Origin of the sequence: Streptomyces sp. RKAG337 (genome assembly GCF_023701715.1) — a bacterium.
In the GTDB taxonomy this organism is placed as follows: Bacteria; Actinomycetota; Actinomycetes; order Streptomycetales; family Streptomycetaceae; genus Actinacidiphila.
On sequence record NZ_JAJOZA010000001.1, the window covers coordinates 7728635 to 7786305 of the forward strand.

Sequence of the window (57671 nt, forward strand, 5' to 3'; positions counted from 1 at the left end):
CAGGACCTGCCCTTCGAGCGGCTGGTCGAGGCGCTCAACCCGGAGCGCTCGCTGGCCCGGCACCCGCTGTTCCAGGTCATGGTGGTCCATCTCGCCGGGCGCGGCGGCGTCCCCGACCTGCCGGGGCTGTCCGTCCGGGCGGAGCCGGTCGGCGGGCCGACCGCCAAGTTCGACCTCAGCTTCGACTTCATCGAGCGCGGCGAGGGCCAGGGCATCCAGGGCTGGATCGATTACAGCGCCGACCTGTTCGACCGGCAGACCGCCGAACTGCTGGCGCGGCGGCTGGAGAGCCTGCTGGAGCAGGTGGCGGCCGAGCCGGAGCGCCGGGTGTCGCTGCTGGACGTGCTCGGTGAGCAGGAGCGCGCCCGCGTCGTCACCGGCTGGAACGACACCGACCACGAGGTGCCCGCCCTGACCCTGCCGGAGCTGTTCCGGGCCCAGGTCGCGCGCACACCGTCGGCGACCGCGCTGGTCCTGGACGACACCGCCCTGACGTACGCCGAACTCGACGACCGGGTCGAGCGGTTGGCGCACGCCCTGGCCGGGGCGGGGGTCGGGCCGGAGAGCACGGTCGCCGTCGCCCTGCCCCGTTCGGTGGCCCTGGTGGTCACGCTGCTGGCGGTCCACCGGGCCGGTGGCGCGTACCTGCCGCTGGACACCGACTACCCGGCGGCGCGGCTGGCGCTCATGCTGGCGGACGCCCACCCGGTGTGCGTCGTCACCGCGCCGGGCGTCGAACTGCCCGACTCCGCAGCGCCGTTCCTGCTCGTCGCCGACGACGGAACGACGCCCGCCGGCCCCGAGGGCCCGTTGCCCACGGCGTACGATCCGCGCCACCCGGCGTACGTGATCTACACCTCCGGTTCCACCGGCCGTCCCAAGGGCGTCGTCGTGCCGCACGCGGGGATCGCGAACCGGCTGGCGTGGATGCAGGCGCGGTACGCGCTGACGCCCGCCGACCGGGTGCTGCAGAAGACCCCGTCGAGCTTCGACGTGTCGGTGTGGGAGTTCTTCTGGCCGCTGATCACCGGCGCGACGCTGGTCCTCGCCCGGCCCGGCGGCCACCAGGACCCGGCCTACCTCGCGGATCTCGTCCAGCGGCGCGCGATCACCACCGCGCACTTCGTACCGTCGATGCTCCAGGCGTTCCTGGACGAACCGTCGGCGGCCGGCTGCACGACCCTGCGACGGGTGCTGTGCAGCGGCGAGGCACTGCCCGCGCCGCTGGCCGCCCGGTGCCACCACGTCCTGGCAGGGGCGGAGTTGCACAACCTGTACGGCCCCACCGAGGCGTCCGTCGACGTCACCGCCCACCAGGTGGCCCCCGGCGCGACGGTCGTGCCGATCGGCCGCCCGGTGTGGAACACCAGGACCTACGTGCTGGACGCCGGGCTGCGCCCGGTGCCGCCGGGTGTGCCGGGTGAGCTGTACCTGGCCGGTGTCCAGCTGGCCCGGGGCTACCTCGGCCGGCCCGCACCGACCGCCGAGCGCTTCACCGCCGACCCGTACGGCCCGGCGGGCGGCCGCATGTACCGCACCGGCGACCTGGCACGCTGGACGCGGGACGGGGAGCTCGAGTACCTGGGCCGGGTGGACGACCAGGTCAAACTGCGCGGCTTCCGCGTCGAGCCCGGCGAGATCGAGACCGTCCTGTCCCGGCATCCGGGCGTCGGTCACGCGGCCGTCGTGCTGCGGGACCAGCAGCTGGTGGCGTACGTGATCGCGGCCCCCGGCCGCACGGTCGAGCCCGCCGAACTGCGCGCCCACACCGCGGCCGCGCTGCCCGCGCACCTGGTCCCGGCGGCCTTCGTCACCCTGGACGCCCTGCCGCTCACCCCGAACGGCAAGCTGGACCGCCGGGCGCTGCCGGCACCCGACTTCGCCGGCCAGGTGACGGCGACCGAGCCGCGCACACCGCGCGAGAAGGTGCTGTGCGACCTGATCGCCGCTGCCCTCGGACTCGACCGCGTCGGTCCCGACGACGACTTCTTCACCCTCGGCGGCGACAGCATCGTCGCCATGCAACTGGTCGGCAGGGTCCGCGCGGCGGGCCTGACGATCACTCCCCGGGACGTGTTCCGGCACAAGACGGCCGCCGGGCTGTCCGCCGCGGCCGTGGACACCGTGCGGCACGACGCCCACGGCGCACGGAACGAGCTGCTGGACCTGACGGCGGAGGAACGCGCCGAACTGGGCTCCACCGGCGCCGCCGAACTCCTGCCGCTGTCACCGCTGCAGGCCGGGCTGCTCTTCCACGCGACCTTCGACGCCGGATCGGAAGGACCGGACGTCTACACCGTCCAGGTGTCGTACGACATCGAAGGAGCGGTCGACGCCGAACGACTGCGGGCCGCCGGGCAGCAGGTGCTCGACCGGCACGACAGCCTGCGCTCCGGCTTCCGCTACCTGTCCAGCGGACGCCCGGTGGCGGTGGTGCCGCGGACGGTGCCGCTGCCCTGGCGGCAGCTGGATCTGACGGACGTCGGGACCGGGACCGCATCCGAGGCCGCCTGGGAGCGGCTGCTGCTCCAGGAGCGGCGCCGGTTCGATCCCGCCGAGCCGCCGCTGCTGCGGCTGCTGTTGGTGCGGCTGGCCGCCGACCGGCACCGGCTGGTGCTCTCCCACCAGCATCTGCTGCTGGACGGCTGGTCGGTGCCGCGTCTGATGGCCGAGCTGACCCAACTCTACGACGGCCGGACCCCGCTGCCCGCTCCCGTTCCCTACCGCGAGCATCTGCGTTGGCTGTCCCGGCAGGACACCACCGCGTCCGCCGCCGCATGGGCCGCCGCGCTGGACGGGCTGGACGCGCCGACCCACCTCGTCGCGTCCGACCCCAACCGGGTCCCGGTCGTGCCACGCACCCACACCGTCGCATTGGATGCCGGCCTGACCACCGCGCTCACCGCGCTCGCCCGGCGCCACGGCCTGACCGTCAACACCCTGGTACAGGGCGCCTGGGGCATCCTGCTGTCGCGGCTGACCGGGCGTGACGACGTGGTGTTCGGCGCGACGGTGGCCGGGCGGCCGCCGGAGCTCGACGGGGTCGAGTCGATGATCGGCCTGTTCATCAACACCGTGCCGGTCCGGGTCCGGCTGCGCGACGACGAGCCGGTGGCCGCGTTCCTGGACCGGCTCCAGGAGGAGCAGTCCCGGCTCCTCGACCACCAGTACCTGGGCCTGTCCGACATCCAGCGGGGCGCCGGACTCGGTGAACTCTTCGACACCCTGGTGGTGTTCGAGTCGTACCCGGTCGAGGACGACGAGGACACGAGCGGGCTGCGGCCGACCGTCCGGGACCACGAGGACTCCACCCACTACCCCTTCGCCTGGGCCGTGGAGCCCGCCGAACGGCTTCGACTGACCGCCGAGTTCCGGCCCGACCTGATCCCCGCCGCGACCGCCGGACGCATGGCGGCGTCGATGGTCACCCTCTTCGAGGCGATGACGGCCGCCCCCGAACGACCCGTCGGGCGGCTCGACATCCTCTCCGCCGCCGACCGGCACACCATCCTGGACACCTGGAACGACCGGGTCCTGCCCGCTCCTCCGGGCGGCCCCGCGACCGTGCCGGCGCTGTTCGAGGCCCAGGCCGCGGCCACCCCTGAAGCCGTCGCCGTCACCGACGCGACCGTCAGCCGGACCTTCGCCCAGCTGAACGAGCGGGCCGACCGGCTGGCCGGAGTGCTGGCCGCGCACGGTGCCGGCCCGGAGCGGATCGTGGCGCTCGCCCTGCCGCGTACCGCCGACCACATCACCGCGATCCTGGCGGTGTTGAAATCGGGCGCGGCCTATCTGCCGCTCGACGCCGCGCTGCCCGCCGAGCGGCTGCTCGACATGCTCACGGACGCCCGCCCGTGCCTGATCCTCACCACCGCGGACCTGGCCGCGGCCCTCCCGGCATCCGACGTCCCGCGGCTGCTGATGGACGACGCGTACGACCTGCCGCAGGCCGCACCGCGGGCACCGTCTCCCGACCACCCGGCGTATGTCATCTACACCTCAGGCTCGACCGGGCGGCCCAAGGGCGTGGTGGTCACCCACCGCGGCATCGCCAACCTCTTCCACAGCCACCGCCGCGACCTGCACGACCGTGCCAGGGAACTGACCGGCCGCCGGCACCTGCGGGTCGGTCACGCCTGGTCGTTCTCCTTCGACGCCTCCTGGCAGCCGCAACTGTGGCTGATGGACGGGCACGCCCTGCACGTCGTGGACGACGAGACGCGCCGGGACCCCGAGCTGCTCGCTGCCCTCATCCATGACCAGGAGCTGGACTTCATCGAGGTCACCCCTTCTTTCCTGGCGCAGATGGCCGCCAGCGGCCTGATCCGGGACGGCTCCTGCCCGCTGGCGGTGGTCGGGGTCGGCGGCGAGGCCGTGCCGGATTCGCTCTGGTCCGAGCTGCGCGCCCTGGGCTCCACCGAGGCGTTCAACCTGTACGGGCCCACCGAGACCACCGTCGACGCCCTCGTCGGTCGGGTCCGCGACAGCGAGCGCCCGGTCGTCGGCCGGCCGGTGCACAACACCCGGGCCTACGTCCTGGACGCGGCGCTGCGCCCGGTCCCGCCCGGCGTCACCGGCGAGCTGTACCTGTCGGGCGCGGGCCTGGCGCGCGGGTACCTCGGCCGTCCGGATCTGACGGCGGAGCGCTTCGTGGCCGATCCGTTCGGCCCCCCGGGCGCCCGCATGTACCGCACCGGCGACCTGGCCCGGTGGACCGAGGACGGTCAGCTGGAGTTCGCGGGACGCTCCGACGACCAGGTCAAGATCCGCGGCTACCGGGTCGAACTGGCCGAGATCGAGGCGGCGCTGGACTCCCATGAAGCCGTCGCCCAGGTCGTGGTCACCGCCCGTGAGGACCGGCCGAGGATCAAGCAGCTGGTCGGCTACGCCGTCCTCACCGAGGGCGCGGTCGCCGATCCGGCCGCCCTGCGCGCCCATGTGGCGGGTCTGCTGCCGGAGTACATGGTGCCGGCCGCCGTGGTCGTCCTGGACCGGCTGCCGCTGCTGTCCAACGGCAAGCTGAACCGCACGGCGCTGCCCGTCCCGGACTTCACCGCCACGACCGGCGGCCGCCGCCCCGCGACCGGCGCCGAGCGGGTGCTGTGCGCGGTCTACGCGGAAGTGCTGGGCCTCCCCGTCGAAGCCGTCGGCACCGATGACGACTTCTTCGCCCTCGGCGGCGACAGCATCGTCGCCATGCAGTTGGTCGGCCGGGCCCGCGCGGCGGGCCTGCGGATCACCCCGCGGCAGGTCTTCCAGCACCGCGAGGCCGGCGCCCTGGCCGCCGTCGCCGTCCCGCTGGACCCGGCCGGGTCGGCCCCCGCGCACGACGACGGCACCGGCAGCGTCCCGCTCACCCCGATCATGCACGCGCTGCGCGAACGCGGCGGCCCCATCTGGGGATACCACCAGGCCGCCCTGCTGCAGACCCCGGCGGCGCTGGACGAAGCCGGGCTGCTGGCCGTGCTGCGGGCGCTCGCCGACCGGCACGACATGCTGCGCGCCCGCCTCGAACGCACCCAGACCGAGCCCTGCTCGGCCGGGTCGGGCGGTGAGGAGTGGGCCCTGCGGGTGCCGGCACCGGGCTCGGTCGACGTGGCCTCGTGGCTGCTCCGGGCCGACGTGACCGGCGCGGACGACCCGGCGCTGCGCGCGGCGATCGCCGAGCACGCCGAGGCCGCCCGGTCCTGGCTGGACCCGGACAGCGGCGCCATGGTGCGGGCGGTGTGGTTCGACGCGGGCCCCGGCCGGCCCGGCCGGCTGCTGCTGATCGTTCACCACCTGGTGATCGACGGCGTGTCGTGGCGCATCCTGCTGCCGGACCTGGCCGCCGCCTGGCAGGCGGTCGCGGCGGGCGAGAGCCCGCGGCCGGCCCCGGTCGACATGTCGTTCCGCCGCTGGTCGACGCTGCTGGCGGCGCGGGCCACCGACCCCGCCACCGAGGACGAACTCCCGCTGTGGACCTCGGTGCTGGCGGACGGCGCCACGCTGCCGCTGGCCCGGCCGCTGGACGCCGGCCGGGACACCGTCGAGACGACCCGCTATCTGTCCCTGACGCTGCCCGCCGAGGTCACGGCCCCACTGCTGAGCCGGGTCCCCGCGGCCTTCGGCGCGACCGTCAACGACGTGCTGCTGACCGCCTTCGCGCTGGCCGTCGCCGACTGGCGGGTCCGGGTGCTGGGGGCGGCGACGGGCAACGCGGTGCTGGTGGACCTGGAGGGCCACGGCCGGGAGGAGGAACTGGCGGGCAACGCCGATCTGTCCCGTACGGTCGGCTGGTTCACCAGCGTCGTCCCGGTCCGCCTCGACCCGGGCACGATCGACCTGGCCGACGCCTTCGCGGGCGGCCCGGCCCTGGACACCGCGCTGGCCCGGATCGGACGGCAGCTGGCCGCACCGCCCACGGCGGGCATCGGCCACGGGCTGCTGCGCCACCTGAACCCGCTGACCGGCCCGGAGCTGGCCCGGCTGGACGAGCCGCAGATCGAGTTCAACTACATGGGCCGCTTCGACCACCCCGAGGCCGCGGACTGGTCCTATGCGGAGGAGTCCGACGCGGCGGACCTCGACGCCGACCCGGGCATGCCGATGTCGCACGCCCTGACCCTCAACGCCCTGACCGAGGACCGCCCCGGCGGCCCGGAGCTGGGCGCCCACTGGGCCTTCGCCGCCGAGCTGCTGACGGAGGAGGCGGTCCAGGACCTGGCGCGGACCTGGTTCCGGGCGCTGGAGTCCCTGGTGGCCCGCGCCGGCCGGCCGCGCCCCTGACACCCCCGACCTTGACCCCGAACCACCCAACCGCCCCACCGAGAGGAACTGAGAAGATGGCCAACCCGTTCGAGAACCCCGAGGGCGTCTACTCGGTCCTGGTCAACGACGAGGGCCAGCACAGCCTGTGGCCCGACTTCGTCGACGTGCCGGCCGGCTGGACCGTCGCGTACGGCCCGGCCGGACGGCAGGAATGCCAGGAGTACACCGAGACCAACTGGACGGACATGCGACCCATCAGCCTCGTGGAGTAGCCCCCGACACGGCGGAGGGGGACGGCCCGACCGGGCCGTCCCCCTCCGCCGTGTCCGGCGTGCCGGTCAGGACGCGGGCTGCCCGACCTTCGTGTCGGGCTTGCCGTCCACCGCCGCGGCGAGCTGCGGCACCAGGCGCTCCAGGACGTACGGAATGCTGAGCACCGTCGACAGGGACACCGCGTTGCCGTAGTCGCTGGTCTCCTTGATGAAGACCTCGCGGCCCTGCTTCACGACGTTCAGGTCGCCGTAGAGCTTGTCGCTGTGCAGCTTGGTGACGGCTCCGGTGGTGTCCGGGACGATCCACACCGCGACGCCCTGGTCGAGCAGATCGGTGCGCTCCTTGCTGATGTTGGCGCCGAAGGAGTCACCGATCACCTTGTCCAGACCCGTCGGCAGCGTGAGGCCGAGGCCCGCCAGCAGCCGGGAGCGCGCGTCCTGGCTGCCGTAGACGAAGGTGCCCTCGTACGGGGTGGCCATGACCGCGGTGGTCCTGGCGAACTCCGGGTGCTGCTTCCCGGCGGCGCTGAACACGCTCTTGACGCCGTCGACCAGCGTCTTGGCCTCGGCCTGCTTGCCGAGCGCCTTGCCGATGGTCTCGGTCTGCTGCTGCCAGGGGATGCCGAAGTCGTTGAACTCCTTGGGCTGGGCCACGACCGGGGCGAACTTCGACAGCGTGTCGTACTGGGCCTTCGTCAGGCCGGAGTACAGAGCGAGGATCAGGTCCGGCCGCAGGGCGGCGATCTTCTCCGTCTGAGGCCCGGTCCCGGTGTCCTTGAGCACGGTCGGCACGGCCGCGCCGCCCAGCTTGCTCTGCGCCCAGGGGCCGATGGCGCCCGGGTAGCCGCCGATCCACTCCGTCGTTCCGACCGGTACCGTGCCCAGCGCCAGCACGGCGTCCTGGTCGGTCAGGCCGACCGTGACGATGCGCTTCGGCTCGGACTTGACGGTCGTGCTGCCGTACTTGTGCTGGATGGTGACGGGGAAAGCGGTGGCGGCGGCGTTCTTGCCGGTGCCGGCGGACGCGGGGCCGGAACCGGTGCCGGAGTCGGCCGAGCCGCAGGCGGCCACCCCACCGGCGAGAAGCAGTACGGAGGCGAGCAGTCCGGTGAACCGGGTGGCTCTCTGGGCGCGGGACATCACATGATCCTTCGGGTCGGTACGGTGCGGTGTGCGGTTCGGTTCTGCCGCCGACCGGCGACCGATGCCGATCGGAGTTACGGCTGGCGGTTCGGGGCTACAGCTGGAGGTCAGGGACGGGGCCGGGGTCACGGCTCGGGGCGACACTGCCGCGGTGCCGCGACCAGGCCTGCCACAGGGCGGCGTACGGCCCCCCGGCGGCGCGCAGCTCGTCGTGGCTGCCGCTCTCGACGACCCGGCCGTCCTCCATGACGACGATCCGGTCGGCGGCCGCGGCCTGGCTCAGCCGGTGGGCGACGACCAGCGCGGTGCGGCCGTCCAGGGCCCGGTCGGCGGCCCGCTCCAGCAGCTGCGCGCCGGAGCTGCCCGCCTCGGCGGTGGCCTCGTCGAGGACCGCGACCGGCGGATCGGCCAGTACCAGCCGGGCCAGCGCGAGTTGCTGCGCCCGGTCGGCGGTCAGCCGGTGGCCGCCGTCACCGACGACGGTCTCGAGCCCGTCGGGCAGCGCGTCGACCCAGCCCAGCGCGCCGACCCGGTCCAGCGCCTCGCGCAGCTCCCCGGTGTCGGCGGCCGGCCGGGCCAGCCGCAGGTCGTCGGCGAGCGGACCGGCGAAGACGTGCACCTCCTGGGTGACCAGCGCCACCGTACGGCCGGCCTCGCCCGGTTCGGTGCCCGCGATGTCGATGCGGCCGGTGGTGGGGTGGTGGATGCCGACGATGAGCTTGGCGAGGGTGGTCTTGCCCGCCCCGCTGGCGCCGACCAGGGCGACCTTCTCCTTCGGCCGCAGGACCAGGTCCACGTCGTGCAGCACGGGCCGGCCGGGTACGTAGCTGTGGCCGACACCGGTCAGGGTGACGGTCGGAACGCTCCGCGGTACCTCCGGCGCCGTCCCGGCCGTCTCCTCCCGCACCGGCTCGTCGACCACTCCGACCAGCCGGGCCAGCCCGGCCGAAGCGGACTGGGCGTCGTCGAGCAGCACCAGCGCGGTGTTGACCGGGCCGAACAGGCTGTGGAAGTACAGCGCGGCGGCCGTCGCGGTGCCGATCGTCGCGGAACCGCTGCGCACGAGCAGGAAGCCGGCCACCAGAACGGCGGCCAGACCGGTGTATTCGGCCACATGCAGCCGGCTGTAGAAGCGCAGCACCAGCCGCACCCCCCGCAGCGTCAGGTCGACGGCGGCCCGGGAGCGTTCGGTGACCCGTTCGGTGTGTTCGGCCTCCAGCCGCAGGGCCCGCACCGTGCCCGCCCCGCCGATGGTGTCGAGCAGTTGCTGCTGCTGCGCACCGGTCGCGATCCGCTCCTTGGCGTACAGCGGTGTGGCGTTGGCCAGGTACCAGCGGGCGGTGTACGCCTGGACGGGCAGCGCGAGCAGTGCGGCGAGCAGGAACCGCCAGTCGAGCACGGCGAGTGCGCCGAGCGTCAGCACGATGGTCAGTCCGGAGCGGGCCAGCTCGGGCAGCGCGGTGCGGACCGCGTCGGCGACCCGCGAGACGTCCCGGGTGACGCGGGCGGTGAGGTCGCCGGAGCCGGCCTTCTCCAGCCGGTCCAGCGGCAGCAGCAGGGCCCGTTCGACGAACTTCTCGCGCAGCTCGGCCAGTACGGTCTCACCGAGCCGCGAGACCAGCGACAGGCCGAGCGCGGTGGTGATCCCCTGGACCACGGCGACGAGTGCCAGCAGCACCACGGGCCGGGTGAGGTCGCCGGCCGGGTGGCGTTCGGTGACCAGGTCGATGAGGTGACCCAGCAGCGGCTGGGTGAGCAGCCCCACGACGGTGGCCACCACCAGGACGCCGAACCCGGCGCAGGCGAGCGCCCGGTGCGGGCGCAGCAGTTCCCGTGCCGCGGCGCGGGTGCGCGCGGGGGTCGCGGTGGGCAGCAGCTCCCGGGTCATGCCAGCACCGCCGTACGGTAGGCCGCGTCGTCCCGCAGGAGACCGGTGTGCGGGCCGTCGGCGGCGATCCGGCCGGCGTCCAGGAGGACCACCCGGTCGGTGACGGCGAGCAGCGAAGGACTGTTGGTGACCAGGACCGTGGTGCGGCCGCTGCGGAACTCCCGTACGCCGTCCGCGATCCGGGCCTCGGTGACCGCGTCGACCGCGGTGGTCGGGTCGTGGACGACGAGGACGGTCCGGTCCGCGTGCAGCGCGCGGGCCAGCGCCACGCGCTGGCGCTGGCCGCCGGAGAGCGAGCGGCCGCCCTCACCGACCTCCGCCGCGTCGCCCAGCGGCAGCGTCCGGGCCACCTCGTCGGCGGCCGCTGCCGCCATGGCCCGCCCCGGGTCGCCGCCGGAACCGACGTTCTCCCGCAGCGTGCCGTCGAACAGGTCGGCGTCGTGCGCGGCGACCAGGACGGCCGTGCGCAGCTCCGCCGGGTCGAGGTCGGTGAGCGGCACGCCGTCCAGCTCGACGCTCCCGGACTCGGGGTCCTCGGTCCTGCCGAGGCACCGCAACAGGGCCTCCGCGGCCGCCGGGTCGGTACTGGCCACACCGAGCAGCTCGCCGGGCGCCACGGTCAGATCGACGTCCCGCAGCCCGCCCAGGCTGACTCCGCGCAGCCGCAGACCGCCCCGTACGGGGTCGGCCAGCCGCCGCCCGCCGGGAGCGACGTCGAGGGGCGCGGCGAGCACCTCCGCGATCCTCGCGGCCGAGGCGCGGCCCTGTGCGAGCTCGGCGTTCACCCAGGCCAGTACTTCCAGCGGCCCGATCAGGAACAGTGCGAGGCCGACAGCCGACACCAGTTGGCCCAGGGTGATGTCGCCCTCGACGGCGAGCCGTCCGCCGACCAGCGCCACCAGGGCGATGAAGCCACCGGTCAGCGCGAGGACGACGCCGCTCTGCCATGCCTGGGCGGCGGCGGCGCGCAACGTGGCGGCCAACGAGTCGCGGCTGGTGCGCCGGTAACGCTGCACTGCCGCGGCCTGCGCTCCGATGCCCTTGAGCACCCGCAGGCCCGCCACCAGGTCGGCGGCGATGCCGGAGGCGTGCGCGGCCCGCTCCTGCTCGGCCTCGCTGCGGCGCTCCAGCGGCTTGCTCAGCAGATGTCCCAGCCACAGCAGTACGGGTGTGCCCAGCAGGACCATCAGGCCCAGCGGCACGGAGATCACCAGCAGCGCCACCGCACTGACCGCCAGCCCGGCGAGGGCCGAGATCCCGGCCATCACCGCCATGTTGACCGCGCCGACCCGCTTGGCGTCCTCGGTGGCGATGTTCGCCAGCGCCCCCGGCAACCGGCCGCTCTCGGCCCCGCCCCGGGAGCGAGCACCCGGCGTACGACGGCCACCCGCAGCAGGTGCGCCGCCTGCTCCGCGGCCCGTTCGCCGGCCCGCGCCCCGTACCGGAAGCTGAACGACAGCCCCACGTACACGACGCCCAGCACCGCCAGCCAGCGCACCAGCGCACCGGTGTCGCTCTTGGCGACCGCCTGGTCGATCACGACGCCGATCAGCACCGGTACCAGGGCTTCGCCCAGTTGGTGCCCGGCACCCAGAACGGCCCCGGCACACACATCGCGCCGTTGCCCCCCGACCGCCTGCCCCAGCACGTCGCGCGTTCGTGGTCCCTCTGCTCCCACCGGCACACCTTCCGGAACCAGCCCAACCCGAATGTTAGGTAAGGCTAGTCTAAGTAGGGGTTCCCCGGTCAAGGCGCCCGGACGGCCGGTCCCGGCCCGGAAGCGCCATCAGGTCGAGTGCGCGCAGCGCCGCCGACGACTGCGGCCGCTGGTCCAGCGGCACCGGATCGGTGTCGCCGATGTCCGCGAGCCGGATCGCTCGTTCCGTCGCGGGCGAGTCGGTGAGGGGCCGCGACCGGAGCAGGGCGTTGGCCAGGACGGCCGCCCCGTGCACGTGCCGCCCATGGGCCCTTGGGGGCCGGTCCGAAAAGAAAGGGAGGATCGTGCACTCCGCTGTGACCAAAGCCCGTCGCATTCCACCCGCACTGTGCAACCATGAACTATCCGGGGCCCAGTCGTTCCGGTTAGCGGCCGTTCGCCGGGGGGCGAACAGGACGAGCGGGGCCGTACGCGGCTCATGTGTATCCGGGGGGTAGGGATCATTGGCCGGGGGAATGATCAAGCATGTCCGGTGTGCGGAATTCCGGATGAGGACAAGGACCTGTGCGGCGGTTGTCAATGGCCCATGCGGGCCGATCCGGTACTGGGGGAACTGACCGAGGCCGATCGGCAGCGGGACCTCGCGGCCGTTGACGCGGCCGGACACGCCTGGGACACCAGGGCGGCGGCGCTTTCGAACGCAGGTGCGGGCGACGGTGGACAGCTCGCCGAGGTGATTCGCGGCGGCCCCGCGCGACCGGGGGCGAAAAGCCCGGTGGCCGGTTCCCGCGTACCGAATGGCTTGTCGACGCAGGACTCCGCGCGCTGGCCCGGGATCCTCGCCGATTTGATCAACGGGCGTATCAAGGAGTTAGTGTTCATCGAATTCGGCCCTGATTGCGTCAGCATGATCAGAGCCTCCGCCGACATGAACGGGATACCCCGGCAGACCGACGCCGGAAGTACCGAGTGGCGCTCCGTCGCCCCGCTTCTCGACCATCGGCCGGAAATTCGCCGATTTCAGCTCGCCGGCGGGATCGGCACCCTTCCCCTGGTCGGCCGGGCGGATTTCGACACGGCGGTGGCGAACTGGCTGAAGGCGTACGTGCCTCCCTCCTACGCCCACTCGTTGGTGCTGCTGAGCAGCCGGTCCGGCTGGGTGCTGCTGGACCGGGCCGCGGACCTGCTGCGCGCCGCCTACCCGCTGCGGGCCGAGGCGGGGCCGGGCCCCGAACCGTCGAGCGGTCCCGGCGTGCCGGGCGCCGAGAGCGCGGTGGACGAGCTACTGCGCACAGCGCCTCTGTTGCTCGACCACACGCTGCTGCTGGCCCGGTTCGACGACCGCACCGGCGCCGTGCACCCGTACACCGAGGTGCTCTTCCCGGCCGGATCCCGGCTGCCCGCCGGCGGGACGGCGACCGCGGCGGTCACCGTGCACGGCGGGATCGAGGACGGTACGCCGGTGCTGCTGCCGGTACTCGCCGGCAGGCCGGCGGCCGACGGGACGGGGGCGGCGGTGCTGTCCGCCCCGGGCACGGAACTCCACGCGCTCGGCACCGCCCGGCTGACCTTCGAGTTACGGGGCCCGGGCGATGTGCGTCTGACGGGCCGGGCGGCGCCGGCCGAGAACGGCCGCCCCGCCCTCGACATCCCGGCCCTGATCAGCGGCCTTCCCCGCCGGATCATCCGCCCGCCCGGGCTGGAGGTCTGGTTCACCGTCGAGTTGAGCGGCGCCGACACGGCCGAGACCGCCGAACGGCTGGACTTCGTCGGGGAGGTCGTCAGCGAACTCGCGCGACGGAACGGCGGGGCCGGACTGCGCGTCGGTGTGGTGGGCCACTACGACCACGTGATCCACGAGAACAGCCACACGCAGCGGCCCACCCTGCTGCTGCCGCGTCCGGCCGGCCCGGCCGGGGACGTCCTGGCGGAACTGGCGGGCTGGAAGCCGGCCCTGCGCCGCCAGGACACGACGTCGTCGCTGGAGGACGCGCTCAAAGCGGTCGTCCGGCTGGCGGTGGCGCCCGCCCGGGCCGCGGCTGCCACCCGGCGCACCGTGCTGATCGTCGCCCGCCGCCCGCCCGCGATGCCCGTGCTGCGCGGCCCGGTGCCGTCCTGTCCGCTCGGCGCCGACTGGAAGCACGAACTGCACGCGCTGCGCGGGCACGGGGTGCGGGTGCTGACCCGGGCGGATCAGACCCCGCCAGGTCCGCCCGGCAGCCCTGATCCCGTCGGGGACTACGCCCGCGGTACGTGGGCCGCCCTGTCGGCGGAGGGCTCCTTCCAGCCCGGCAGGAACGCCCCGGCCGACGTGGCGGCGGAACTGACCCCGGCATGGCGGTCGGACGGCCCACCCTGCCCGCTCGCCTTCGCCACTGCCTTGCGGTGACCCCCAGCTCCGGTACGAGGAGAGACACGATGGCCCAGTTCGACCGAGACGAGACGCAAGCGACCCCCCTCGGCACTCCGCCGACCATCCCCGCCCCTCCCGCGTCCCCGCCCGGCGGGACCCCGGAGAACGGTTCCCGGCCGCCGGCCGGGCCGGGCTCGTTGGCCTACATCCGGCCGTCGGCACACCCGCCGGAGACTCCGCCGGCACCGGCCCACGGGTACGAGTCGGCGCCGCAGCAGACGTATGCCGTACCGGACGGCAACCTCGCGCCGCTGCGGATCCCGACCGCGCCGGCCGGTGTCGCCTCCGCCACGGACCATGTGCGGATCGGACTGTGGGGCGCGCCCCGGTCCGGCAAGACGACCTTCCTGGGCGCCCTGCCGATCGCGGCGATGCAGCACCACCGGCACAGCCCGGACAACTGGGTGATCGGCGGAATGACCCCGCAGGCCACCGAATTCCTCAACGACAGCGTCGAACGGCTGACCATGAGCCGCGTCTTCCCGGACGCCACTGTGGGACTGGAGGGTCTGAGCTGGTCCTTCCAAGGGCAGGAGGGCCCGGCCAGGAGGTTCGGGAAGACCCGTGAACTGGGCTTCGTGCTGGACGTCCAGGACGTGATGGGTGAGGCGTTCAACCGCAACAACCCGCATCACGCCCAGATCCTCGACCAGTTGGCCGCGGCCAAGGGGCTGATCTATCTCTTCGACCCGCTGCTGGACGGCAAGAGCGGGACCGAGAGCCTGAACTACTTCTACGCCACGCTCAACGCGCTGAACGCGCGGGTCCGTGACGCGGGCGGACACCACCGGGGCAGGCTGCCGCACTATGTGTCGGTCTGTGTCGCGAAGTTCGACGATCCCGCCATCTTCGAACCCGCCGTACGCGCCGGCTGGGTCACCCAGGACTCGGTCGGGTCCCAGATACCGCGGGTGCCCGCGGAGCAGAGCGCCGGCTTCTTCTCCTGGCTCTGCGACGAGTTCCGCGGCTCCACCGCCCGCCTGGTGCGCGACGGGCTGAACAACTTCTTCCACCCCGAGCGCATCTCGTACTACGCCACGTCGGCCATCGGTTTCCGGCTCAATCCGCAGCACACGTTCGACTACCGCAGTTACCTGAACGTGGAGTCCGTCGACGGCAAACCGCGGATCTGCACCTCGCCCGAGCCGATCAACGTCCTGGAACCGCTGATCGACCTGGAGCGCCGGATCCGCACCGACGGTCGTAAGGGGCGCCTGCGGTGAGCGGCGGCTCCGACCGCACGCTGCCCGCCGACTGGGCGGTGCTCGGCAAGCACCAGGGCCACAGCATGGGGTACGAGATGCTGGGCGGCAGCCTGCCGAAGGTCCGGGCCGAGCGGTATCTGTTCGGAGCCGCGACCGGAACGCCGGACGACCGCGATCCGGTGGGCGCGCTGCCGTGGCGGGTGTTCCTCGGCACCGTGCCGGACGAGTCGGTTCCCGTGTGCGCGGTGGCGGAGATGACATGGGACGGCACCCGGGACGCCACCGGTGCGGCCAGCTACTCCTGGAGCCTGATGCTGCTGGAGTGGCAGCAGGCCGGCACGGCCGGACTGACCTGGACCGGGCTCGACCGGGGCGCGGCCCGCGTGCGGTCGCCCGAACGGTCCGACGACCGTGTCCCGTTCGAGGCGGCCCGCGCCGACGCCGCCCAGCTCGCCGCGACGGTGGAGGAGCTGGACTTCGGCTGGGCCGCCGGGGTCGCGGCGCTGCTGCTGGACGGCCGCCGGGTGGTGATCACGGTGCCGCCGGGCGGCCCCGTCCCGGACACCGACCGGCGGGTACAGATCCTGGACGCCGTGTGCGCGCTGCTGCCGTACGGCTGCCGTGCCTGGCTGAGCGGGGCGACCTGGACCGGCAGGTCCGAGCACCAGCTGCGGCTGGTCTTCGCACCCGCCGCGCGGGCCGGGCAGATGGAGGTGGCGTTAGGCAGCGGTCTGCCGCCGGAGCCCCAGGGCGACACGGCGCGTGCGTACCTCACCGAGCTGTGGCGCATGCGGCAGAAGCAGGAGCCGACCGTCGCGATGGTCGAGCACCTGCTGGCCGCCACCACGGTCGTCCCGGTTCAGGAGGCAGCCCAGGCACTGCACCTGCTGCGGGAGATGGACCTGCTCAGCTCCGTGGTGAGCGACATCAAACAGGGCCGCGGCAACCTCCGCGACGTCGTCCGGCTGCTGCACCTGCACCGGATGGAGTCGCTGGGCGAGCACCATCAGGCCGTGCTGGTCTCCTTCCTCTTCCGGCTCGTGCCGGGCCCGGACGGCGGCCAGGCCCGGGAACTGCTGGAACAGCACTGGCTCCGGTCGACACCGCGGTTGCTGGCCGGTGACGTCATCGCGCTCGGTGCGACGAGCGACAGCTTCGCCCGGGCCAAGAGCCACCTCGGTGTGCTGCGGGAGTTCGAGGCCCGGCACCCGGGCCTGTTCGACGAGCTGTTCACGGCCCTCGTGACCGCGCCGGGCCAGGATCCCGTCTGGGTCGGCGAACTGGCCTACTTCGTCGAGCGCAAGCACGCGCACACGTCCGCCGTGGCCGACCGGATCGTGCTCGACCGGAGCGACGTCGGGCACGCCTGGCTGGCCTCCCTCATGGAGCCGGGCCGGGACCGGTCGCCGCTGGCCCGCATCGTCGCATCGGCCATCGCCGCCGACCTCGACCGGTGGCCGGGCTGGCTGCGCTTCGCCGCCGTGATCACCGGCCGGCTCGCCCCTGACCAGGCCATCGAGGCCGACGCGGCCGACTTCACTTCGGCGCACGCGAAGGGCACCGGGTGGCGGGTGGCACTGGAGATCGCCGCCGAGAACCGGCAGCCGGCCACGGTCGGCCTGCTGTGGCCGGCGCTGCGGGAGGTCCCGCGGAGCGACCACCGGCGGGAGCTGTCGGCGCTGTTGAACGCCGTGGCGTCGCCGGACGCGACGGAATCGATGCCGAGGGCGGCCGCGGACGCCGATCTGCTGGACGTGCTGGTCCGCGCGCACGACTCCTCCCGCACCATCGCACCCCTGCCGAGGCTGGCCCGGCTCACCGGCCAGGAGGTACTCGACGGGTACGCGGACGCCGTCGTGCGACGCATCGACGCCGACCCCGTCCTGAAGGACCTGGCGATCGAGACGCTGCTCGGGGACGCGCCGGGCGACGCCCGGTGGACGGTGCTGCAACGGCTGATGAGGCGGCTCCGCTCCACCGAGTCGACCGTGCTGGACGGACTGGTCACCCGGCTCACCCGGGACACCTACGAGCCCTGGCTCGACCTCGACCTGACCGACGGGACGCTGCGGTCACTGGAGCGCCGGCCCGGTCTCGACTGGCTGCGCCCGGTGCGCGACGTGCGGCTCGCCCTCAGGAACGGGCAGTCGTACCCGCACTGGTGCGGGATCGTCACCGCGGCCTACGGCGAGCGGGGCTTCTCCCGGCAGTTGCTGCACGAGGTGGCCTCGGCCGTCGAACGCTACGGACCGCTCTTCGCCTTCTACGCCTCGGTGGAGCTGGAAAAACAGCGGACCACGCTGGGGATCGAGCTGTACAGGGCGCTGCACCGCAGCGGTCGGTACACCGCACTGGTCCGGCAGATGCACGGTTTCAGTACCGGACAGGTGCACCGGCACCAGCAACTCCTCGCCGCTCTGGGCACCCCGCCGCAACCCTCCGCCCAGCCCACGGGCGGCAGTTCGCAGGACCGCCCACCGGTCGCCGGCGCTCCCCAGCCGCCGTACCAACAGCCGTTCGCGCCCACACCGGTACCCGTTCCCGAGGGCGGGCCCGCGGTGAGCGACGACCAGGACCACCAGGGCAGGTCCGGCTGGCATCTGCCCTCCCTGCCCTCCATGCCGTTCCGGAAGCGGGGGCCCCAGTGAGCGCCATCGCCGTGGACGTCGGCGCCCGTTACGTCCGCATCGCGCACATCAGCCCGCACGGCACCGCCGAACTGGTCAGGCTGCCCGGGGCGGTGCCGGGGGAGGGCCTGCCGGCTCCGGCAGAGCCGGGCGGCACGCACCGCACCACCGCGCTGCGCGCGGCGTACACCGCGTACCGCGACGCGCACGGCGTCCCCGACCAGGTGGTGCTGGTCGTCCCGCAGCGGGACCGGGCCGAGCACGCCCGCCGGGGCGCGGACACGCTGACCGCGCTGCACGGCACCGGCCGGGCGCCGCGGTTCCGGGCATTGGGCACCCCGCACGCGGTGCTGGCGCTGCTGCGGCACACCGGCACGGTGACGGCCGGCCGGTACGCGGTGTGCGACCTGGGCGCGACCGAGGCGCGGGTCGCGGTGTGCGCCGTCACGCCCGGAACGGTGGCGGTGACCGGCGACGCGCGGCAGGCGCCCGCCGACGGCTACGCCGCCGGATTCGACGCGGCCCTGCTGCTGTCGGCGGGACTGCCTGCCGAGGAGGCGCAGCGCCAGGCACTCGCGGCCGTACGGGAGGCGGACGGTGCCGCGCTGCGGCTGGACGTGATGCTGACCCAGGCGCAGTCGCATCCGGACCGCTACCACGACCTCGCCGTGCACCAGGTGGCCGGGCGGGAGATCACCGCGGGTGCGGTGCTCCGGGCCCTGGCGCGGCTCACCACCTGCCTGGACCAGGTGCTGGACGAGGCGTCCGACGATCAGCCGCGCGGCGCGGCGGTCGCGGTGGGCGGCGCCGCCCGCTTCCTGCCGCTGGTCCGGCATCTGACGGAGCGCCAGGGGGAGTCCGTCGCACTGCCGGCCGGGGTGGACCCCGCGCTGGCCGCCGTCTACGGGGCCGCCCTGGTCGCCGCGGGACGGATCGATCCAGCGGACCGCTACCCGTACGCCGTGTGCGTCGGCACCCACCGCACGGTGGCGGGCCGGCCGCGGGACGAAGAGCTGCTGCTGAGCGCGGCCGGGGCACTGGAGCCGGGCGGCGCCACCGTCTTCGCGGAGGCCGACGGGCAGCGGGTCCGGCTGCGGACCGGACCGGAGGGCACCGCCGCCGGGCGACCCGTGCGGGTGCGGGTGCGCGACACGGCGGGGCGCCGCACCGCGCCGGTACAGACCCTGCTGCTGCCTGACGGCGGCGAGGGCGACCGCTTCCATGTGGGCGTGCGCGTCGCCGTCGACGGTACGGCGCGCCTGGTGCTGCAACCGCTGGGCACGGGGGCGCCCAGCGAATACCCGCTCGGCAGTCTGCCGACCGACCTGAAGGAAGTGCGTTCGTGAAGTACACCGTCCGACCGCGGGCGCTCCGTACCGTCCGCAGGTGCGCCGCCGTACTCAGCATCGCGTTACTGGCCGCCCCGGCACTGGCGGCGGCGCCGGCCCAGGCCGTGCCGGCCGACGCGGCCCACCCGACCCGGGCGGAGGTCTACCAGGCGCTGCAGCTGGGTCAGGAGCCCGCCGACTACGCGATCCTGGTGGACACGTCGGGGTCGATGACCCAGGACGGCCGCTACGACACGGTCCGTGCCACGCTCCGCCCGTTCCTGGACGGCCTCACGCCCAAGGACCACGTCGAGCTCATCACCTTCGACTCCCGCCCGCAGATCCAGTACATCGGCTCCGCGGGCGACACCGCGGCGATCATGTCCCATCTGCCCGCCGGGCCCAATCCGCAGGGGGCCACCGACATCGGTGCCGCTCTGGACAAGGCGCTCGCCGAGCTGGAACGGGGCAACGCCTCTCCGGTGGCCTCCGTCGTCCTGCTCACCGACGGGCAGCAGGACCCGGCCCCGGGCTCGCGCTACCCCACGTCCACCGGACCGGCCTGGACGGCGCTGGCACAGCGCGCCGCCGCGATCGGCAAACGGGCCGAACTGGCGGGCTACGCACTGCCGCTGGGCACCGGGGCGTCCGGCGCGGACCTGCTCGGGACCGTCGTTCCCGACACCACGGAGCTGCGGCCGAAGAACATCCAGGACCTCGGCGGCTATCTGGCCAGGGCCGGTGACCGGACCCGGGCCCGGCAGGCGGCGCTGCTGCTCGCCGGGGACAAGGGCAAGGGGATGACGGCCGGTTGGGCGGGCGACGGCCGGGCCGACCTCACCGACGGCTCGGCCACCGCACACCTGACGCTGCGGTCCACCACCAGCCGGGTGCCGCTGACCGTCACCGGGCTGCGGGCGTCCGTCGCGGACGCGTCGATCACGGTCAGCGGGCTGCCGGACGAGGTGACGCTGCAACCGGGCACGTCCCGGACCTTCGACGTGCAACTGCGGGGCGAGCTGTCCGCGGGACCGGTGCCGTTCCGGCGGACCGAGGACGCGAACGCCGTGCTGCGGCTGACCGGGCGGGTCGGTTCGGCCTGGGAGCAGCCGCTCGCCCCCGACATCTCGCTGGGCGTCCCGCGGGAGGTGCGGGTCACCGGGGCGGCGGTGCCGCTGCGGGCCACGGTGGGCTCCGCGGTCCTGCTGCCCGCCCTGCTGGGCGGTCTGGCGCTGGCGCTGCTGATCGGCTGGCTGGTGTGGCGGCGGTCGCACCGGCCCCGGCTGACCGGCACGCTGCTGCTGGTCCGGGCGTTGGACCCGCAGATCCCGGAGCGGATAGCGCTGGGCGGGCGCGGCCGGCGGCTGCGGCCGACGACGGTCGGCGGCGACGGCCGGGTGCGGGGCCGGCGGCGGATGACGGACCGGGGTGCGCGGGTCGACCTGCTGATCCGGTACACCCCGGACGGCTCGATCGCCCGGGAGAGCAGGGCCACCTGCGTGCCCGGCGGGCACGTGGTGATCAACGGGGTGCGGTTCACCCATGAGCCGGCGCCGGTGACGGGCAAGGTCCCGGTCGGCGGACGGGCCCGGTGAACGGCGCCGGCGCGGCGCTGAACGTGGCGGCCACCCGGGTCGGCACCGAGGCGCTGGGACCCGGGGTGCGGTCGGTGCTGTGGGTGCAGGGCTGCCCGTTCGACTGCGCCGGCTGCATGTCGCCGGACTGGATCCCGTTCCACGAGGCCCGTCGGGCCACCCCTTGGGAGCTGGCGGCGGAGCTGCTGGCAGACCCCCGGGTGACCGGGCTGACGTTCTCCGGCGGCGAGCCGATGGAGCAGGCCGCCGGCCTCGCCGAAGTGGTCCGGCTGGCACGGGAGGTCAGGGACGTGTCGCTGATCTGCTTCACCGGGTACCGGCTGCCGGCCCTGCGCGCCCGCCCGCCGTCACCGGGCGTGCCGGACCTGCTGGCGGCGGTGGACGTGCTGATCGACGGCCGGTACGTCGCCGCGCTCGACGACGGCCGTGGCCTGCGCGGCAGTTCCAACCAGCGGGTCCACCACCTGACCGGGCGGCTGGCCGGCCAGGGCTACGACTTCGGCGACCGCCCGCGGACCGCCGAGATCGCGGTCACCGGCCGGGAGGCCCTGCTCATCGGCGTGCCGCCGCCCGGGCTGCTGGCCGCCTTCGACACCGCGGTCGACTCCGTCCGCGGCCGCACGTCCCCTGGAAGGGAGCTGGAGAACGATGAGCGGTAGGAAGCGCATCTCGGTCGACGAGGCGGAGTGGTACCGCGTCCAACGCAAGGCGCAGCAGCTGAAGGAGGTGCTGAGCACCCTTCCGGGCCTGGTCGAGGACATCCGGTCGCAGACGCGTGCCGACCTCGACCGGACCTTCGCCAGGGTGGCGGAGCGCCAGCAGCGGCACGAAGCGGCGATGGGCGAACTCAGCCAGCAGACCCGTCGGTTGGAGGCCGACACCACCCGGCGGCTGCAGGAACAGGCGAAGGACCTGCACCGGGAACTGGCCGCGACGGCAGGCCGGTTGCGGGAGGAGACCCGGCAGGCGCTCGCCGAGCAGCAGGCACAGGTCCGGCAGGCACTTGCCGCCGAACGGGCCGAGCGGCGCGCGGAGACGGCCCGGCTGGCCGCGGACATCGACATCATGAAGGAGGACCGGGCGCGGGCCGAGGAGACGGTACGGGCCTGGCTGGCGGACGCGAACGTGATGGCCGGGCTGATCGCGGAGGCGGGGCTGCACGAGCGGTACGCGCCGCAGGAACTGGAACGGCTCCAGGCCCGGCTGGCCACCGCCGGGCAGAACCTGGCACAGGGCCGGTTCGACGCCGCGCTGGCGCTCGCGCAGGAGACGTACCACTCGCTGAGCGAGCTGCGGGTGGACACCGAGCAGCGCGAACTGGAGCGGTGCTCGGCCCAGACCGCGGCGGTCGAGTCGCTGGTGCGGGTGGAGCGGCTGATCGAGGGCAACCTGGAGCGGCCGGTGCTGGGGGCCGACGGAACCGCGATGGAGGGCTTCACGCTCGACGTCGAGTTCTGGTCCAGGGACGAACTGGACGGTCTGCGGCAGGAGACGGCCGACGGACTGTCCCAGGCCCGGGACGACGGGACGGACGTCGAGGCGCTGCACGGCCTGCGCGAGCGGGAGGCGCCCCGGCTGGAGCGCACCCTCGGCGACACGGTCGCGCAGGCGGGCATGCGGCACCTGGCCTCGCAGATCCGGGTCAACCTGGCGGACGCGGTGGCCCAGACCCTCGGCGAGCTGGCCTTCTACGACTTCGTGGACGGCGAGTACCAGGACGCCGACCCCCGGGGCGCCTACTACGCCAAGCTCCAGCACGACAACGGCAACGAGATCGTGCTGGACATCTCGCAGGCGGCCCGGGACTCCGGCGAGTGCGTGGTGCGGGTGCTGTCCTACGACCACGACGTCACCTCGGAGGCGGAGCTTCGGCGCCGGGCCGAGGCGATCCAGGAGGCACTCAAGGGCGAGGGTCACAACGCGTCCCGACCGGTGTCCGAGCCGGGAGCACCCGACCCGGAGCTGCTGGACATCGAGCGGCACCGCGCGGAGGCGGAGCGGCGCACCCGGGCCACGGAACAGAACCAGACACTGCGGAAGGGGCAGTCGCGCCCCGGAGCGGGCGGGGTATGACGCAGGCGCCGCCCGTCGTGCCCGGGCCGACGGTGGAGCGGTTCGCCGGCGCCGCACTGCGCAGCGGTGAGCCGTTCACCGTGCTGTACGGCCCCGGGGTCAGCGACGTCTTCGTCAACAGCGCCTACCTGGTGTGCGACCTGGAACAGACCCTGTGGCAACTGCTGCGGGCCGAAGGGTACGAGCGGATCGCCTTCTGCTCCCTGCAGCACCCGGTGTACTTCCTGGACGCCAGGTCCCGCGACCTGTCGGTCCGGGGCGGCGGCACGGGACGGCGGCCGGCCGCCGGCGGTCCCGGGACCATGCGCACGCCGGGGATGCGGGGTCCGATGGGCAATCTGGTGGTGCCGGGCTTCCGCGCCCCGCACCGAACCGCGAGCCCGGGCACCGCTCCCGGCTCGGGCGCAGCCCCCGCCCCGCCCCGGCCCCCGGCGGCCCGGCGCGGACGGGACGCCGGTGGCACCGGCGCCGGGCTGGAGCGACCCGTTCGGGGTGATGACACTCCTCGGCTATCTCCAGCGGGCACGGCCCCGGACCGCGGTGGTGTTCTCCTTCGCCGAGGAACTTCTGGAACACACCGAGGCGGCCCGCCCGCTGGCGAGCGCGATGGCCCAGTGGGCTCAGCACGGCGACGACGGCAACCTGTGGGTGATGGTCTTCCGGAAACCGTCGCTGGAGGACGTGGCGCAGTACGTGGAGGCACGCCGGCACTTCCCCCTTCTGGAGACGTTCGTCCGCGGCCAGGCCGCGCTGTCGGGCCGGCCCGGAACGGTGCGGATCGATCACCCGCAGGGGGCGGAGCTGGAACGGCTGATCCATGTGGCCCGGCTGCGGTGGGGGCTGCGGATCGAGGACTGGCGGGAGCTGGACTCGATCGTCAAGGCGCTGGCGACCCACCCGCGCAGCACCCGCACCTGGCGGGGGTCGCTGCGGCAGCTGACCAACCCGCCGGAGCGCGCGCTGAACGGCGCCGTGGTGCGCGACATCCTCGGTGGCGGCGCCGTCACCGACCACCGGGACCCGTGGGAACGCCTGAACGCACTCCAGGGCATGGACGTGATCCGCAACCACTTCGAGCAGCTGCGCGGAGTGGTCGAGGCGATGGAGGAGCTGGGGGCCGGCCGCCCGGCCGGCTTCGAACCGCCCTCCCTGCACCTGGTGTTCACCGGCAACCCGGGTACCGGAAAGACGACGGTGGCCAAGCTGGTCGGCGAGATCTACCGCGATCTCGGGCTGCTGAGCCGGGGCCATGTCGTGGAGGCCAAGCTGCCGGACCTGGTGGCCGGCTTGGTCGGCCAGACGGCCGGGCTGACCGATGCGACGGTCGACCGGGCGCTGGACGGGGTGCTGTTCATCGACGAGGCGTACGGGCTCAGCGATCAGCAGGACGGTTTCGGGAGCGAGGCCATCCAGGTGCTGCTGCGGCGGATGGAGGACGACCGGGCACGGCTGGTCGTGGTGGTGGCCGGCTATCCGGACAAGATGGCCGAGTTCCTCGCCGCGAACCCCGGGCTGGCCAGCCGGTTCCCCGCGGACAACGTGCTCAGGTTCCCCGACTACCCGGCGGAGGTCCTGGCGGACATCGCGCTGCGGCGGCTGGCCGGCCACGGCGCCCGCGCGGCCGAGCGGACCGAGGCGCAACTACGGCAGATCGTCGACCGGTTGCACGAGACGCGCGACGAGTCCTTCGGCAACGCGCGGGACATGCGCACCCTCGCCGACGCCGTCTTCACGCGGTGGGCGGCCCGGGTCCGCCGGCGGGTCACGGAGCCGGTGCTGCCCGAGGACATCCCCGAGCGCTACGGCGACTACCTGGACCGCCCGGCACCCGACCCGGCGGCGCTGCTGGCCGGACTCGACGCCTACGTCGGCCTCGGCCCGGTCCGCGAGGTGCTGACCAGCCTCACCAACCGGCTGCGGCTGCGGCAGGCCAGGGGGCAGAGCGGGTTCGCGGCGCCGCACCTGCTGTTCACCGGGCCCCGGGGACCGGCAAGACGACGGTGGCCCGGATGGTCGGGACGCTCTTCCGCGACCTGGGCCTGCTGCGCAAGGGCCATGTGGTGGAGGCCGGCCGGGCGACCCTGGTCGGCTCGTACCTCGGGCAGACCGCACCGATGGTGCAACAGGCCGTACAGGACGCGCTCGACGGCGTGCTGTTCATCGATGAGGCGTACAGCCTGGTCCAGGACAGCCAGTACGGGGGGTACGGGGCCGAGGCGCTCGACACATTGACTCTGGAGATGGAGAAGTGGCGGGGCCGGCTGGTGGTGATCGCGGCCGGCTACCCACGGGAGATGGACGCGTTCCTGGCCGGCAACCCCGGGCTGCCGTCGCGGTTCGCCGAACGGGTGCCGTTCCCGCACTACGCGATCAAGGACCTGGTGGAGATCCTGAGCCGGATGGCCGCCGCCGACGGCTGCACCCTGGGGCCCGGTGTGCCCGAGCGGGCCGCCGCCTGGCTGGAGGACTCCCAGCGGACCGATCCCAGGGGCTTCGGCAACGCGCGGACGGTCCGGAAGTTGCTGGAGACCATGGAGGGGCGGATGGCCGACCGCTTCGTGCGCGGCGGCGGAGAGTTCGCGAAGCCCGACGACCCCGCACGGCACGCACCCGGCCCGGCCGCCCCCTCCGAATTCCTCCCGGCCGACGTCCCGGACCCGCCGGGCCGCACGCACCCGGGCAGCCGATGAGCGGGCGGCCCGGCCGCCCCGCCGCCGGCACCCGCGCAGCCGGCGGTCCGGCGCCTCAGCCGGTGCGCTGCACCATGAACCGCCCGTCCCGGTCCTGGAGCTCCCGCTCCGCCAGCACCCGGGTCAGCGCGTCGTCCGCCGCACGCAGCCGCCGCTCGATGTCGGCGGCGGCGGTCTCCACCTCCGCCAGTGAGATCTGCTGCTCCTCGGTGGCGGTCCCGGCGGGCGCGCCCTGCGGCGTCTGCAACGCGCGCGCCAGATCCCGGTCGGCGGCGGCGTACCGCCGCAAGGACGCGAGCTGCCCGCCGCGTTCGCTGCGGATACGCTCCGACCGGTCCTGGTACGCGGCGAGTTCGGCGGCGCTCGCGGCGTGCTCACGCTCCTGGGCGGCCAGCGCCCGCTGGGCGTCGGCGGCCCGCTCCAGCACCTGCCGGGTCTGCGGGGCGAGCGCGGCCAGCTGGTCGTCGGAGAGCCGGACCAGCGCGTCGCTGCTGGTCCACAGCGCCTCGTCGACGCCGCTGTCCCGGCCCCGCAGCTCCGCCAGCCGCCGGGCGATGACCTCCTGCTGCTCCTGGAGCGCGTCCAGGGCGAGCACCAGCCGTTCCAGCCGCCGCAGTTCGTCGACCTGGCGGCGCAGCCCCTCGTGGGCGGCCAGCCGGTCCCGCAACGCCTCTTCGGTGGCGGCGAGCTTCTCCAGGGCGGCCCGTTCGCCGTCGACCCGTTCGCTGAGATCGGTGAGCTCCCGCATCAGCTCCTCGGTGCGGCTGCCGGGCCCCTGGCCGGGTGCGGCCACGGCCAGCAGCCCGGCCATGGCCTCGGCCAGCCCGCGGCTCTCCTCCAGCGCATCGTCGAGCGCGAACAGCGCGACGAGGGCGCGGCTGCCCGCGGCGCCGCCGTCCACATCGCCCAGTGCCGCGGCGGACCAGCGCAGTGCCCGGCCGAGGACCCGCAGCGCGGCCTCCGGCTCGCCCACCGCGGTGTCCGCCAGCGTGGCGGCGATCTCCTGCCTGGCGTCGCCCACGTCGGCCACCGTCCCCCCAGTCGACCGCTCGGCGGGCCGTCTTCTGGGCCGCGCCGCAAGACGGTCATCGTATCGCCGCAAACCCGCGCCGATCCGGCGTTCGGGCTATTACGATCACCGGCAGGGGAGTTCCAACATCCTTGATTCACAAGGCACTTGGGGGCCAATGAGTGAGATCGTGCGTTTCGAGGGTCCGGACGGCACGTCGTTGCAGGTCGAGGTGGCCGATGACGCGCCGGGACTGGAGCGGATCTCCCGGGAGCCGGGCGGAGTGGTGCGGGCCGGGCAGCGGCTGGAGGACGCCCTCGACCATGCCCGGCCGGCACTCCGGTCGGTGATCGACTCGGTACGGGCGCTGGGACCGGACTCGTACGAGATCGAGTTCGGGATGAAGTTCAACGCGGAGTCCGGCATGGTGATCGCGAAGAGCGCGATCGAGGGCCACTTCACGGTGAAGGTGCACTGGAGCCGGCCCGCCGCCGGCGGCACGGCCTGAGTCCGGTGGCCCCGGACCGGGAGCGGCCGCCCTGGCTGGTCAGCGTGCGCCGGTCGGCGACCGGGGACCCGGTCGGCGCCGGCCTGCTGGTGACGCCGCGGCATGTGCTGACCTGCGCCCATGTGGTGCGGTCGGGCCGGGCCCCGGGTGTTCCGGCGGAGCCGGTGTTCGTCCGCTTCCAGTTCGCGTCCGCGCACGACCCCTTGCCCGCGACCGTGGTGGCCGACGGCTGGCACCCGGACGCCGGCGACGAGACCGGCGATGTGGCGGTGCTCGAACTCGGCGCGCCGGCGCCTCCGGAGGCGCTGCCGGCCCCGCTGCGGACCACCGGCACCGGCACCTGGGACCACCGTTTCCGGGCGTACGGCTACCCGGCGGAACACCGCCGCCAGGGCGTGCCGGTGCGTGGCGAGATCATCGGGCACGCCGGCGACGAGTGGCTCCAGGTGGAAGCCGGACCGCACGCCGGCTGGGGGCTCGAGCAGGGCTTCTCCGGCTCGCCCGTGTGGGACGTCAACCTCCAGGGCGTGGTCGGGATGCTGGTCGCCCGCGACAAGGTGGTCGCGGTGGACCGGCGCACCGCGTACGCCGTCCGGGTCGAGACGGTGGCCCGGTACTGGCCCGGCCTCGCCCCGTACATCAGGGACACCACCACCACCGAGCTGCGCGACCGGCTGGAGAGCCTGCTGTGGCTGCCGCTGACCGGGGACGGCGCGATCCCCCGGGTGGACGAGGTGGATCCGCACGACATCGGGGTCTCCCGCTCCAAGTACAGCGACCTGCGGGACGGCGCGCCCTACGTGTCCCGCCGCCCCCAGGACGACCAGCTGGACGCGTACCTCGCCGAGGAGCGGTTCGTGGTGCTGGCCGGCCGGTCCAAGGCGGGCAAGTCCCGCACCCTGTACGAGGCGTTGCTGCGGACGATGCCCGGCGCCCGGCTGATCGTGCCGCGCCCGGACGGCCCGGACCGGCGCGTGCTGGACGATCTCAGCCGGCTGCTGCCGCTGCCCACCGGCTCCGACCCGGTGGTGGTCTGGCTGGACGACCTGCACCGCTTCCTGCGGCCCGGGGGCCTGGACCTGCAGATTCTCGAACGGTTCACCCGCCAGCCGGGGTTCACGGTGGTGGCGACCATCCCGGCCAAGCACCGGGCCGCCCTCACCGGCATGGAGAACGATGTCGGCCGCACCACCCGAACCGTCCTGGCCAAGGCGCGGACCGTGGAACTGCCGTCGCTGCTGAGCACGGAGGACGCGGAGCTGGCCAGGGAGCTGTACCCCCGGGAGGACTTCGACGTCCGCGGCATCGGTGAACTCATGGTCGCCGCACCCGGGTTGGAGCAGCGCTTCAACGACGGCGCGGACAGCGACCCGGCAGGCTGGGCACTGGCGCGGGCGGCCACCGACTGGCTGCGGATGGGCCTGGCCGAGGGCGTCCCCGAGGGAGCGTTGCGGGAACTGTTCGACGCCTACCTCTTCGCCTACCACCCGGAACTCGACGCCGACGACGCCGGGTACCGGACCGCGCTGGCCTGGGCCCGGCAGCCGGTGGCCGGCAGCATCGCACTGGTCCAGCAGGTGCCGGGGCCGGACGGCGCCCCGGGCTACGCCGCGACCCCGTACATGGCGGAGTACCTGGACACCCGCGACGACGACCCGTCGGCCGCGGTGCCGCGGTTCGCCTGGCAGTACCTCACCGACAGCCGGCCGCCCGGCGAGCTGCTGGCGACCGCGTACACCGCGCTGATCCGCGACGAGACGGAGATCGCCGAGCAGACGCTGCTGCGGATCGTCGGGACGGCGTCCGAGGACCGGGACAACCCGGCCTGGGCGGCGCTGATGCTGGGCGAGATGTATCTGTACCTGGCCCGGTTCGGTCCGGCGGTGGAGCAGTTGGGCAGCGCGGTGGCCTCCGATGTGGAGAGCGTGGTGCCGCTGGCGCAGGTCGTACTGGCCGGGGCGCTGATGGTGACCGGCGACCGGGCCAGGGCCCGGGAGCTGCTGGAGGCCGCGGTGGGCTCGCGCGATCCGCAGGTCTCCCAGATGGCGCAGGTGGGTCTGGCCGGAGTGCTGGTCAGACAGGGGGAGAGCGACCGGGCGGAGCGGCTGCTGGAGGCGGTGCTCGCCGCCGGGGACACCGAGGTGACGCCGTTGGCGCAGGCCCAGTTGGTCAAGGCTCTCACGCTCAGCGACGGCGAACCGGCGGGCGTACGGGCCGGCCGCAGGCCGGGCGCGGTGCGCGGCAAGTCCGGGTCGGGAGCCGCCCCGGGCATCGTCCGGGGCGGTCCGGCGGAGCCGGCCGAGCAGCCGTGGACCTTGTCCCGGGCGGTCGGTGAGTCGATCGCCGGCCAGATCACCGCGATGGCCCGCGCCAACCTCGGCGGTCTGCTGGTGAACCAGGGCAAGCTGGACCGTGCCGAGGAGCTGCTCCGTTCGGTGCTGGACAGCGGGCAGTTCCACGCGGTGCCGTTGGCCCAGGCCTGCCTGGGTGAACTCCTGATCGTGCGGGGGCGGTACGAGGAGGCCGAGACGCTGCTGCGGGCGCTGATCCGCTCCGGGCACCCACTGCTGACCCCGCTCGCCAAGGTCTTCCTGGCGATCACACTGCTGCACCAGGAGCGCATCGACGAGGCGATGGAACTCCTGCTGGAGGTGGCCGGCTCCGACAACCCCGACCAGTCGCCGAGGGCGGCCTGCGCGCTCGGCGAGTGCTATTCCGCGCAGGGCGACGGTCCCGCGGCCGTCGAGTGGCTGGAGCGGGCGATCGCCACCGGACACCCGGACTGGTCGGTGGCCGCCCTCGTCGACCTCGCCGACGTCGTCATCAGCCTGGCACGGCGCGGTGACGGGGACGGCGCCCAGGAGGGTGCCGGTGACAGCGCCGGGGACGAACCGGATGGTGCGGAGCGGGCGGTGACCCTCCTGACCACCGCGATCGCCGCCGGCCACCCGGACCTGTCGCCGGGCGCCGCCGACATGCTCGGCGACTTCCTGTCCCAGGAGGGCCGGTACGAGGAGGCGGAGGCCGCGTACCGGACCGCCATCGGCTCCGGGCACCAGCACTGGTCACCCATCGCCCGGATCGACCTCGGCCTGATGCTCAGGGCGCCGGGCAACGAGCCGGACCGGGTGGTGGAGGAGCTGACCGGTGCGGTGGACGCCGGCCACCCCGTCCAGTCGCCGCGCGCCGCCGACCTGCTCGGCGACTTCCTCGCCGGGGAGGGCCGGTACGAGGAGGCGGAGGACGCGTACCGGACCGCCATCGACTCGGGGCACGAGCAGTGGTCGCAGATCGGCCGGATGGACCTCGCCCTGATGCTCGCCGACCAGGGCGACCTGGCGCGCGCCGAGAGCCTGCTGCGGGTCGTCGCGGACTCCGACGACCCCACCGTCGCGACCTGGGCGGTCACCGTACTCGGCATGGTCCTGATCCAGAACGCGCAGCGGCCCGAGGGACTGGGCCACCTGCGGTCCGCGAGCGACGCGAACGTCGCCCCGGCCTCGCAGATGGCCCGGTTCCAGCTGGCGAAGTGCCTCGTCGAGGACGGCGACGCCGAGACCGCGGAGGAACTGCTGCGGTCCGTGGTGGACGACGAGCCCACCGACGTCACCGAAGTGGCCCGCGCCTACCTCGCGGTCCAGTTGCTGCGCGGCGGCGACGAGGAGGCGGCCGAGGAACTGCTGGCCGGGGTGGAGAACTCCGGTGACCAGGTGGCCATCGCTCTCGCCTACCTCGGCACCGGCGAGTACCTGCTGGACACGGGCGAGGTGCAGGCGGCCGGTGAACTGCTGGCCGCCGCCATGGAGATCGCCGATGAGGAGACCGCCCCCCGCGCCGCCGTACTGCTCGGCGTCGTACGCCGCTCGACCAACGACCTGGAGGAGGCCCGGCAGCTGCTCTCCGACGCCCTCGCCTCCGGCGACACTTCGGTGGAGCCGATGGCCCGCCGCTACCTCGGCAGCACGTTGTTCCGGCTGCTCCAGTACGCCGAGGCGGAGCGGACGTTGCTGCCGCTGGGCACGTCGGACGACACCGAGCACCGGCCGCAGGCGCTGCTGCTGCTCGGCCAGGTGCTCACGGCCGCCGGCCGGCCGGAGGACGCCTACCCGTGGTTCGAGCAGGCCATCGAGTGCGGCGACCCCGACACGGAGGCCGTGGCCCGCTACGACTACGCCGAGCTGCTGCTGAGCGCGGGGCACCGTGACCGGGCCGAGGAGGTCTACACCCCGCAGGTGGCCGAGGACCAGGAGGCGCCGGCCGACCTCACCGACCCCGCCGGCCTCGCCGCGCCGGCCGACACCCCGCGTCCCGCACCGGCGGCCCCCGGCGAGCCCGCCGCCGAGGCACCGCACCCGCTGCCGGCCGTCGTGCTCGCGCTCCTCGGTGATGTGGCGGACGCCGAGGGTGCCCCGGAGGAGGCCCGCTTCTGGTACCGGCTGGCTGGTCGGCCGGTACCGGAACGCTGAGCCGGGGCCGGTGGGCGGAAACTCACTGCGCCGCCGTCGCGGCGGCGATGTCGACGCTCGCGGCTCTGCGGGCCGGCCAGAGCGAGGCGAGCAACGCCCCGGCCAGGGCGATGAGCACGCCGAGCGCGAGGCGTCCCCAGGGGAGGACCAACGTGTAGCCCGCGACGGTCTCCTGGAGGGTGCGCCCGAGCGCCCAGCCCAGGAAGACGCCCATGACCGTGCCGAGGGTCGCACCGAGTCCGCCGATGAGCAGGGCCTCCAGGCGGATCATCCGGGTCACCCCGGCGCGGTCCAGGCCGAGGGCGCGCAACGTGCCGATCTCCTTGCGGCGTTCGAGGACCGACATCGCGAGAGTGTTGGCGATGCCCAGTGCGGCGATCACCAGGGCCATGCTGAGCAGGGCGTAGAAGACGTTGAGTTGGTCGCCGATGGGGCCGCTGCCCTCGGCCCGGACGGCTGCTTGATCGAGGACGGCCAGGGCCGGGTTGTCGCCGAGGGCGTGGGTGATGGTGCCGAGTGCGGCCCGGCCGGGTCCGCCGTCCGTGGCGACGAGGACCGCGGCGGTGTTCGGGGTGGAGTCGTAGCGGGCGACGAGGGAGTCCGGTGCGGTGATGCTGGGCAGCAGGTCGCTCTGCTCGTCCGCGTGGTAGACGGCGCCGATGGTGACGCTGCCGCGCTGGTCGTCCTGACGCTGGAGGGAAAGGGTCTGGCCCACGTGCCAGCCGGCCTGCGCCGCCTTGAAGTCGGCCACCGCGATCTGGCCCTTGGCGAGGCAGTCGAGAGAGCCCTCGAGCACGTCGTACCGCAGCAGCCGGCCGATGGTGGCGGGGTCGACGCCGGTCAGCACGGAGGAGGTGCCGTCCAGCCGGTATTGCGTCGACTGGTTGAGCGGGCTGACGACGGTGCCTGACAGTTTCCTGAGGGGCGCCGTGGTGACGGGGGTCATCCGCATGGCGCCGTCGGCGGGCTTCACCTGGTAGTCGGCGATGAAGTCGTGGGCGGTCGCGCGGTCGAGGTACTGGGTGGCGGAGGCGCCGAGGACGGACAGGCCCGACGCGAGGGTGAGGGCGATGGCGAGTGCGGCGGCGGTGGCGCCGGTGCGGCGCGGGTCGCGCACCGTGTTGCGGGCCGCGAGGTCGCCGTGCACCGGCCGCAGACGCCTCAACAGCGGTTGAACCAGGCCCACGAACGGCCGGGACAGCAGCGGGATCAGGCCGATCGTCCCCGTCAGGGTCAGCGATGCGCCGAGTCCGATGACGGTCCGGGTGTCCTTCTCCGTCGTGAGGGCCCCGTACACCACGGCAGCGGTGCCGGTGAGTGCCAGTGCGGCGCTGAGGCCGGTGCGCAGGGAGCCGGCGCGCGCGGGCGCCGTGGGCTCGGCGGCGCTGAGCGCGGCGACGGGCGGGATGGCCATCGCCCGGCGGATCGGAAGCCAGGCGGCGACCATGGGCAGGAGGGTGCCGACCAGCAGGGCGATGATCACGGTGCCCGGGGTGAGGACCAGCGGGCCGGCCGGGGTGTCGGCGGGGGTGAAGAGCGTCTGGAGCAGAGCGGCGACCCCGGTGCCGGCGGCGAGTCCGGCGGCCGAGGCGATCGCGCCGACGAGGAGGGACTCGGTCAGCAGGATGCGGCGCACCTGCCGGCGCGAGGCGCCGACGGCCCGCAGCAGGGCCAGCTCCCTGGTGCGCCGGGCGATCAGCATCGTGAAGGTGTTGGAGATGAGGAAGGTGGCGACGAACACGGCGACCGCGGCGAATCCCAGCAGGATCTGGCTCATCGTGCTGCTCGTGCTGGTCGCGAGGTTCGTCTTGATCCGGGCGAGTTGGCCCCGGGTGACCGCGCCGGTGCCCTGGGGCAGCGCCGATTCGACGCGGCGCAGGAGCTCCTGCGGCTGTGTGCCGGGTGCGGCCGTGAGCTCGACGCTCCGGTAGCGGCCGGGCCGGAGGAAGAGCCGCTGGGCGGTGGCGTCGGTGAACAGCACCAGGCTGCTTCCGGTGGTGAGCCGCATCCCGTCGGTGCGGAAGACCCCGCTGAGGGTGTAGGACGCGGCGCCCTTGTCAGTGCCCACGCGCACGGTGTCACCGACGCGGTAGCCGCCCTGTGCGGCGCTGCTCTCGTCGAGGGCGATCGTGTCGTTGCCGGCCGGGCCGGAGCCCTGGGTGAAGCGGTAGGCAGGGTCCGTGCCGTCCGGTCCCGGGGCGAAGTTGGCGCCCTGGTGGGACTCGCCGTGACCGAGCGGGCGGCCGTCGCGGCCGGCGACGGCGGCGAAGCCGTCGACCCGGCCCGCGGCGACGGCGACGCCGGGGACCTCGGCCAGGGTGGTCACGGCCTGGGCGTCGATGGCGCCCGGGCCGGGGCCGCCGCCGGGGGAGCCGTTGAGATCGACCTCGACGGCGATGCGCTCGTAGCCGTCGGTGGCCTGGGCGGTGGCGGCACGGTTCAGGCTGTCGCCGAAGACGAGGCTGCCGGTGATGAAGGTGACGCCGAGCATGACCGCGAACGCGGTCATCAGCAGGCGGGCCTTGTGCGCGGACACGTTGCGCAGGGCGGTTCGGAACATGGGTGCGGATCCTGAGTCAGGGGGCGGGCTCGGTGGATGCGAGCGGATGTCTGGTTCGGTGCCGGCGGGCGCCGCGGGTCAGCTCGTGCGCACGGGTCAGCTCGTGCGGGCGCGGGTGTCGAAGGCCTTCATCCGGTCCAGGACCCGGTCGGGGGTGGGCTGTGCCATCTCGTCGACCAGGCGGCCGTCGGAGAGGAAGACCACGCGGTCTGCGTAGCCGGCGGCGACGGGGTCGTGGGTGACCATGACCACGGTCCGGCCCAGCTCGCGCACCGAGTCGCGCAGGAAGCCGAGCACCTCGGCCCCGGCACGGGAGTCGAGGTTTCCGGTCGGCTCGTCACCGAAGATGATCCCGGGGCGGGAGACCAGCGCCCGGGCCACCGCGACGCGCTGCTGCTGTCCGCCGGACAGCTCTCCGGGCCGGTGGTCGAGGCGCTGGGACAGGCCGACCATGGCGATCACACGGTCCAGCCACTGCCGGTCGGGCCGACGGCCGGCGATGGTCAGCGGCAGTGTGATGTTCTCCAGCGCGGTCAGCGTCGGCAGCAGGTTGAACGCCTGGAAGATGAAGCCGATCCGGTCGCGGCGCAGCTGGGTGAGCTGCCGGTCGTTGAGCGTGCTCAGTTCGGTGGTGCCGATGCGCACGGAGCCCGAGCTGAACGAGTCGAGCCCGGCGGCGCAGTGCATGAGCGTGGACTTGCCGCAGCCGGAGGGGCCAATGATCGCGGTGAACTCGCCCTCCCGGAACGCGATGCTGACATCGTCCAGGGCGACGACGCGGGTGTCGCCGCTGCCGTAGACCTTGGACAGGCCGGTGACGGCGGCCGCGGCTCCGGTCGTCCGGTGCGCGGTGCGAGCGTCAAGGGGTGCGGCGGTCACGGGACTCCTCTTCGGTGCCGAATGGTGCGCTTCGAAGGGTGTCCGGGGTACGTATCGGGACCTGGACCGCCGTGTATCGGCGACCGCTCATCTGTGTATCAGTTCTGTAGGGCTGGGTGGTCGGGCGGGGCGGTCCGGCAGGGCGGTCGGGCCGGCACTTCAGGGCCGGGCGGTCAGTCCGGCAGGCGCAGGGTGGCGACGGCGCCGCCGTCGGGGGCGTTGTCCAGGAGCAGCTGCGCGCCGAGGAGCCGGGCCTGGCCCAGGGCGATGGTCAGGCCCAGACCGTGGCCCGTGCCGCGCTCCGTCGCGCCTGTGTAGAACCGGCGCGGGCCGTCGCGCAGCAGGTCCGGGGGGAAGCCGGGGCCGTGGTCGCGCACGACGACCGTAGGGCCGTCGACGGTGACCTGTACCGGGGCGGCCCCGTGCCGGTGGGCGTTGCCGACAAGGTTGCTGATGATCCGTTCGAGTCGGCAAGGGTCGGTCTCCACGGTCTCCGTGGTCGGTCCGGTTTGCGCCTCGGCGACGGTGACCGCTGTGTCCAGGCCGGTGCGCGCCACGGCCTCGGAGACGACCGCGTCGAGCGGGACATGGGCGTGGACCGGTTGTTCGGCGCCGGCGTCCAGCCGGGAGATCTCCAGCAGGTCCTCGACCAGGCCGCGCAGGTCGCGCACCCGGGCCCGGAGCAGATCCTCCGTCTCGCCGGGCGGCAGCAGATCGGCGGTGGCCAGCAGACCGCCGACGGGGGTGCGCAGTTCGTGGGCCACGTCCGCGGTGAACCGGCGCTCGGTGCGCAGTTGCCGGCTGAGGCTGTCCGCCATGAGGTCGACGGTGCCGGCGATGTCGGCGACCTCGTCGCGGCCCTTGATGTGCCCGGTCCGGGCATCCAGGTCCCCGGCGGAGATCCGGCCCGCGGTCTCGGAGACCCGGCCCAGCCGGCGGCCGATCAGCCCGGCTCCGTAGACCGCCAGGGGCGTGGCCGCCGCGAGGGCGATCAGCGACGCGACCGCCATGACCAGGTCGAGCCGGAACAGTTCGTGGCGCTCCGTGCTCATGTTGACCTGAAGGGCGAGCACCGGGCTGCCCGGGCCGTCGACCCGCTGCGCGGCCCAAACGCTGGGTCCCACATTGCCGTGGACGCTCCCGTCATAGGCGGTGTGGCGGTCATCGTCGGCCGGGTTCCGCAGCGCGTAGGGCAGTTCGGCCGGATCGAGCACGGCACCGCCGGTGAGGGTTCCGGTGCGCCGGTAGGTGTCCACTGCAGAGAACACACCGTTGGAGGCCCGCATTTCGGCTCTGCCCTGGATGTCCTGCGCGGTCCAGACGTGCACCAGCAGCCCGACCGCCACCGCGACCAGACAGGCCGTGGCCGCGGCCAGTGCGGCGATCTTCCAGCGCAGGGGCACACGGGCCGGACGCATGCGGTGGAACGGGTGCACCGGCCTCAACGCCTGAGCTTGTAGCCGAAGCCGCGGACCGTCTCGATCCTGTCCCGGCCCAGCTTCCTGCGCAGCCGCTGCACGCACAGGTCCACGACCCGGCTGTCGCCGTCCCAGCCGTACTCCCACACGTTCCGGAGCAGGGTGTGCCGCTGCAGCACGATGCCCGGGTGCGCGGCGAACTCCAGCAGCAGTTTCAGTTCGGTCGGGGTCAGCGCCACCTGGCTTCCCGCGACGAACACCTCCAGGCCGCCGGTGTCGATGGTCAGGTCCCCGAGGACCAGCAGGTCCCCCTCGGAGGGGAGCGGCTCGTCGCCCGCGGTCTGCCCAGGTGCCGGGGCGGGCGGGTAGGTCGCCCGGCGCAGCAGCGAACGGATGCGTGCCACGAGTACGTAGCTGTCCACGGGTTTGACCACGTAGTCGTCCGCCCCGGCCTCCAGACCGGCGACGACGTCGAGTCCGTCGCCGCGGGCGGACATCATCAGCACCGGCACCAGGCTGGTCTCCCGGACCTTGCGGCACAGGCCGATGCCGTCCAGGCCGGGCAGCAGCACATCCAGGATCAGCAGGTCGAAGGTCTCGGCGCGGAAGACCTCCAGCCCCGTCAGCCCGTCGGCCGCGGCCCGCATCCGGTAGCCGTAGCGATCGAGGGCGACGGTGAACGACCGGCGCATCAGATCGTCGTCCTCCACCAGCAGCACGCGAGCGGGTCGCGGAGCGGCCGGGGCCGGGGTGGCGGGGGACACGGGCAGCTGACTCCTGTTCGGACGGCTCGGGCGTTCGGATGGTTCGGAAGGTCGCGCGGCAGAGGTCCCGGGTGTTCTCACGCGGCCGGCGACCTGGAAGGAACGATATGCCAGACCCTCCGTGGCCCCTCTTCGCCACGGCCCGGCGCCCCGATTCGATGGACAACGAAGCGCTCGCCGATACCCGCCCGATACAAAAGACGATGCGGTCGAAGGCGCCGGGCAGAAGCGGCAAACGCACACCCCGCCTACGCCGCGAGCGGCGGGATGTCAGTGGTGTCGGCGATGCTGGGAGGCTCACCACGTCTGCATGCGCATGAAGGAGCTTCCCGATGGCGATCCACGTTGCCAGCCGTCGCCGTGCCGTGGCCTCGTTGGCGGCTGCGTTTCCCGGCGCTGAGATCATTGATGTCACGTCCCGGGCGGTGGATCCGTGGGTGCGGCTGAGTCCGTTCTATCCGCATGGCGGCGTACCGGTCCCGTACGGCGAGGGTGAGACCGGCCAGTGCGTGGAGGGGATCTGGCAGGCGCTGAAGGTCTTCGAGCACGCCGATGTCGACCCGGCGAAGCTCGACGTCACTTCGATGAAGGGTCTCAAGCGGACCGTGCGCCGCTACGGGCCGGTCCGGGGCCACCGCACCGGGCTGCACGGCGAGGAGCTCCTGTCGTACGAGACGGCCCGACGCCGGATCTACCTGCCGGCCTACCGGTGGGTCCTCGACAACCGCGTCGCGGATCTGGTCGGGCAGCTGCGCGGGAAGGCCGAGGTAGTGCTCCTGGACTACACGACCAACGGTGACGTCGCCGATCTGGCCACCCCGCTTTCACATGCCGCGCTCCTTCAGCTGCACATCGAAGGCCGCTGGCCTGACGAGGCGTGAGCCCTGGACGTCAACGACGCGCGGGGCGCCAAGGTCTGTAGCGGGCAGGGCATCGTCGCGGACGTCATCCCGGACGTTGTCGCGGACATCATCGTCCAACCCGCCGGACCTGTGCGTTCACAGCACCCGCACCGGGATCAGTCCGGCCTCATCGGCGGATTCCCGCAACGCCTGGACAACGGCGGACACGACGGGATCCGGTCCCGAGCGGCGGAACAGCGCGGTGATCCTGCGGTGGCCGACGACCGGTACGGCGGGCACCGCGACCGCTGCCGGCGGTGTCGAACCGAGCGCCAGCGTCGGCACGACGGCCGCTCCCGCACCGGCTGCCACCATCGCCAGGACGGTGGGGAACTCCCTGCACAGGTGGTCGCGGCGCGCGGTGAAGCCGTTGTCGGCGCAGATCCGCAGGAGCGCCCGGCCGCAGGCGGTGTCGTCGGGGCTGGCGACCCAGGGGCGGCCGGCCAGGTCCCGGATCGAGGCCGGTCGCGGCCAGCTCGCGGGCGTGACCACGCGGTACTCGTCGTCGGCCACGGGGGAGGAGGCCAGGTCGTGCCCGTCGGAGGCTTCGGCACTCTCGCCGTCGTGTTCGGTGATGACCATGTCGCAACCGCCGGTGCGCAGTTCGCGGAGGGCCGCGGGGCCCTCCAGCTCGACCACCCGCGGTTCCAGCTCGGGATACGCCTCCACGATCGCGCTCAGTGCCGGCGCCACCAGGTGGCAGATCGCCGTGGAGAACGCGGCGATCGTGACCGGTCCGGCCACCCGGCCGCTGAGTTCCGTCAGTTCACGTCGCGCCTCGGTCAGCTCCTGCTCGATGCGTTCCGCGCGGGCGGCGAGCAGGTGTCCGGCCGGAGTGAGTCCGATTCTGCGCCGGGAGCGGTCCACCAGCGGCAGGCCCACCTCCCGCTCCAGCTGCGCGAGCTGCTGGGAGACGGCGGACGGGGACAGGTGCAGTAGCTGGGCCGCGTCCATGACACCCCCGCGCAGAGCGACCGCACGCAGGACGCGAAGCCGCCGGGGGTCGAGTTCCATAAGCAGAACTGTAGTGGCACTTCAGAAAATCGTGATTGAAATACAGCAGGGCTTCACTGATCATCGGAGCATGGAAACCAGTGAGGAATGGCGCGTCCAGTTCGACGCCGATGTCGTCTTCGCCAACGGCGGAGCCCTGCAGACCCAGGGGTTCCGGCTGGACGTGCCGGGTCCTGACATCAGTGACCAGGAGGTCGGGGAACTGCTCGTACGCCACCTCGGTCTGCTGATGGTCGGCGAGGTACGCATCAGCGAGCGGCAGCTGCTGCGCGAGCCCCACAAGGGATCGCGCGGCACCGCGGGGACCGCTCGTGCCGGGGGACGGACCGTGGACCTGAGCCATCCGATCCGTCAGGGCATGGTGACCCTTCCGGGGGTGCCCGGACCCGAGATCGGCGAGCACCTCTCCCGCGAGGCTTCTCGCGGCACCTATGCGCCGGGTACCGAGTTCTCCATCGGACACATCGCGATGGTGGCCAACACGGGTACGTACCTCGACGCTCCCTTCCACTGCATCTACCCGGCCGTACGGGCGGCGGGCCGGAGCGTGACCACCGTCGAGGGCCTCGCCGCCCGGGGCGGCGAACTCCACCCGGCCCAGCAGCAGTTCCTGGACGCCCAGGGCTTCCAGTGCGGGTTCTGCACCGCGGGCTATCTGATGACCACGGCCGCCCTCCAGGCGGAGCAGGGCACCGTCCACGACGACGGCAAGCTGGACGACCTGCCGCGCGCCTTCAAGGGCAACATCTGCCGCTGTACGGGCTACCGGGCCATCGAGGACGCGGTGCGCGGGGTCAAGCACACCGAGCGCCCCGAGGCGGGCCAGGCCGTCGGCAAGTCCCTGGGCGCCCCCGCCGGCCCCCTCGTCGTCACCGGCACGGCCCGCTACACCTTCGACGTGGAGGTGCCGGGGCTGCTGCACATGAAGCTGCTGCGCTCCCCGCATCCGCACGCCCGGATCGTCTCCATCGACACCAGCGACGCCCTGCGGGTGCCCGGGGTGCACGCGGTCCTCACCCACCACGACGCCCCCGAACGGCTGTACTCCAGCGCCCGCCACGAGCACCCCACCGAGGACCCGATGGACACCCGCGTCCTGGACGACGTGGTCCGCTTCGTCGGCCAGCGCGTGGCGGCCGTCGTCGCCGACAGCGAGCAGGCCGCCGAGGAGGGCTGCCGCCGTGTGGTCGTCACGTACGAGGAACTGCCGTACGTGATCGACCCGGAGCAGGCGATGCTGCCGGGCGCCCCCGTCATCCACCCCAAGGGACCCGAGTCGGGCATCTTCCGCGCCGAGAACAACGTGTGCGGCGAGGTCCACAACACCCTCGGCGACATGGCGAAGGGGTACGCGGAGGCGGACGTCGTCCACGAGGAGACCTTCCGGACCCAGCGCGTGCAGCACGCCAGTCTGGAGACCCACGGCAGCGTCGCGTACTTCGAGCCCAAGGAGGAGGGTGACGGCGAGCGCATCACCGTCCGCTCCTCCACCCAGGCGCCGTTCCTGACCCGGCGGGCGCTGTGCGCCCTCTACGACCTCAACGAGGACGAGGTCCGCGTCGTCGCGGGCCGCGTGGGCGGCGGGTTCGGTGGCAAGCAGGAGATGCTCACCGAGGACATCGTGGTCCTCGCCGCCCTGAAGCTGCGGCGCCCGGTGAAACTCGAGTTCACCCGGGCCGAGCAGTTCTACGGTGCCACCACCCGCCACCCCTTCAAGGTCACCATCAAGATCGGCGCGAAGGCCGACGGCACCCTCACCGCGCTGCGCATCCGCGTCGTGTCCAACACCGGCGCCTACGGCAACCACGGCCCGGCGGTCATGTTCCACAGCGTCGGTGAGTCCTTCGCCGTCTACAAGGCGCCGAACAAGGAGGTGGAGGCGTACTCCGTCTACACCAACGGTGTACCGGCGGGCGCGTTCCGCGGCTACGGCCTGGGCCAGGTCCTCTTCGCCCTCGAATCGGTGATGGACGAGCTCGCCGTCCGGCTCGGCATGGACCCGCTCGTCCTGCGCGAGAAGAACGTCATCGGCCCCGGCGACCACATGGTGACCCCGATCGGCCACGAGGAGGACCTCTTCATCGCCTCGTACGGGATGAAGCAGTGCATGGAGGTCGTCCGCAAGGCCATCGCCGAGGACCGCAGCCACGAGGACGTCCCGGAGGGCTGGCTCACCGGGACGGGCACAGCGGTCGCGATGATCGCGACCGGCCCCCCGGGGGGCCACTTCGCCGACGCGCGGGTCAGCCTGCTGCGCGACGGCACGTACGACATCGCGGTGGGCACGGCCGAGTTCGGCAACGGCACCACGACCGTCCACAAACAGATCACCGCCGGAGCGCTGAACACCACGGTCGACCGGCTCACGGTCCGTCAGTCGGACACGGACGTCGTCCGCCACGACACCGGCGCGTTCGGATCGGCCGGCACGGTGGTGGCGGGCAAGGCCGTCATGCTGGCGGCCGACTCGCTCGCGGAACGCCTCCAGAGCTTCGCCGCCCGGCACACGGGCGTGGCCCGGCATCTGTGCAAGCTGCAGGCCGAGTCCTTCGACTGCGCGGGCCGCGTCGTCACCCTCAAGGAGCTCTACGAGGCCGCGCACGACCAGGGCAGCCTCGACGAGATCGCGGCGGACGGCCACTGGGGCGGCTCCCCGCGCTCGGTCGCCTTCAACGCGCAGTGGTTCCGGCTGGCCGTCGACCCGGGCACGGGCGAGATGAAGATCCTGCGCAGCGTGCACGCCGCCGACGCGGGCAAGGTCATGAACCCGATGCAGTGCCGCGGCCAGGTCGAGGGCGGGGTGGCCCAGGCGCTGGGAGCCACCCTCTTCGAGACCGTACGGGTGGACGAGCGCGGGGAGGTGACCACGGCCGCGTTCCGCCGCTACCGCCTGCCCCAGTACGCGGACGTCCCGCGCACCGAGGTCCACTTCATGGAGACGTCGGACGCGATCGGCCCGCTGGGGGCCAAGTCGATGAGCGAGAGCCCCTTCAACCCCGTTGCCCCGGCCTTCGCGAACGCGCTGCGCGACGCCACCGGTATCCGCTTCACCGAAATGCCGGTCACCCGGGACCGGGTGTGGGCCGCGATGGACGAACACGCCCGGACGAAACCATGACGTCCACCGGATCCTGGGGGTCCTGTCACCCGGGGTACGGTCCTGCCATGTCTTCCTCATCCGACGCCGCACCGTCACCTTCCGCCTCCCCGTCACCGGCAGAGTCGCAGTCGCCGTCCCGGTCGCCTGCCACCGTGGCCGCGGACGATCTCGACCGGGCCGTCCAGCTCTCCGTCGCCGTCCTGCGCCAGGCACCCGCGGCGGCCTGGGACGGCAAGGCCGGTTCGCTGGAGTGGGACTGCTGGGAGACCGTCGAGCACCTGAGTGACGATCTGTTCGCCTACGCCGCCCAACTGGGCCCCAGGCAGCCGCCCCTGGAGGGTGAGGTGCCCTTCGTCTGGGAGAGCCGGCGGCCCGGCGGGCCCGCGAACGCCGTCCACGCGGACCGTACGGCGGGATCCGCCGGGCTGCTGCAGGTGCTGGAGGCGTGCGGCGCCCTGTTGATCGCCATGGTGCGTACGACGCCGTCGCAGACCCGGGCCTACCACGGCTTCGGAGTGTCGGACCCGGAAGGCTTCGCCGCGATGGGGATCGTGGAGACCCTGGTGCACACCCACGATCTGGCCGAGGGACTCGGTCTCGACTGGACCCCGCCCTCCGACATCTGCGCGCGGGTGCTCACCCGGCTGTTCCCGGAGGCACCGATGGGCACCGACCCCTGGTCCACCCTGCTGTGGGCGACCGGGCGCGCCGAACTGCCCGGCCACCCCCGGGTCACCACATGGCGCTGGTACGGCGAGCCCCGGCCGTAGCTCCCCCGCCACCGGCCGGCCGCGGTGGGACCGGCCCCACCGGCGTTCGCCAGGCACTACGTGAGATCGACGATCGCAGTCGGAACCTGCGGAACCACCGGGCGCGTACTGCGGAAACGCGCGGCGTAGGCGGAGGGAGTGGTTCCCAGGTGACGGGCGAAGGTCCTGCGGAGGGTCTCGTCGCTGCCCAGTCCGCTGCGCCGGGCCGCGGACGTCACGCTCTCGCCACGTTCCAGCAGCATCCGGGCGGCTTCCAGCCGCATCGTCTCCACGTAGGCGGCCGGGGTGCTGCCGGTCTCCTCCCGGAACAGCCGCGACAGATGACGGGCGCTCACACCGGCCTGGCCGGCCAGCGCCTGCGGGCTGTGGTCGGACGCCGGGTCGGCCGCGATGGCGTCCAGCAGCGGACGCACGACCGGGTGCGCCGTCACGGTGGTGCGGGAGGCGGCGGAGAACTGGGACTGCCCTCCCGGCCGTTGCAGAAACACCACCAGGTCACGGGCGACCCGGCGGGCCGCTTCCGGGCCGTGGTCCTGTTCGACCATCGCGAGGCAGACGTCGATGCCGGCCGTCACCCCGGCCGAGGTGAGAACCGTTCCGTCCTGGACGTAGATGGCGTCGGGCGTGACCCGGACGTCAGGGTGGCGGCGGGCGAGTTCCGCCGCGTGCTCCCAGTGTGTCGTCGCCCTGCGCCCCCGCAGCAGACCGGCCGCCGCGAGGACGAAGGCCCCGGTGCAGACCGCCGCCACCCGCTGCGCCCCCGCCGCCAGCCGGGCCACCTGGTCGACCAGGTCGGGCTCCTTCCGGAGCGTCTCGAGGTCGGCCGGACCGGGGACGATGAGCGTGACCTCCGGCCACTGCTCGCGCTCGGCCTGCTCGGCGGACAGGTCGGCGACGATCCGCAGGCCGGTCGAGGTGATGACGTCCCGGCCGCCTGGGGTGCACACCCGCACGGCGTACGCGCCCGTGTCCCGCGCGGCGGTGGCGAAGACCTCCAGCGGGGCGGCGACATCCATCAGCCGCACCCCGTCGAAGGCGAAGACGATCACTTGACGCTGCACCCGTCCACGGTAACCGCATGTCCGTATGTGTGGGGTACCTGTCTCCAGGGACATGGCGGGAGGTCGGTACCCGCGGGCAGGCTGGAAGCGTGATCAGGGCCGGTCGGCCCGTTCCCCGAGGAGAGGAGCCGTTCCATGACGATCCAGGGGCAGGAAGCCGGTGCCGCCGGAGTGTCCGTGCCGGACACCAAGCTCGCCGCCGAGGCCACCGAGCTGGTGCGCGACACGGTCGGCGACTTGATCTACCACCACTCCCGCCGCGTCTACTGGTTCGGCAGTCTGCAGGGCGTCAACCGCGGTCTGCGGTTCGACCCGGAACTGCTCTACGTCGCCGCGATGTTCCACGACCTCGGCCTCGGTGAACCCTTCCGCGGCAGCGGCCGCCGCTTCGAGGTGGACGGCGCCGACGAGGCACGCCGGTTCCTGCTGGGCCACGGCCTGCCCGAGGACGGCATCCGGCGGGTGTGGACAGCCATCGCCCTGCACACCACCCCCGGCATCCCGGTCTTCATGGAGCCGGAGGTCGCGCTGCTCACCGCCGGGGTCGAGTACGACGTCCTGGGCATCGGCTACCAGGACATCAGCGACGGCGACCGTGCCGAGATCACCGCGCTGCACCCCCGCCCGGACTTCAAGCGGCGCATCCTGGAGGCGTTCACCGAGGGCATCGCCCCGAAGCCGGAGACGACGTTCGGGAACGTGAAGGCCGATGTCCTCCAGCACTTCGTCCCGGGTTTCACCCGTGGTGACTTCGTGGAGACCATCCAGAACTCACCCTGGCCCGAGTAGACGGGATGCCCCGGGCCGGGCGGCCGGGCGCGTGACCCACCGCGCCCGCCGCCCCGCCCGGTGCCGGCTGGCGGAAGCCGTCCGCGTGGTCCTGGGCCCAGGACCGGAAGGTCCGGGCCGGCCGCCCGAGCAGCTGCTCCACGGTGTCGGGCGGCGATGTCGCGCTCATGGCTCAGGGACCGCGAGGCCTGTCCGTAGGGCCGGCGCACGACGCCCTGCCGGATCCGACCGGCCCATCCGAGCGTGTTCGTGGCGAAGTCGATGGCCCGCAGAAACGTCCACGCGCTTCAGGTCGGCGCCCGCCCTGCCGTCAGGCGTGGAACTCGGTGAGGTCGATGCTGTGCACGCGGAGCGGCCTGCCGTACACCGGGTCCACGGTTTCGCGCTCCAGGACCATGCCGAGTTTCCGCATGACGTTCTCGGAGGCGTCGTTGCCCACCTGGTGAATGCTGATGACGCGGTCCAGACCGCGGTCCTGGAGGGCGAACTCCAACGTGGCGTGGGCGGCCTCGGACGCGTACCCCTGGCCCCAGAACTGCCGCCCGAGCCGCCAGCCGATCTCCACGGCCGGCAGCACCTCCGGCAGGAACTCGGGCACGGACAGCCCCGTGAACCCGGCCAGTTCACCGGAAGCGAGCAGCTCGACGGCGAAGAGCCCGAAGCCCTCGTCGTCCCACTCCTCCTCCCAGCGCTCGATGGACTCCGCGGTGTTCTCCAGATCCCGGACCGAGCCGTCCCGGATCCAGCGCATCACCTGCGGGTCGGCGTTGATCTCCGCCATGGGCGCGAGGTCGTCGTCATGCCAGCGACGGAGGAGGAGGCGAGGGGTACGGATTTCGGTCATACCCGCATCCTGCCGAACGAGGTCCCCCCAGCGGAAATCGGCACCCCCGCGGCCCCGGGTCCGGCGGATCGCGGCCTCGAACGCCGCGATCTCCCGCCGGAAGTGAGACACGTGGTCCATGGCCCCACTCCGCCGGCCGCGCACCGGACCCGACATGGCCCCCGCCAGGCGGCGGACGGACTACCGCGCCGCGTCCAGCCGCTCGCGCTGCTCCGCCGTCAGCTCCAGGTCGACCGCGGCCAGGCTCTCGTCCAGCTGTGCCACCGAGGAGGCGCCGACCAGCGGGATCGCCGGGATGTCGGATCCGATCAGCCAGGACAGCACCACCTGGTTGGCGGTCGCCCCGGTCTCCTCGGCCACCTGCCGCAGCGCGGCGAGCCGGACCGGCGTGCCCGAGTGGTCGAACTCGGAACCCAGCGGCTTGTCCTCACGGACGTAGGCGCCGCCCAGCAGCGGCGAGTAGGCGACGAGCGCGAGCTCCGGGTCGGAGCGCAGATAGCTGAGGTGGTCGCCGCTGAGCACGCCCTCCTGGCCGTCCGGGGAGCGCCGGCTCGGGAAGTCGGTGCGCTGCCGCAGATAGCTGTGGTGGTACTGCAGGACCTCGTACCCCGGCAGGCCGGCCGCCGCGGCCAGACCGCGGGCCTGCTCCACCCGCCACGCATAGTGGTTGCTCGCCCCGAGCAGGCCGACCGTGCCCTCGGCGACCAGTTCGGCGAAGCTCTCGACGATCTCCCGCGTCGGCACGCTCGTGATCTGGGTGTGCGCGTACAGCAGGTCCAGCTTCTCCATACCGAGCCGCTCCCGGCTGCGCTCCGCGGACTCCCGGATCGTCTTGGCCGACAGGCCGTCGATGTCGAGGGCCATGGTGGCGCTGGGGGCGAGCGGCCGTCCCCCGAGCTTGGTGGCGATGGTCAGCTCGTCACCGGCGCCGCGGCTGCGGCGCCAGCGGCCGAGCAGTTCCTCGCTCTCGCCGCCCTGGGTGCCGTTGACCCAGTACGCGTAGTTGTTGGACGTGTCGATGAAGGTGCCGCCGGCTTCGACGAACCGGTCGAGGATCGCGAACGACGTCGCCTCGTCGGTGATCGTGCCGAACAGCATGGCGCCGAGACTCAGCACGCTCACCTCGCGGCGGGTCGCCGGGTCCTTGCCGATCGTGCGGTACCGCATGTGCGTTCCCCTCGTCGAGCCCCTCGGTGCCGGGCTTTGAGCAGGAGTCTGCATCCTGGAGAGCGCTCTAAGTCAACCCCCTCCGACCAGGGCGGTCAGGTGTCCAGGGAGCGGATGACCCGGGCCGGATTGCCGACCGCGAGGACGCCGGCCGGCAGGTCCTTGGTGACCACCGCACCGGCGCCGACCACGGTGTTCTCGCCGATGGTGACTCCGGGGCAGACGATCACCCCGCCGCCGAGCCAGACGTTGTCGCCGATCGTGACCGGTACCGCCTTCTCCCAGCCGGCCCGCCGCCGCTCGGTGTCCAGCTCATGGGCCGGCGTCAGCAGCTGGACGTTCGGGCCGATCTGCACATCGGCTCCGATGGTGATGGGCGCCGCGTCGAGGAAGACCGCACCGAAGTTCACGAACGTCCGGGCGCCGACGGTGATCTGACGGCCGTAGTCGCACTGGAACGGGGCACGGATCACCACCCCTTCGCCCACCGCGCCGAGCAGCTGCTCCAGGATCTTGCGGCGCCCGGCCGGGTCGGGCCGCCCACCCGGGTCGACCGAGTTGTAGGCCGCGCACAGCTCGCCACGCCGCTCGGAATCCGCCCCCAGGTCGGGGTCGACCGGGAGGTACCAGTCGCCGGCCAGCATGCGTTCCTTGTTCTCGCCCACAGGGGTCCTCTCTCCGGGAGCAGCCACGATAGCCAAGAGCGCGGGCGGGCAGGCGGGCTCGGCGGCCCCGCCGGATCCGGCGGGCGCGCCGACTTGCGCGACACCCCCCACCGCGGGCCGGGCGGCTCTACTCTGATCGTGGGCCGGACGCTTCGCCGGCGGGGGAGCTTGCGGCGCCCGGCCGGCACGGGTTCCGGAGGGGGTGCGGCACGGTGGAACAACTGGGGCCCGGGGATCCGCGGCAGGTGGCGCAGTACCGGATCAGTGCACGGCTCGGCGCGGGCGGCATGGGTCAGGTCTATCTGGCGCGCTCACCGGGCGGCCGGTCCGTCGCGGTGAAGGTGGTCCGGGCGGATCTGGCCCAGGACCCGCAGTTCCGCGTCAGGTTCGCCCGTGAGGTCGAGGCGGCGAGACGGGTCAGCGGTGTCTTCACGGCACCGGTCATCGACGCCGATCCGGACGCGGACCCGCCGTGGCTGGCCACCGGCTACGTTCCCGGACCGTCCCTCACCAGCGCCGTGACGGAGTTCGGCCCGCTGCCAGCGGACTCCGTGCGCCTGCTCGTCGCCGGGCTCGCCGAGGCGCTGGTCGCCATCCACCGGGCGGGGCTGGTCCACCGGGACCTCAAGCCGTCGAACGTGCTGCTCGCCCTGGACGGACCCAAGGTCATCGACTTCGGCATCGCCAAGGCGCTGGAGTCCGTCGGGCTGACGATGACCGGATCGGCGATCGGCTCACCGGGGTTCATGGCGCCCGAGCAGGTCACCGGTGGCGAGGTCACCTTCGCCACCGACATCTTCGCACTGGGCGCGGTGCTGGTCTTCGCCGCGACCGGCCGGTCCCCCTTCGGCACCGGCCCCACCCCCGCGCTGCTGTACCGGGTGGTGAACGACGAGGTCGAGGTGGACGACCTGCCGGACGGACTGCGCCGGCTGGCTCGGAGCTGTCTGGCCAAGAACCCGTGGGAACGGCCCAGCGCGGCGCAGATCCTGGACGGACTGGACTCCCCCGAGCTGGCGCCGACCGAGGCGTTCACCTCGGGCGGGCGCTGGCTGCCCGCGCCGCTGACCCGGGCGATCCTGCGGCAGTCGGGGATGCTCGACGAGGACCGGACCGTGCTGGACCCGCCGCCGGCCCCCACGGCTTCGCTCACCTCACCGGCCCCGGCACCCGCGCCGTCCGGCTACGGCTATCCCGGTCCTGCAGAGGGATCGGGTCCTGCGGAGGGATCGGGTCCTGCGGAGGGATCGGGTCCTGCGGAGGGAGCCGGCCCGCCCGCGGGGTTCGGCCCGCCGCCGTTCGTCCCGGCCTCCGGCGGGACCGCGTACAGCGGCCCCGGCAGCCACAGCGCGTACTCCACGGTCCCGGCCCCACAGGCCCCGCAAACCCCGCAGCATCCCGGAGCTCCGCGCCCGCCGAAGCGCCGCCGCGCGATCCTCGCGGTGGCCGTCACGGTGCTGCTGATCGTCGGCGGTGCGGCGATCGCGCTGAACCAGCTGGGCACCAAGGACGACACGGGTGGGGACGGCAAGGCCTCGAGCGCGCCGAGCGCGGCCGCGCCCACCCCGGCCGGGCCGGCCACCGCGCTGCCCTGCGGCGGGATCAACGACCCCTTCACCTCTAACGTGAGCGCCGCCGGCTGGCATCCGATCAACAAGCTGGAGGACACCGTCGCGCTCCCCGGAGGCCGGCTCGACATCACCGCCGCCGACGGCGCCGATCTGCGCGCCGACATCCCCTCGGTCGGCGCCAAGGCGCCCATGTACTACCGGGAGGTGAACGGGAACTTCACCGCCGAGACCGAAGTGAGCGCGTCCCCGCACTACACCTACCAGGGAGCCGGGCTGTTCCTCAGCGCGGTGAACTACGGGTACATCCGGCTGGAGCGCGGCTACGGCGACACCGGCGGCATCACCTTCGAGTACTTCAGGGACGACGAAAAGTACGTCTCCGTCGACTACGCCTTCACCACCGCGGCGGCCAAGGGCAGGACGCTCGTCAGGACGGACGCCACCAGCGTCCAACTGCGGCTGCGGCGCACCGGCGACACGGTGACCGCGTCCTGGCGGGCGAGTGGTGCTGCGGCCTGGCAGCAGCTGGGGCAGGCGCCGACTCCGGGCGCGTCGGGCGGCAAGGGGACACCGGCACTCCGGATCGGCCTCTCCGTCGTCAACCGCGCCCAGCCGCCCCAGGGCGATCCGCAGAAGCAGCGCTTCACGGCGTCCTTCGACTACGCCAACATCACCTGCGGCTGAGCCCGTCCGACTCCGGGCCGCCGTACCGCCGGCGTCACTCCGGGCGCCCGCGGGGTGCGCGGGCGCAGGCGGCCTCCACCGTCGCGACGGGACGCAGGTTCCTCGTGAGGCCGGCCAGCCGCAGGATCCGCAGATGCCAGGGGTGGGTGCAGACCAGTCCCATCCAGCCGTCGTGCTCCAGCAGCAGGCGGTGGGTGCGGACGAGCAGCGTCAGGGCGGCGCAGTCGAAGAACTGGGCGGGCCGCAGGTCCACGACCACCAGGGCACCCGGCGACTCCGTCGCGGCGGACACCCCGGCGCCCACCTCTTCGATCGTGGACAGGTCGATCTCCCCGCGTAACTCCACCACGGTGAACTCGCCCCGCTCGTAGGTGTGGACGAGCCGGCGCGGCGGCGGCACGGCTTCCAAGCGGAGGGAGGCCTGGCCCAGGGTGGCAGGCGGGGTGTCCTCATCCATGCGCGGTCCCCTGTCCAACAGCTTCCGGATCGACGGAAGCACTCAGCCATACGGACTACCACCGGGGTCCCGGGCGACATCCCTGAACTCTAGGGACAGTGGGAAAAGCAGAAACGTGCAGGCAGCTGGCAGTTCAGTCCTGTGGGTGAAATTCGCCGAACGCCTTGCTGGTCGACACATTTTGTGCAGGTACGCCTTGTGTCACGGCGGCCGGCCCCGCCCCGGCGCCGCCCCGGACAGGGTGCTCCCACTCGTTCGGCGGTGTGCGCGGCAGCGGCCGCCCCTGCCGCCCATGATGCTGTGACCTGCCGGATCGTTGCCCAGGACGACGCCCGGTGCCGCCGTCTGAGGGACCCTCAGGCCCCGGCGAGGATGCGCGGGCCGATGCATATCCCCTTTGGATGGATCTCACGGCATGGAGTCGACTGCGTGCACATGGTGCGCTCGCCGTGCCGGTGAACGGAGATCCCACCATGCGTATAGCCACGGTCCTGGCCACCACCGCCCTCGCCTCGGTCGCGATCGGAGCCGGGGCCAGTGCCGCGTACGCCGCAGACCAGCCCTCGCTGAGCGTCACCCCGAGCCCGGCCATGCCCGGCTCCTCCGTCGTGATCTCCCTCAGCGGCGGCTGCACCGCCTCCTCGGCCTCGGCCACGTCGGAGGCCTTCACCGGCACGGTGGAGCTCTCCACCGGCTCGGCGCGCATCTACACCGGCACCGCGACGATCAAGTCCGCCATCAAGGCCGGCACGTACTCGATCGACGTGGCGTGTCCCGGTGGCGCCACCAGCACCTACCAGTTCGAGGTCGGCACGGCGAGCAAGGGTGCCAAGACCGGTCTGGGCGGCTCCGTCGGCGGGATGAACACCGGTCGGATCGCGGGCGGCATCGCCCTCCTCGGCGTCGCGGCCGGTGGCGTCGTGATGCTGCGCCGCCGCCGGGCCGACACCGACTGACCGCTCCTCCCGGCGTGTGATCGCGCCCCGCAGCCGCGGCTGCCCCGGTTCATGGGCCCGGGGCAGCCGCTTCGGTCCGTCCGGCCGGTCACAGGCTGACGCGCACCGCCAGGGGTCCGGCGTCCTCCCGCTGTTCCACAGCGCCGATCCGGCCGGCCGCGCGCACATCGGCGTCGACGAGGGCGTAGCGGTCGAGCACCTTGCGCGGACCGGAGACGACGGCCTGTGTCACCTCGGCGCGCATGGACACCTTCGCCTCCGACTTGGCCTTGCGGACCGCCGCGATGACCTCGGCCGCGGTCGCCAGCAGCTCACCGTCCCCGTCGGCGGCCATGGCGCGGATCTCCGCCGCCGCGGGCCAGTCCGCGCGGTGGACCGAGCCCTCGGCGTGCCAGGACCACACCTCCTCCGTGACGAACGGCAGCACCGGGGCGAAGAGCCGCAGCAGCGTGCCGAGGGCGGTGGCCAGGGCGGCGCGGGCCGAGTGCGTCCCGGCGGTGTCCCATGATCCGTTGGCGCTGCCCTCGGCGCCGTAGGCACGGTCCTTGACCAGTTCGACGTAGTCGTCGCAGAAGCGCCAGAAGAAGTGCTCGGTACGCTCCAGGGCGCGCGCGTAGTTGAAGTCCTCGAACGCGGCGGTGACCTCCTCGACGGCCGCCGCGAGTTCGGCGAGCATCGCGCGGTCCAGGGGTTCGGTGACGGGGGTCCCCTCGGGCACCTCGCCAAAGCCGCGGACGAACTTGCTGGCGTTGAGGATCTTCACCGCGAGCCGGCGGCCGATCTTCATCTGGCCGGTGTCGAAGGCCGTGTCGGTGCCGGGACGGCCGCTGGCCGCCCAGTAGCGGACGGCGTCGGACCCGTGCTGGACGAGGAGGTCGGCGGGGGTGACCACGTTGCCCTTGGACTTCGACATCTTCTTGCGGTCCGGGTCGAGGATCCACCCGGAGATCGTGGCGTGCTTCCACGGCAGTACGCCGTGCTCGGCGTGCGAGCGGACGACCGTGGAGAACAGCCAGGTGCGGATGATCTCGTGGGCCTGCGGTCGGAGGTCCATGGGGAACACCCGGGCGAACAGATCCGGGTCCTTCAGCCACCGGCCGGCGATCTGCGGGGTGAGCGACGAGGTGGCCCAGGTGTCCATGATGTCGGGGTCTCCGGTGAACCCGCCGGGCGTGCCGCGCTGTTGCTCGGTGTATCCGGCGGGCGCCTCGGCGCTGGGGTCGACCGGCAGCGCCGCCGGGTCAGGGGCGATCGGCCGGTCGTAATCCGGGTTGCCCTCCTGGTCCAGCGGATACCAGACCGGGATCGGCACGCCGAAGAACCGCTGGCGGCTGACGAGCCAGTCACCGTTGAGTCCGCTCACCCAGTTCTCGTAGCGCACCCGCATGTGTTCGGGGTGCCAGTGCAGTTCGGCGCCGCGCCGGAGCAGTTCCTCACGCAGCGGGACGTCGCGTCCGCCGTTGCGCAGGTACCACTGGCGGGTGGTGACGATCTCCAGCGGCTTGTCGCCCTTCTCGAAGAACTTCACCGTGTGGGTGACCGGCCGCGGGTCGCCCTCCATCTCGCCGCCGGCCCGCAGCATCTCCACGACGCGCTCGCGGGCGGTGTGCGCGGTGGCTCCGGCCAGCCGGCCGTAGGCGGCGCGCGCCTGTTCGGAGTCGAGGCCCGGGGGCGGATCCGCGGTGAAGCGGCCGTCCCAGCCGATCACCGGGCGGGTGTCGAGCCGCAGTTCGCGCCACCAGGTGACGTCCGTGGTGTCGCCGAAGGTGCACACCATGGCGATGCCCGAGCCCTTCTCCGGGTCGGCCAGCTGGTGCGCCAGCACGGGCACGGCGACATCGAAGAGCGGGGTGCGGACCGTCGTACCGAACAGGTCCTGGTAGCGGGCGTCGTCGGGGTGGGCGACGAGCGCCACACAGGCGGGCAGCAGTTCAGGACGGGTGGTGTCGATCATGACGCGGCGGCCGTCGGCGCCGTGGAACGCCAGCCGGTGGTACGCGGCCGGCCGCTCGCGGTCCTCCAGTTCGGCCTGGGCGACGGCGGTGCGGAAGGTGACGTCCCACAGCGTCGGCGCCTCGGCCATGTACGCCTCGCCGCGGGCGAGGCAGTTGAGGAAGGCGAGCTGCGAGGTGGCTCGGGCCTCGTCGTTGATGGTCTGGTACGTCCGCGTCCAGTCCACCGACAGGCCGAGCCGGCGCCACAGGTCCTCGAACGCCTTCTCGTCCTCGACGGTCAGCCGCTCGCACAGCTCGATGAAGTTGCGCCGGGAGATCGGGAGCTGCTGCTTCCCGGGGTTCTCCGGCGGGGTGGAGTCCGCGTCGTACGGGAGCGCCGGATCGCACCGGACACCGAAGTAGTTCTGCACGCGCCGCTCGGTCGGCAGGCCGTTGTCGTCCCACCCCATCGGGTAGAAGACCTCCTTGCCGCACATGCGCTGGTACCGCGCGATCGCGTCGGTGTGCGTGTACGAGAAGACATGGCCGACGTGCAGCGAACCGCTGACGGTGGGCGGCGGGGTGTCGATGGAGAACACCTGCTCGCGCGTCCTGGAGCGGTCAAATACGTATACGCCTGACGCGTCCCACCGTTGAGACCACTTCTCTTCCAGCCCGTCGAGGACGGGCCTCTCGGGAACGCCGCTCGGGCGGTGGGTGAACGTCATGCTCCGACATGCTAAAGGACGTGCGGTTCGCCGCCCCGGGCCGGGTGCCCCGGCGTGCGCCAGGCCGGAACCCCAGGCCACCGGGGCCGGGCCGTACACGACCACTCGAAGGGAGTGAAATACATATGAGCCATAACCCGAATGCCGCCGGTGCGTTGTGACGGGTGCGGACGTTCGGTCCGCGTGGAATTCCGGAAGGCAGGAAACCTATGAAACAGGTCGCCAGAAAGGGACTGCTCACCGCCATGGTCGCCGGCGGAGCACTGGCCAGTGCCGGATACGCGCACGCCGACGCGGGCGCCGGTGGTGACACGGTGGGATCCCCCGGGGTGCTGTCGGGCAACTCGGTGCAGATCCCGGTGCACGTTCCGGTCAACCTGTGCGGGAACACGGTCAGTGTGGTCGGCCTGCTCAACCCGTCGTCCGGCAACGGCTGCGCCAATGTCTCGCACGGCGGCGGTCCGGCCGCGGGTCCGGCCGCCGGCCAGGGCACCGGAGGCACCCGGTCCACGACCACGGGCGGCTCGGCCGCGCACGGCGCGACGAAGGGCTCGCCGGGGCTCCTGTCGGGCAACGGCCTGCAGCTGCCGATCGATCTGCCGGTGAACATCACGGGGAACTCGGTCAGCGTCGTGGGCATCGGGAACGCGTCGAGCGGAAACGTCTCTTCAAACCGGCCCGACACGCCTCCCGTCCGCACCCTCCCCGCGCCTCCGCGGCTGTCCGTGCCGGTACCGGCGGGCCACCAGGCACCTCTCGTCCAGGCCGAGGCCGGAGAGTCGCTCGCGCACACGGGCACGGACTCCCTGGGCTTCACCGTACCGGCGGGAGCGGCCCTGCTGATCGGCGGCACCGTGCTGTACCGGAGGTCACGTCCGCGGACGTGACGGGTTCACGGGCGCGGCCCGGGGCCGGCGGCCGAACTCCCCCGGCCCCCGGCCGCGCCACATCAGTCGGCCGACGGCCCATCACGTCGGTGAATGACATCATTTGGGTGCATACAAGGCGTTTCCCAGCGTGGGACACCGCGGGAGCGTGCATCCACCACCAGTGTCGTCTCACGGTCTCGCGGGGCCGTGCGGGCCTCGACTCCCGCGGCGGCGGGACCGGGCGCCGCGCACCGATATCTGAGCCACACTGCGAGAGCAAGGTAAGTGAAAGCACCAGAACAACGTGGCGAAGTCCCAGCCCGAACCGGCACCGGCGACTTCGGTGACGGCGCCCCAGGAGTCGCGGCCGGGGCGGTGTGGCCGGTGGCCGGAGCGGCACCGGCCAGAACCCTGCTCGATGTGCTGGAGGCGTCCGCCCTGGCACATCCCGATGCTCCCGCCCTGGACACGAGCACGATCACGGCAGCGGGCTCGGGCTCGGGCGTCACAACCGACGCCGGTCGCGGACTGCTCGACTACCGCGCGCTGACGGCCCGGGTGACGGAACTGGCCGACCGGCTGGCGGCCGCGGGCATCGGCAGGGGCGACCGGGTCGGGGTGCGCGTCCCGTCGGGCACGGCGGAGCTGTATCTGGCGATCCTCGCGGTGCTGCGCACCGGAGCGGCCTACGTACCGGTCGACGCCGACGATCCGGACGAACGCGCCGAGCTGATCTGGTCGGACGCCGCGGTGTGCGCGGTGATCGGCGCCGGCTGCGTGATCGTGCCGCGCCCCGCGCAGCGGCCCGGTGGCCGGCCGGGCCGTCCGGGACCCGACGACGACGCCTGGATCATCTTCACCTCCGGCACCACGGGCCGTCCCAAGGGAGTGGCGGTCACTCACCGTTCGGCCGCCGCGTTCGTCGACGCCGAGGCGCGGATCTTCCTCACGGAAGCGCCGCTGGGCCCGGGTGACCGGGTGCTGGCGGGGCTGTCCGTGGCGTTCGACGCCTCGTGCGAGGAGATGTGGCTGGCCTGGCGGCACGGGGCGTGCCTCGTTCCGGCTCCGCGGTCGCTGGTGCGGGCGGGCGTCGACCTGGGGCCCTGGCTGGTCGAACGGGGCGTCACGGTGGTCTCCACCGTCCCGACGCTGGTGGCGCTGTGGCCCGTGGAGTCGCTGGCCCGGGTGCGGCTGCTGATCCTCGGCGGTGAGGCGTGCCCGGCCGGACTCGTCGACCGGCTGGCCGCGCCGGGCCGCGAGCTGTGGAACACCTACGGGCCGACGGAGACCACCGTGGTGGCCTGCGCCGCGCTGCTGACGCCGGGCCGGCCGGTCAGGATCGGCACCCCGCTGGACGGCTGGGAGATCGCCGTCGTCAACGGCGAGGGCAAGCCCGTCGCCTGGCACGAGACGGGAGAACTGCTGATCGGCGGCGTCGGCGCCGCCCGGTACCTCGACCCCGCCAAGGACGCCGAGAAGTTCCGCCCGCACCCGTGGCTGCGCGGGCCCCGCGTCTACCGCAGCGGCGACCTGGTGGTGGCGGAACCCGAGGGACTGGTCTTCGTCGGGCGCGCCGACGAGCAGGTGAAGCTGGCGGGCCGCCGGGTCGAACTCGGTGAGATCGACGCGGCGTTGCGGGCGCTGCCCGGAGTGCGCTCCGCCGCGGCGGCCGTGCGGAACACGGCGGCGGGCGGCCAGGTGCTGGTCGGCTACCTCGTCCTGGACCCACCGGAGGGGCACAAGGGGCAGGACGCGACCGCCCGGCCGGATCCGCGGTTCGACTCGGGCGCGGCGCGCGCCCTGCTGCTCGAACGGCTTCCGGCGACGCTGGTCCCCGTCCTGGCCGTGGTGGACGAACTGCCGACCCGTACCTCGGGAAAGGTCGACCGTGCCGCCCTGCCCTGGCCGCTGCCGACGACCGCCGGCGCGGACCCGGCGGGCGATGTCGCCGCGCTCGGGGAGACGGCGGCCTGGCTCGCCGGCAAGTGGCGGGAGGCGCTCGGCCTGCCGGTCACCGGTGACAGCGACTTCTTCGCGCTCGGCGGCACCAGCCTGGCCGCCGCCCGGCTCGTCTCGGTCCTGCGGGAGCGGTACCCCGGGGTCTCGGTGGCGGAGGTCTACGGCCGCCCCCGGCTGCTCGACCTCGCCGCCCACCTCGACGAACTCGGCGGCGGCCCGCGCGAGGAACGGCGGGTGCGGCCCACCCCGCGACGCGCCGGAGCCGTCCAACTGCTGGTGCTGTCGGTGCTGTACACGCTCGGCGGACTGCGGTGGATGCTCGGGCTCGCCACGGCCGACAACCTCATCGGGCCGCTGCCCTGGGCGCCGCACACCTCCTGGTGGCTGATCCTGGGCGGCTGGCTGGCGCTGTCGAGCGCCGCAGGGCGGGTGGCCATCGGCTCGGCGGCGGCCCGGCTGCTCACCGCCGGGATGCGTCCGGGTTCCTTTCCGCGCGGCGGCCGGGTCCATCTGCGGCTGTGGGCGGCGGAGCGGACGGTGGCCATGTTCAACATCGCCTCGCTGCTCGGCACTCCCTGGGCCCGGCACTACGCCCGCGCGCTGGGCTGCCGGGTCGGACGGGACGTCGATCTGCACACCGCACCGCCGGTGACGGGCATGGCCCGGTTCGGCGACGGATGCGCCGTCGAGCCGGAGGCCGACGTGGCCGGGTGGTGGCTGGACGGCGATGTCCTGCACCTGGGCGCCGTCGAGATCGGGGCCGGCGCCCGCGTCGGCACCCGGAGCACCCTGATGCCCGGCGCGCGGATCGGCGACGGCGCCGACATCGCGCCCGGCAGCTGCGTACTCGGCGACGTGCCGGACCACCGGCAGTGGCACGGCTCCCCCGCCCGCCCCGTCACCGGCGCACCGCCGGCCGGCGACGGCTGGCCGCTCCCTGACCACCGCCGTGCCCG

Annotated in this window: 35 protein-coding genes and 2 pseudogenes (2 of these 37 running past the window's edge); 21 read left to right on the plus strand and 16 right to left on the minus strand. The window is 73.3% G+C overall.

Annotation, left to right across the window (positions count from 1 at the left end; genetic code table 11):
- On the plus strand, positions 1–6768 hold the final stretch of the coding sequence (locus tag LNW73_RS34260; RefSeq protein ID WP_250992708.1) for a non-ribosomal peptide synthase/polyketide synthase. It extends 15153 nt beyond the left edge of the window; 6768 of the gene's 21921 nt are visible here — the last part of the coding sequence; the start codon falls outside the window, past its left edge; the stop codon is at positions 6766–6768.
- 56 nt (positions 6769–6824) lie between these two features.
- The gene (locus LNW73_RS34265; RefSeq protein ID WP_250992709.1) at positions 6825–7022 is read left to right on the plus strand and encodes an MbtH family protein; all 198 of its coding nucleotides are present in this window, start codon (positions 6825–6827) and stop codon (positions 7020–7022) included.
- A 66-nt stretch (positions 7023–7088) separates the two neighbouring features.
- Here LNW73_RS34265 and LNW73_RS34270 read toward each other — a convergent pair whose 3' ends face one another.
- From LNW73_RS34270 to LNW73_RS34285, 4 genes and pseudogenes are all read right to left on the minus strand, one after another.
- Positions 7089–8162: an iron-siderophore ABC transporter substrate-binding protein gene (locus tag LNW73_RS34270; protein WP_250992710.1), complete on the minus strand. Its 1074-nt coding sequence runs from the start codon at positions 8160–8162 to the stop codon at positions 7089–7091.
- 97 nt (positions 8163–8259) lie between these two features.
- Positions 8260–10053 carry an ABC transporter ATP-binding protein gene (locus tag LNW73_RS34275; RefSeq protein ID WP_250992711.1) on the minus strand — a complete coding sequence of 598 codons (1794 nt, stop codon included), beginning with the start codon at positions 10051–10053 and terminating at the stop codon, positions 8260–8262.
- Positions 10050–11731: pseudogene (locus tag LNW73_RS34280) on the minus strand (ABC transporter ATP-binding protein). The gene LNW73_RS34275 and the pseudogene LNW73_RS34280 overlap by 4 nt, the downstream one beginning before the upstream one ends.
- A 49-nt stretch (positions 11732–11780) precedes the next feature.
- Positions 11781–12005, minus strand: a complete 225-nt coding sequence (locus LNW73_RS34285) for a hypothetical protein (protein ID WP_250992712.1) — start codon at positions 12003–12005, stop codon at positions 11781–11783.
- A gap of 633 nt (positions 12006–12638) precedes the next feature.
- On the opposite strand from LNW73_RS34285, the gene LNW73_RS34290 reads away from it, so the two are divergent.
- From LNW73_RS34290 to LNW73_RS34330, 9 genes and pseudogenes are all read left to right on the plus strand, one after another.
- On the plus strand, positions 12639–14099 hold the full coding sequence (locus LNW73_RS34290; protein WP_250992713.1) for a hypothetical protein: 1461 nt from the start codon (positions 12639–12641) through the stop codon (positions 14097–14099).
- 29 nt (positions 14100–14128) lie between these two features.
- Positions 14129–15346 carry a hypothetical protein gene (locus LNW73_RS34295; RefSeq protein WP_250992714.1) on the plus strand — a complete coding sequence of 406 codons (1218 nt, stop codon included), beginning with the start codon at positions 14129–14131 and terminating at the stop codon, positions 15344–15346.
- On the plus strand, positions 15343–17976 hold the full coding sequence (locus tag LNW73_RS34300) for a hypothetical protein (RefSeq protein WP_250992715.1): 2634 nt from the start codon (positions 15343–15345) through the stop codon (positions 17974–17976). Before LNW73_RS34295 ends, LNW73_RS34300 begins: the two co-directional genes overlap by 4 nt.
- A complete protein-coding gene (locus tag LNW73_RS34305) occupies positions 17973–19301 on the plus strand; it encodes a hypothetical protein (protein ID WP_250992716.1) in 1329 nt (442 codons plus the stop codon). Before LNW73_RS34300 ends, LNW73_RS34305 begins: the two co-directional genes overlap by 4 nt.
- Positions 19298–20878, plus strand: a complete 1581-nt coding sequence (locus LNW73_RS34310) for a vWA domain-containing protein (RefSeq protein WP_250992717.1) — start codon at positions 19298–19300, stop codon at positions 20876–20878. The genes LNW73_RS34305 and LNW73_RS34310 overlap by 4 nt, the downstream gene beginning before the upstream one ends.
- Positions 20875–21537, plus strand: a complete 663-nt coding sequence (locus LNW73_RS34315; RefSeq protein ID WP_250992718.1) for a 4Fe-4S single cluster domain-containing protein — start codon at positions 20875–20877, stop codon at positions 21535–21537. The genes LNW73_RS34310 and LNW73_RS34315 overlap by 4 nt, the downstream gene beginning before the upstream one ends.
- Entirely contained in the window at positions 21527–22951 is a 1425-nt protein-coding gene (locus LNW73_RS34320; protein ID WP_250992719.1) for a hypothetical protein, read from the plus strand. Before LNW73_RS34315 ends, LNW73_RS34320 begins: the two co-directional genes overlap by 11 nt.
- A gap of 1101 nt (positions 22952–24052) precedes the next feature.
- A pseudogene (locus tag LNW73_RS36790) lies at positions 24053–24649 on the plus strand (AAA family ATPase); the annotation flags it as partial.
- Between the two features lie 311 nt (positions 24650–24960).
- A complete protein-coding gene (locus LNW73_RS34330) occupies positions 24961–25641 on the plus strand; it encodes an AAA family ATPase (RefSeq protein WP_250992720.1) in 681 nt (226 codons plus the stop codon).
- A 55-nt stretch (positions 25642–25696) separates the two neighbouring features.
- On the opposite strand, the gene LNW73_RS34335 is transcribed toward LNW73_RS34330, so the two are convergent.
- Positions 25697–26662 carry a hypothetical protein gene (locus tag LNW73_RS34335; protein WP_250992721.1) on the minus strand — a complete coding sequence of 322 codons (966 nt, stop codon included), beginning with the start codon at positions 26660–26662 and terminating at the stop codon, positions 25697–25699.
- 166 nt (positions 26663–26828) lie between these two features.
- Between LNW73_RS34335 and LNW73_RS34340 the strand changes: the two genes are divergently transcribed.
- Positions 26829–27158 (plus strand): CU044_2847 family protein, encoded by a 330-nt coding sequence (locus LNW73_RS34340; RefSeq protein WP_250973777.1) that lies wholly within the window; start codon positions 26829–26831, stop codon positions 27156–27158.
- 5 nt (positions 27159–27163) lie between these two features.
- Positions 27164–31624 carry a tetratricopeptide repeat protein gene (locus LNW73_RS34345; protein WP_250992722.1) on the plus strand — a complete coding sequence of 1487 codons (4461 nt, stop codon included), beginning with the start codon at positions 27164–27166 and terminating at the stop codon, positions 31622–31624.
- Positions 31625–31646: 22 nt separating this feature from the next.
- On the opposite strand, the gene LNW73_RS34350 is transcribed toward LNW73_RS34345, so the two are convergent.
- The 4 genes from LNW73_RS34350 to cseB form a co-directional block, all read right to left on the minus strand.
- The gene (locus tag LNW73_RS34350) at positions 31647–34184 is read right to left on the minus strand and encodes an ABC transporter permease (protein WP_250992723.1); all 2538 of its coding nucleotides are present in this window, start codon (positions 34182–34184) and stop codon (positions 31647–31649) included.
- 96 nt (positions 34185–34280) lie between these two features.
- Positions 34281–35063, minus strand: coding sequence for an ABC transporter ATP-binding protein (locus LNW73_RS34355; protein WP_250992724.1), 783 nt, complete (start codon positions 35061–35063; stop codon positions 34281–34283).
- 173 nt (positions 35064–35236) lie between these two features.
- The gene (locus LNW73_RS34360; RefSeq protein WP_250992725.1) at positions 35237–36481 is read right to left on the minus strand and encodes a sensor histidine kinase; all 1245 of its coding nucleotides are present in this window, start codon (positions 36479–36481) and stop codon (positions 35237–35239) included.
- Positions 36482–36504: 23 nt separating this feature from the next.
- A complete protein-coding gene (gene cseB, locus LNW73_RS34365) occupies positions 36505–37245 on the minus strand; it encodes a two-component system response regulator CseB (protein WP_374118253.1) in 741 nt (246 codons plus the stop codon).
- Positions 37246–37577: 332 nt separating this feature from the next.
- Here cseB and LNW73_RS34370 point away from each other — a divergent pair, with 332 nt between their 5' ends.
- Positions 37578–38126 (plus strand): DUF6939 family protein, encoded by a 549-nt coding sequence (locus LNW73_RS34370; RefSeq protein WP_250988347.1) that lies wholly within the window; start codon positions 37578–37580, stop codon positions 38124–38126.
- Between the two features lie 117 nt (positions 38127–38243).
- On the opposite strand, the gene LNW73_RS34375 is transcribed toward LNW73_RS34370, so the two are convergent.
- Entirely contained in the window at positions 38244–39161 is a 918-nt protein-coding gene (locus LNW73_RS34375) for a LysR family transcriptional regulator (protein ID WP_250988348.1), read from the minus strand.
- Between the two features lie 70 nt (positions 39162–39231).
- On the opposite strand from LNW73_RS34375, the gene LNW73_RS34380 reads away from it, so the two are divergent.
- Together LNW73_RS34380 and LNW73_RS34385 are read left to right on the plus strand one after the other, a co-directional pair.
- Positions 39232–42279, plus strand: a complete 3048-nt coding sequence (locus tag LNW73_RS34380; protein WP_250992726.1) for a molybdopterin cofactor-binding domain-containing protein — start codon at positions 39232–39234, stop codon at positions 42277–42279.
- A 47-nt stretch (positions 42280–42326) separates the two neighbouring features.
- On the plus strand, positions 42327–43031 hold the full coding sequence (locus tag LNW73_RS34385) for a hypothetical protein (RefSeq protein WP_250992727.1): 705 nt from the start codon (positions 42327–42329) through the stop codon (positions 43029–43031).
- Positions 43032–43087: 56 nt separating this feature from the next.
- On the opposite strand, the gene LNW73_RS34390 is transcribed toward LNW73_RS34385, so the two are convergent.
- A complete protein-coding gene (locus tag LNW73_RS34390; RefSeq protein WP_250992728.1) occupies positions 43088–44092 on the minus strand; it encodes a GlxA family transcriptional regulator in 1005 nt (334 codons plus the stop codon).
- Between the two features lie 135 nt (positions 44093–44227).
- Between LNW73_RS34390 and LNW73_RS34395 the strand changes: the two genes are divergently transcribed.
- Positions 44228–44881 carry an HD domain-containing protein gene (locus tag LNW73_RS34395; RefSeq protein ID WP_250992729.1) on the plus strand — a complete coding sequence of 218 codons (654 nt, stop codon included), beginning with the start codon at positions 44228–44230 and terminating at the stop codon, positions 44879–44881.
- A gap of 310 nt (positions 44882–45191) precedes the next feature.
- Here LNW73_RS34395 and LNW73_RS34405 read toward each other — a convergent pair whose 3' ends face one another.
- From LNW73_RS34405 to LNW73_RS34415, 3 genes are all read right to left on the minus strand, one after another.
- Complete coding sequence (locus LNW73_RS34405) at positions 45192–45725, minus strand: GNAT family N-acetyltransferase (protein ID WP_250992730.1); 534 nt, start codon at positions 45723–45725, stop codon at positions 45192–45194.
- Between the two features lie 180 nt (positions 45726–45905).
- Complete coding sequence (locus LNW73_RS34410) at positions 45906–46892, minus strand: aldo/keto reductase (protein WP_250992731.1); 987 nt, start codon at positions 46890–46892, stop codon at positions 45906–45908.
- 95 nt (positions 46893–46987) lie between these two features.
- Complete coding sequence (locus tag LNW73_RS34415; RefSeq protein ID WP_308407769.1) at positions 46988–47557, minus strand: sugar O-acetyltransferase; 570 nt, start codon at positions 47555–47557, stop codon at positions 46988–46990.
- A 212-nt stretch (positions 47558–47769) separates the two neighbouring features.
- Between LNW73_RS34415 and LNW73_RS34420 the strand changes: the two genes are divergently transcribed.
- Positions 47770–49812: a protein kinase domain-containing protein gene (locus LNW73_RS34420; protein WP_250992732.1), complete on the plus strand. Its 2043-nt coding sequence runs from the start codon at positions 47770–47772 to the stop codon at positions 49810–49812.
- A gap of 34 nt (positions 49813–49846) precedes the next feature.
- Here LNW73_RS34420 and LNW73_RS34425 read toward each other — a convergent pair whose 3' ends face one another.
- Positions 49847–50269, minus strand: a complete 423-nt coding sequence (locus LNW73_RS34425) for an STAS domain-containing protein (protein ID WP_250992733.1) — start codon at positions 50267–50269, stop codon at positions 49847–49849.
- A gap of 473 nt (positions 50270–50742) precedes the next feature.
- On the opposite strand from LNW73_RS34425, the gene LNW73_RS34430 reads away from it, so the two are divergent.
- Entirely contained in the window at positions 50743–51225 is a 483-nt protein-coding gene (locus tag LNW73_RS34430; protein ID WP_250992734.1) for a hypothetical protein, read from the plus strand.
- A gap of 88 nt (positions 51226–51313) precedes the next feature.
- Here LNW73_RS34430 and valS read toward each other — a convergent pair whose 3' ends face one another.
- On the minus strand, positions 51314–53887 hold the full coding sequence (valS, locus tag LNW73_RS34435; protein ID WP_250992735.1) for a valine--tRNA ligase: 2574 nt from the start codon (positions 53885–53887) through the stop codon (positions 51314–51316).
- Positions 53888–54096: 209 nt separating this feature from the next.
- Between valS and LNW73_RS34440 the strand changes: the two genes are divergently transcribed.
- Positions 54097–54774 carry a chaplin gene (locus tag LNW73_RS34440; RefSeq protein WP_250992736.1) on the plus strand — a complete coding sequence of 226 codons (678 nt, stop codon included), beginning with the start codon at positions 54097–54099 and terminating at the stop codon, positions 54772–54774.
- Positions 54775–55131: 357 nt separating this feature from the next.
- On the plus strand, positions 55132–57671 hold the 5' portion of the coding sequence (locus tag LNW73_RS34445) for a Pls/PosA family non-ribosomal peptide synthetase (protein ID WP_441349491.1). 1540 nt of this gene lie beyond the right edge of the window; 2540 of the gene's 4080 nt are visible here — the first part of the coding sequence; it begins with the start codon at positions 55132–55134; the stop codon falls past the right edge of the window.

Bases quoted from the DNA above. Each gene is read 5' to 3' on its own strand.
- LNW73_RS34265 (WP_250992709.1), top strand. From the start codon at position 6,825: ATGGCCAACCCGTTCGAGAACCCCGAGGGCGTCTACTCGGTCCTGGTC.
- LNW73_RS34270 (WP_250992710.1), bottom strand. From the start codon at position 8,162: ATGTCCCGCGCCCAGAGAGCCACCCGGTTCACCGGACTGCTCGCCTCC.
- LNW73_RS34275 (WP_250992711.1), bottom strand. From the start codon at position 10,053: ATGACCCGGGAGCTGCTGCCCACCGCGACCCCCGCGCGCACCCGCGCC.
- LNW73_RS34290 (WP_250992713.1), top strand. From the start codon at position 12,639: ATGAACGGGATACCCCGGCAGACCGACGCCGGAAGTACCGAGTGGCGC.
- LNW73_RS34295 (WP_250992714.1), top strand. From the start codon at position 14,129: ATGGCCCAGTTCGACCGAGACGAGACGCAAGCGACCCCCCTCGGCACT.
- LNW73_RS34320 (WP_250992719.1), top strand. From the start codon at position 21,527: ATGAGCGGTAGGAAGCGCATCTCGGTCGACGAGGCGGAGTGGTACCGC.
- LNW73_RS34330 (WP_250992720.1), top strand. From the start codon at position 24,961: ATGGTCGGGACGCTCTTCCGCGACCTGGGCCTGCTGCGCAAGGGCCAT.
- LNW73_RS34340 (WP_250973777.1), top strand. From the start codon at position 26,829: ATGAGTGAGATCGTGCGTTTCGAGGGTCCGGACGGCACGTCGTTGCAG.
- LNW73_RS34350 (WP_250992723.1), bottom strand. From the start codon at position 34,184: ATGTTCCGAACCGCCCTGCGCAACGTGTCCGCGCACAAGGCCCGCCTG.
- LNW73_RS34360 (WP_250992725.1), bottom strand. From the start codon at position 36,481: ATGCGTCCGGCCCGTGTGCCCCTGCGCTGGAAGATCGCCGCACTGGCC.
- LNW73_RS34370 (WP_250988347.1), top strand. From the start codon at position 37,578: ATGGCGATCCACGTTGCCAGCCGTCGCCGTGCCGTGGCCTCGTTGGCG.
- LNW73_RS34375 (WP_250988348.1), bottom strand. From the start codon at position 39,161: ATGGAACTCGACCCCCGGCGGCTTCGCGTCCTGCGTGCGGTCGCTCTG.
- LNW73_RS34380 (WP_250992726.1), top strand. From the start codon at position 39,232: ATGGAAACCAGTGAGGAATGGCGCGTCCAGTTCGACGCCGATGTCGTC.
- LNW73_RS34385 (WP_250992727.1), top strand. From the start codon at position 42,327: ATGTCTTCCTCATCCGACGCCGCACCGTCACCTTCCGCCTCCCCGTCA.
- LNW73_RS34395 (WP_250992729.1), top strand. From the start codon at position 44,228: ATGACGATCCAGGGGCAGGAAGCCGGTGCCGCCGGAGTGTCCGTGCCG.
- LNW73_RS34405 (WP_250992730.1), bottom strand. From the start codon at position 45,725: ATGACCGAAATCCGTACCCCTCGCCTCCTCCTCCGTCGCTGGCATGAC.
- LNW73_RS34410 (WP_250992731.1), bottom strand. From the start codon at position 46,892: ATGCGGTACCGCACGATCGGCAAGGACCCGGCGACCCGCCGCGAGGTG.
- LNW73_RS34425 (WP_250992733.1), bottom strand. From the start codon at position 50,269: ATGGATGAGGACACCCCGCCTGCCACCCTGGGCCAGGCCTCCCTCCGC.
- LNW73_RS34430 (WP_250992734.1), top strand. From the start codon at position 50,743: ATGCGTATAGCCACGGTCCTGGCCACCACCGCCCTCGCCTCGGTCGCG.
- valS (WP_250992735.1), bottom strand. From the start codon at position 53,887: ATGACGTTCACCCACCGCCCGAGCGGCGTTCCCGAGAGGCCCGTCCTC.
- LNW73_RS34440 (WP_250992736.1), top strand. From the start codon at position 54,097: ATGAAACAGGTCGCCAGAAAGGGACTGCTCACCGCCATGGTCGCCGGC.